Origin of the sequence: Staphylococcus sp. HL28, assembly GCF_021117155.1 — a bacterium.
Classification (GTDB): Bacteria; Bacillota; Bacilli; order Staphylococcales; family Staphylococcaceae; genus Staphylococcus; species Staphylococcus warneri.
In genome coordinates this window covers 807402-865072 of the sequence record NZ_CP088218.1, presented here as the reverse complement: position 1 = coordinate 865072, position 57671 = coordinate 807402, and the positions used below count along the sequence as shown (strand labels likewise).

Sequence of the window (57671 nt, the reverse complement as noted above, 5' to 3'; positions counted from 1 at the left end):
AATTGCAAGTTCTGGTTGATGTACGTCTAAGAAATTAGTGAATGTGTCGAACTTCTCTAATTCTTTAACAATTGTATAGTATTCGTCGATTTGTGGATCGGACATTTCATTATTCATTGTTTTAATAATTTTTGGTGTTTTCATGAATTGTTGTACTAATGTTTGAATAGCTTTTGGCATAGTAGCTGAGAAAAGCATTGTTTGACGTTGTTCAGCTGGAATTTTATCCATGATAAATCTCATATCATCGATGAATCCCATGTTCATCATTTCATCCGCTTCGTCTAAGATAAGTGTATGAATGTCATTAGTTTTTAATGTGCGTCTATTTAAATGGTCAATTACACGTCCTGGTGTACCTACAACAATTTGTGGTCCTTTTTTCAAGGCTTTAATTTGGCGCTCGATAGGCATACCACCAAATACCGTAACAACTTGTACGTTTTGACCTTTACTAAATACTTTTAATTGCTCTGCAACTTGCATAGCTAATTCTCTAGTAGGCGCTAGAATTAACGATTGAACACCTTGTTCTCCAACAACCTTTTCAATTAAAGGTATACCAAACGCACCCGTTTTACCAGTACCTGTTTGGGCTTGTCCAAGGATGTCATGTCCTTCTAACGCATAAGGGATACTATCTTTTTGGATAGGAGTTGGCTCTTTAAACCCCATAGATTCAAGTGTTTGAACCGTTTTATCCGAAATCCCTAGTTCTTTAAAATTTTGCAAAATAATTCTCCTTTTACATGTTTATTTCTCAATATACTTTTTTGCATATATGTTCATTTATGTTTTATCAACTTCTTAATAGTACCACCTAACATTTATTATAGCAATAAAGCAGTTGGCATATTGTGATGAATCATGCCCTATAATTATGAAATTTTTCCTTTTAAACTGGTGTTTTATATTAAATGGAAGCGTTTCATAAATATATTTTATTTTTTAAATAAAAATAGTAAGACTACTATGTTATTCCCAAATATTTGAGAAATTAACATGAGTCTTACTACAATGGCTTTAGTCTTATTTAATTAATGCATCTACTACTTCTTCTAATTTCATACCCCTTGAACCTTTGATTAATACTTTATCCTCTGGTTGAACGACATGTGTCATATGAGATATAAGCTTATCTTTATCTTTAAAATGATGTGCTTCATCAACATATTGCTTACCTGTATTGTAAATAAATGCTGCTTCACTACCAAATGTTATTAATTGATCGATATGTTTATTCTGTAAATAGGTTCCAACCTCTTCATGCATACTTTGACTATTGTCACCTAATTCAAGAACATCACCAAGCACAATAATTTTACGACCATTCATGTTGCTAAGTGTATCTATAGCTGCTTTCATACTTGTCGGACTTGCATTATATGCATCATTAATTACAGTAACTTGTCGCTCAGTTTCATGACGTTCCATTCTCATGCCCGTTAATTTAACACGTTTAATATTGTGTTGAATGGTTTCATATGATAGTCCCAATTCTTGTCCTACTGCAATGGCTATAGCAGCGTTTTTCATATTATGAATACCTAATATAGGTAATTCATATTGTTGCTGATGATTAATTGTAAAGGCAATACCTTCTGTATCAACATCTTCATTTACACTACAAACTAATGAATTGCCTTGTTCTAAACCAATGCTAATACACTTAGCTTGTTTTATTTGTTCGACATGTGGCTTTAATAATGGTTCATCACCATCATAGATAAATGTACCATTTGGTTTTAAGCCAATTGTAATTTCTGACTTAGCTTGAGCAATGCCTTCACGAGAACCTAAATCTTGCATATGGGATTCACCAATATTAGTAATTACAGCAATGTCCGGTTCAGCAATCGTAGATAATAATTCAATTTCATGGAATCCTGACATTCCCATTTCTAAAATAGAAATATCAGTGTCTTTATCTAAATCTAAAATAGTTAAAGGCATACCAATTTCATTATTATAGTTACCTTGTGTCTTTTTCACTTTAAACTCTGTATTGAGTACACTTTCAATCATATCTTTGGTTGTTGTTTTACCATTGGAGCCTGTAACAGCAATGACCTTAGGATTAACATATTTTAAATACGCTTTAGCTAAATCTTGCAATGCTTGTAACGTATCATCTACCCATATGATAGGTCCTTCGATATTCTCGGACAGTGAAACATCCTTTTGATAAAATGATGCACCTGCACCATCTTTGAGTGCTTGTTCAACGAAACGATGACCATCGACGTTTTCACCTTTAAAAGGTATAAATAACATATCTTTTTTTATCGCTCTGGAATCAATAGTGACACCTTGTATGGATCGATTAAGATATTGTTCATCTATTTCACAATCAATCCATGCTTTAATTTGTTTTAATGTTATGTTAATCATTTCAAGCAACTCCGTTTAATCTATTTTATATTTGTTTTTCTTTTTATCTTCATGTCTTTCTTTAGCTAAATCAATTAATTTGGCAATTAAATCTGCATATGAAAGTCCCATGTTTTCCCAAAGACTTGGATACATACTAAATGATGTAAATCCTGGCATTGCATTCGTTTCGTTAATATAAATTTGATTATCTTCAGTAACAAAGAAATCTGCACGTACTAAACCTGAACAGTCTGTTGCTTTAAATGCTTCTAATGCCATGTTTCTCAATGTCATTTGTACCTCTTGATCTAAATCTGCGGGGATCTGTAATTGTATTTTTCCATCTTTATATTTCGATTTATAATCATAGAACGCTACATCTTTAACAACTTCACCTGGCCATGTTGTTTCAGGATAATCGTTACCTAAAACTGCAACTTCTATTTCACGCGCATTAACACCTTGCTCTATGACTAATTTACGGTCAAATTGGAATGCTTCTTTAATACCTAATTTTAATTCATCTTCATTATTACATTTACTAATACCTACACTTGAACCTAAGTTTGCAGGTTTAACAAAAACTGGGTAACTTAATTTATCATTAACTAATTTAAGAATGTTGTTCTCATATTTTTCAAATTCACTTCTTAAGAAACTAATGTATGGTAATTGTGGTAATCCTCTATGTTCAAATAATTGTTTCATAACTAGTTTATCCATTGAACTTGATGCAGCTAAAACGCCATTCCCTACATAAGGAATGTCGAGCACTTCAAATAAACCTTGAATCGTACCATCTTCCCCATTGGGACCATGTAATAATGGGAATACAGCATCATATGCTTGTCCTGAACTTCCCTTGCTTAGTAATTGAGAAATTTCACCAGTTGGGATATTATCAATTCTTAGATCCTCTGTTGATTCTATTTCATTAGTGATGTTATCTTGTTTCTTCCATTCACCATCATTTGTTATATAAATAATATCAACTTGATATTTATCTTTATCAATTGCATTTAATACATTTTGAGCAGTTAAAATTGATACATCATGCTCTGCACTTTTTCCTCCGTAAACGATACAAATGTTTTCTTTTGTCATTTCGTTTTCCTCCAATATACGCTATGGAATAACGTCTTATCATTTTAAAATTTACTTTTAATTATATGTATTTTTAATATACAAAGTCTTCTCTGAAACTTAATATTATCATATTTGATAGGACTTTTGCATTTTATAATCTATTAATATATATGGCAAAGTTGTTTAACCAAACCTATATTTAATCTAATACTTTCTATGAAATAAATTGGTTATTGCATTTAGACTTGATATTCTAGCAAATTTCTATAAAGTCATGTAAAATCGTTATATAATTATGGATGAAAGATGAAAGATTATCATTTTGGATAATCCATTACCAAATATCTCATCACTTGTAGTAAAAGGAGTAAATTATGAAATATTCATCCCGTCAACAGCCTAACAAACATTGGCTACTTAAAGTAGACTGGATTTTAGTAGCAATCATTACATTGTTAGCTATAATAAGTGTTACATTAATCAGTTCTGCCATGGGCGGCGGACAATATAGTGCTAACTTTGGAATCAGACAAATAATGTACTACATTCTAGGTGCAATAATGGCCATAATAATTATGTTTGTTTCACCTAAAAAGATTAGAAATTATACATATTTGCTTTATGGAATTTTTTGTATATTATTATTAGGACTTTTAATATTGCCAGAAACACCTATCACACCAGTTATTAATGGTGCCAAAAGTTGGTATAGCTTTGGACCAATTAGTATCCAACCTTCTGAATTCATGAAAATTATACTTATATTAGCTTTATCGAAAGTTGTGGCACGACATAATCAATTTACATTTAATAAGTCATTTCAATCAGATTTAACATTATTTTTCAAAATTATAGGCGTGTCCATTATTCCAATGGCGTTAATATTATTACAAAATGATTTAGGAACAACGCTAGTTATTTGTGCAATCATAGCAGGAATTATGCTAGTTAGTGGAATTACATGGAGATTACTTGCTCCAATTTTCATTACAGTAATCGTAATTGGTTCATCAATTATACTTACTATTCTTTTCAAGCCATCATTAATAGAAAACTTATTAGGTATAAAGATGTATCAAATGGGACGAATCAATTCATGGTTAGATCCATATTCATATAGTAGTGGAGATGGTTATCACTTAACTGAATCATTAAAGGCCATTGGTTCAGGCCAACTATTTGGTAAAGGTTATAATCATGGTGAAGTTTATATACCTGAAAATCATACCGATTTCATTTTCTCTGTAATTGGCGAAGAAATGGGATTCATAGGATCAGTTATTCTCATTTTGTTATTTTTAATTCTAGTCTTTCATTTAATTAGGTTAGCAAGTCGGATTAATGATCAATATAACAAAGTATTTATTATAGGGTATGTATCACTTATTGTATTCCATGTTCTACAAAATATTGGAATGACCGTTCAATTGTTACCAATTACGGGTATACCTTTACCATTTATTAGTTATGGTGGTAGCTCATTATGGAGTTTGATGACTGGAATTGGTGTCATCTTATCTATTTACTACCATGAACCTAAAAAGTACGAAACTTTAAAAGAATAATTTGATTTCATATAAAAATAGAGACAGTCCATTCATGGACTGTCTCTATTTCTTTACTAAAAAAGTCGCCAATTAAAATCAGCGACTCACATACAAAATTTAAGTGTACTTACTAACCAAAATCCTAAATCAAGTTCACTTATTTACATTCGTGACTGATTTGATTTGTTGTAGGTAGCGTATTAATAATGTCTAAACGAGATTTAGTTTTTTTAATATTTACACCTAATGATGATAATAAATTGACCACATTTTGAATTTTCTCTGAATTCTTCACTAACAACACCTCGTTTGGTTGACTTCATACTAATCATACCCCAATTCAAACTACTTTACTACATGATTTTTAAAATTTAATATAATCTTTACTTTTTATAACTTAAAAATATGTTCAATAACCTGAATTTGCCTATGATTAATAGAGCACTTTGAATCCAGCATCATAAATTTCTTTTTCAATACTATTTAAATTTGCAGGTGTTTCAAATTCAATTGAAATATTTCCAGTATTGATATCGATTTCAACTTGATGTACACCTATCATTTCAGTTAAAAGATTTTTTATAGCATCAGATTGTTCCTGTGTTTCTATTCCAGCTGTATATACAATTTTTTGTTGCACTTGATATCCCTCAATCTTTCATTAGTTTTTGAAATGTAACGAGTAGTTCTTCCATTGCTTCTTCTTGATGGCCCTGATTTACTTTATCTGCAATACAACTTTTCATATGTTGCTCTAATAATTTAGTGGCTACACTATTTAATGCAGAACGTGTAGCTCTAATTTGAGTTAGCACATCATCGCAATAAACATCCTCTTCTATCATTCGATTAATAGCTCTAACTTGACCTTCAATACGGTTTAATCTCGATTTTAAATTTACTTTAATTTGTTCAGAGTGATGTGCATGATCTTGTTCTGTCACTTGAGTCACCTCTTTATTGATTTCCTTATTATCCTACTTCTCTAATACTATTTAGTCAATGATAGACGCACTTATTAGTGCAATCAGTATAATGATAAAAATATGACTTCATGGTACAATTATGTAGTTAAAAACTTTTGTTAAATCAATTAAATTTTATTACAAATAATATAATAAGGAGGAATTTTATGGTCGAAATATTCACAATGACTTTCGCTCATTCCAATCTTATTATCAATATTATTTTGATTGGAGCTTTTATTTTGAACTTAGCTTTCGCCTTTACCATTATCTTTATGGAAAGACGCAGTGCTAATTCAATATGGGCATGGTTATTAGTCCTTGTCTTTTTACCTTTATTAGGTTTTATATTATATCTACTTTTTGGCCGTCAGATTCAAAGAGATCATATTTTTACATTGGATAAAGACGATAAAGTTGGTCTTGAGATGATTGTCGATGAACAACTGGAAGCCATAAAAGATCAAAACTTTTCAAAGGGAAATCATCAAATTGTTAAGTTTAAAGAAATGGTTCAAATGTTGTTATATAATAATGCAGCCTTTTTAACAACTGATAATGATTTAATGATATATACAGACGGTCATCAAAAATTTGATGATTTATTAGAAGATATTAAAAAAGCTAAAGATTATATACATATTCAATACTATATCTTTCACAGCGATGAACTTGGTAAGACCATTTTGAAAGCTTTAGAGGATAAAGCTGAAGCTGGTATTGAAGTTAAAATGTTATATGATGATATGGGTTCAAGAGATTTAAGAAAAAAAGATTTGAAAGCATTTCGCGAAAAAGGTGGCCATGCAGAAGCCTTTTTCCCATCAAAACTCCCCCTTATTAATTTACGTATGAATAATCGAAACCACCGTAAAATTGTTGTGATAGACGGCAAAATTGGATATGTGGGTGGATTTAATGTTGGTGACGAATATTTAGGTAAATCTAAAAAATTCGGATATTGGCGTGATACACATTTACGTGTTGAAGGAGATGCAGTGAATGCACTTCAATTAAGGTTCATCCTAGATTGGAACTCTCAATCTACACGTGACAATATTACTTACGAAGATCGCTATTTCCCAGATGTCAACTCAGGTGGCACTGTTGGAATACAAATAGCTTCTAGTGGTCCTGATGAAGAATGGGAGCAAATTAAATATGGATATTTAAAAATGATTTCTTCTGCTAAAAAATCGATTTATATCCAATCACCTTATTTCATTCCCGACCAAGCATTTTTAGATTCTATCAAAATTGCTGCACTTGGTGGTGTAGAAGTCAATATTATGACTCCAAATATGCCCGATCATCCATTTGTTTATTGGGCAACATTAAAAAATGTCGCTTCTCTTTTAGAAGCAGGTGTCAATGTATATCAGTACAATAATGGGTTTTTACATTCCAAAACATTAATTATTGATGATGAAGTCGCAAGTGTTGGTACTGCCAATATGGACCATAGAAGTTTTACACTAAATTTTGAGGTTAATGCCTTTATATATGACGAAGGTATAGCTCGTTCTTTAAAACAAGCCTTCATAGAAGATATGAAAGTATCAGATCAATTAACTAAGGAAAAATATGCATCACGTAGTTTATGGATCAAATTTAAAGAAGGTATATCACAACTCTTATCTCCTATTTTATAATACTAGGGCTCTATAAATGAGATTTGATTGTAAAACTAAAATATATGTAATCAGAATAAAAATAAACCTGAGACCAATACCTATTGTTGTCTCAGGTTTCGTTATGAAAGGATGTTTATTAATGAACAATGAAGAACGAATTCAAATGGCTTTAAAATATATGAAAGAATTCCATAAAAATGATTACAGTGGTCATGATGTTGAACATGTTAATCGTGTACATGCATTAGCAAAATATATTGCTAAGAATGAAGGTTTTGAACAACCATTTATCATTGAAATATCGAGTATTCTACACGATACGATTGATCCTAAATTAGTAAATGAACAACAAGGTAAAAACAACTTAATAAAATTTTTAAGTGATATCGAATTATCTAAAGATGATCAAAATCATGTTATACATATTATTGAGAATATGAGTTTTAAGAAAGGCTCAAACAACTTTATTGAATTATCAACTGAAGGTCAAATTGTAAGAGATGCCGACCGTTTAGATGCCATAGGTGCTATTGGTATTGCTAGGACATTTCAATTTGCAGGTTATTTTAATGAACCTATGTGGACGGAAACAAAAGTGCCTGATAATTTCAGTGACTCTACTCTAACTCAATTACCGCCGTCCGCAATTAAACACTTTTATGAAAAGTTATTTAAACTTAAAGATTTAATGCATACTAAAACTGCTAAGCATATAGCAATTCAACGTCATGAATTTATGAAGACTTTTGTTTCCCAGTTCTTTGACGAATGGCACTATATATGAGAAAAACCAGCAAATCATTGATTTGCTGGTTTTTTTGAATTATTTTTTATTTTTCTTTGAAACAACTTGAGTATTTTTACCTTTTTTATTTGATGACTTGCCGTCTTGATCAAATTTTTCAAGTAATGGTTCAACTTCTTTTTTAGCAAGTTTAGAATAATACATATTAGCAAAGTGTGTTTGTACAACTAAGAATGCTGCACTGACAGACCAATATAAACCTAATGCTGAAGCTGAACTTAAAGAAATCCAAATAATCATGATTGGTGATACAATCATCATCATGTAACCCATTTGACGTTGTTCTTGTGGCATTGTTTTACTTGAAACATATGCTTGAATAAAGTAAAGTACACCGGCAATAATTGTAATCCAAATATCTGGTTTAGTTAAATTAAACCATAAGAAATGAGGGTGTACAGATAAGCCACTAACTAACTTGTCCTTAAGAACAAAGTATAATCCCATGATAATAGGCATTTGAATGAGCATTGGTAAACAACCTAGCATACTCTTCATTGGATTCATATCATATTTTTTATAAACTTCCATTAATTCTTGGTTAGCCGCCATTTTCTCTTCTTGAGTACGTGCACGTTTAACCTTTTCCTGAATACCATCTACTTCAGGTTTAGCAACTTTCATTTTTTCACGCATCATATGACTATTTTTATAGTTTGATAACATGAATGGAAGTAACACAAGACGAATAACAAATACTAATATGATAATAGCTAAACCATAATCATTGTGTAAAACATCGTTACCCAACCACTGTAATAAGTGTTTCATTGGATCAACGAACGTATTATAGAAAAATCCACTACGAGCTCCAGGTTTTGAATAATCACAGCCTGCTAAAAAGACCATTAAACCTAAAAACAAAGGTAGCAACGCTTTTTTCTTCATTTTTCCACCTCTATTGTAATATTCACATAGGATTTATTCTATCATACTCATACTCTAGGATAAAACAAAAAGTGGAAAAAATTAAAGATTAATTGAAATATTTCTTGAATTCATTAACAGTGTTGTCAATATTGTTACTTCTACTAATTGCTGAAATCACTGAAATACCATCAGCCCCTGCGTTAGCAATAAGTGCTACATTCTTCTCAGTAATACCTCCAATTGCAACCATAGGAAAATCACCTAATTTTTGTCTTAATTGTTTGATCATATCTGGTCCTACAGGTGCACTAGCATCACTTTTAGAAGGTGTTTCAAACATTGGTCCAACTCCAATGTAGTCAACATTAGTGAGATCTGATTTTTCATATTCATCCAAATTACCAACACTAAGACCAATAATCTTATCATGAAAGTCATTTGAAAATGCTTTAACATCATCATCATCTTGACCAACATGAATACCATCAGCATTAATACGCTTAGCTAGAGACACATCATCGTTAACAATAAATGGTACAGAATATGAGTTACATAGCGCTTGTAACTCTTTAGCTAATTTTTCTTTATTCAATCCAGTTAAAGCTTTGTCACCTTTTTCTCTAAATTGAAACATCGTAATGCCAGCTTCTAAAGCTTGTGTAAGGATATCTTGAATAGTTTGATTTTCTGGTATATCTTGAGTTCCACATATAAAGTAAATTTTTAAATCTGAAGCTTTAAATGACATTTATTCAACCTCTTCTTTGCTAACAAATTTTTTATAGGTTTGATAATTCAATAAATACAATTGATCTAACAATTCAGGCAAAAATGAGCCAGGACCTTTGACATGATCTGCGTTCTCAGCAACTTCTCCAGCAATATTATAAAAACCAACGGCTTCGACAAGTGTTTCTTGTTGAGGATGATGATTTCTAAATAGGAAACTAGCAATAATTCCACCTAATAGGCAACCAGCACCTGTAATTTTAGTAGACATTGGTGAGCCGTTTGAAAGTTTAGTCACTTTGTCATCTTGAACAACAATATCTTCTTTTCCTGTGATTACAATTGCAGTTTGATATTTTTGATAAGCCTTCTTAGCAATATCTATTGCATTTAGCGAACTATCTCCATCAGTCCCCTTCATTGTTGTATTGGTATCAATGAGCGTCAAGATTTCTGAAGCGTTGCCTTTAATCACTGCAACTTTTACTTCATTTAAAAAGTTTTCACAAAAATCTTTTCTATATTGTGACGCTCCTACTGCGACAGGATCAAAAACAATTGGTGTACCAAGTTGATTTGCAATTTTACCTATCTTAATTAAATCCGCTTCATTATTATGTGTAAGCGTACCTATATTAATTAGTAATCCACTCGCAACTTGATAAAAATCTTCAGCCTCTTCTGGTGCTTCACTCATTGCCGGACTTGCACCAATACTTAATAATCCATTTGCAGTAAAATTCTTTACTACATCGTTTGTATAACAAACAATTAAAGGATTCTCATTTCTAAGCTTTTCTAAATTATTCATCCTCTAAACCTACTTTCTTAAGATAGGCAAAATGATTGACTGGGCCACGACCTTTACCAATCTCAGGGGTATATTTGATACTTAACGAAATAAATTTTTTTGCTTTTTCTACTGCTTCATAAATACTACGACCTTTAGCTAGTTCGGCAGCAATGACAGCTGAAAACGTACAACCTGTACCGTGTGTATGTTTAGTATCAAATCGTTCATCTTCAAATGTATATACGCCATCTTTTGTAAATAAAAAATCTTTAGCATTATTTAATTCAGCAGAATGTCCACCTTTAATGACTACACCCTTGCTTCCAATTTCATTGATAAATATATCTCCTGCTTTTCTAATGTTTTCTTCAGTATCAATCTTTATACCAGTGATTTCTTCCGCTTCTGGAATATTAGGCGTAACAACATCAGCTAGTGGCAATAAGGTATTTTGCAACTTTTGTTTGGTTTGATCATCCATCAACGAATCCCCACTTTTTGCTAGCATGACAGGATCAATCACGTATGGAATTGTAGGATATTCTTCTAAATAACTCTTGATTAATTGCATCGTCTCTTCTGTAGCAATCATTCCTGTTTTAATTGCATGAGGAAGTTCATCATTAAATACACTATCCAATTGCTCTTTAACCCACGATGTCTCCAAATTATGAATATGGTCTACCCACATTGTATTCTGGGCTACAATACTCGTTATAGCTGCCATTCCATAAACACCACAAGAATGGAATGACTTCAAATCAGCCATTACACCAGCACCACCAGTTGGATCAGTACCTGCAATAGTTAAAGCAATTTTAGGTTTATTCATATTTGTCACCTCTAAAATTCCATTTTTCATCTACATAGGCCATATTGAAAAAGTTTCTTTCGTGAATAGTACTTTGTAAGAAATTTTCCTTAATCTCTTCTTTTTCTTCTGAAGTACAATTTTCTGTTAATCGATCCATTAGCTCATCAAATAAATTTACTAATGCATCCATTTCTGTACTATAAAATTCAAACCAATTTGATGTAATTGAATCTTTATTAAGTTGATTGTCCTTCATAGCTCTTTTACCGATTACCGCATATACATATGGACATGGTGCCATTGCTGCAATAGTATATGCCGCATTTTCATGTGCATAGGCATTATAATACATATGTTTAATATAATGGTCACCACTTGGTGGCCATACTTTTTCTTTAACAATCTCATGATAAGGTTCATTTATAAATGAAGCTAAAATTTCATGTGCTTCTACTTCGCCTTCTAATAAAAACTCAATCTGTTCAACTAAAAATTTAACATCATCCATATTATGTACTTTAGGGATTAATAGTGCATATAGATTAGCAAATTCTTTTAAATAAGATGCATCTGCACGTAAATATTGTCTCACCGCTTGTTTAGATAATTCGCCATGTAATAAATCTTGAATAAAACCATCATTATAAATATCTTCAATAATAGGTTGTGCTGCCACTCTTAAATTTTTAGAAAAACTCATAAAATTGCCTCCTTGAAATAAAAAAACTACTTTCCAAACGTGGAAAGTAGCAAAATTAAGGCACAACTTTATACCGTTAATATGTTACACTACTTTCCTCCGTTGGTACTAACCAAATCAGGTTTTAAGGGTCTGAATTAAATTCATCTCAGCCTTTATAGGCTCCCCTAGTAGTTTTATTTTTAATGATTTTCAATTATTACAATAGCAAATGTAACATATAAATTCAATTATAAAAAAATGTATACCAAAATATCTTTTAACAAATATAAAAACTAAATCAAATTTTTCATATAATAAAAAACACCCTATCTAATGATAGGATGTTTAATGAAAACTATATTATGCAGTAACCCATTGGCTTGGGCCAGCTGTATCATATAATTTTTGAGCTGCAGCGTCTTGAACATGTTCAGGAGCGCTAGAAGCTGGTTGACCTTTGTACTCAGATGGAGCTACTGAATCCCATGTAGATTGTAAGAATTGATACTTACCTGAAGCACCTGTTGATGGGTTTATAGCGTGGATGTCGCCACCTGATTCACGTTGTGCGATTTGTTTTAAGTGGTCATTAACGTTTACTGATGAACCACTTGAAGCTTCACTTGAGCTTGATTCATTGTTTGAAGTAGTAGCTTCTTGTTGTGGTTGTTGAGTTTGCTCAGTTTGTGGAGCAGAAACTTGTTCAGGTTGAGCTGAATTTGATTGTTGTTGATTACTAACTTCTTCTGCTGAAGTTTGGTTAGTTGATGCTGAAGCTTGTTCACTTACATCTTGTTGTGGTTGAGCTTGAGTATTTGAAGCTTCACTTGATTGACCAGATTGGTGGAAATCCCATGAGAAGTTTGAACCATCTGATTCAAAATGATATGTGAAACCATTATAATCGAATGTATAGTTATAAGCGCCTTCTTGGATAGGGCTTTCGTTTAATGATTGATCATTTGATTGTGCTTTTTGAGCTAATTCAGCTTCATTGATATTTGCTTCACTTGCGTGTGCGTCGTGTCCAGCGTTACCTGCTACAACGCCTAATCCTACTGCTAATGATGATGCGATAATTGTCTTTTTCATTATTAAAAAATCCTCCTAAAAGTGATTTGTTTTCTTTAACTAATTTACAAATACAACTTTAACATCTATAGATACACTGTAGGTTACAGCCAAATAAAAAAGGAAGCCTTTTTTTTACGTCCTAATTACATCATATATAGGTGTAATATTAAATTATTCGTCTTTAAAAAACTGCCATGACAGTTTATAAAGGTTATATACTTGTGATATGTATGTAATACAAATGAAATCTATCAGATAATTCTGACGTAAAAGTGCCCATTTTTAAGTAAAATATGGTTACAAAAACGACCTTTTTATTTTATTAATTTTTAAAAAGGTCGCTTGAGTATAATTGAAAGATGATAATTTATATTAAGATAGGATAAAAGTATAAATAATTGGGAGTTATTGAATAATTAATGGCTATCTAACCTATATGAAAGCATTCATTTTGTGCTTCATTTAATTCGTTAGAGAGGATATTGGATTCTTTTGTCTTAGAGGACATAAATTTAATTGTTTCTACATAAACTTCAGTTACAAAATGTGTCTGATTATCTTTTTCGTATTTACGAGATCGCATTTGACCTGTAATACCTACTAAAGAACCTTGTGATGTATACTTTTCAATATTCATAGCTGTTTTACCAAAGGCTTTACAATATAGGTAATCGCATGCGACTTCATTGTTCTGATCTTTATAATTTCTTTCCGTAGCAACACAAAATGTTGCTATCTTACTACCTTCCTCCTTTTCAAAAATTTGGGCATCCTTTGTAAGTCTGCCAACTAAAACTATTTTATTTAACATGTGTCACCTCCTCTTAATAATATAATAATCACATCTTTTAATACCGTCAAAATGCTAATTTTTCGAAATATATAGCTATTCACCCTTCATTTTTGATATATTTAAAGAAAATAATCAATATTTAAATCAGTTGATTAGGAATAAATCACTTTTTGTAAATATATAAATAAATGGGATGTGGACTTAATGAAGACATTTAAAGCTGTTCGTTTTCAAATTGTAAGCGAGAATGGCGGCGTTACTGAATATGAATTAGAAGATGGCGTTATTATTAATAAAGAAGGTAGTGGGACAGGATGGCTTTTAGAAATTGTCATTTCTAATGAACACTATCACACATTTAAAGATTATATGGATAATGATCAATTATTAGATATACGTGTGGTAATTACAAGACCTGCCAATGACCCTGCGTTATTTGATGCCACTGTAAAAAGTGTAACTCAGTTTGAAAAAACAATGTCTATAGTATTCGAATGCCATATTTATACTCTTAGACAGGTTTACGCGGAAAGCTTATTAGAGGAATTAGTAGATGATGGACTAACTGGTGAAGAACTCAAGAAAACATTTAATCGCATGATGCAATCTAAACCTAAACTTAAAGATGAAAAATTCGAAAGATAAATTCAAAAACCTACACTCATATTTACAATGAGCGTAGGTTTTGTTTTACTTAGCATCTTGAATTGCAAAGGTTAATTCACAACTACATGCTAATTGACCATCTACTGTTGCTTTAGCAGTTCCTTTTCCAATTGGTCCTTTAATTTTTGTAATTTCTACTTCTAACATAAGTGTATCACCAGGTGTTACCTGTCTTTTAAAACGACATTTATCTATACCTGCAAAAAGCGCAATTTTACCTTTATTTTCTTCACTATTTAACATAGCTACTGCACCTGTTTGCGCCAACGCTTCTGTAATTAATACACCAGGCATTACAGCATAATCTGGAAAATGCCCTTGGAAGAATGGTTCGTTGCCCGAAACTTGTTTTAATCCCACACAACGTTTACCTTCTTCGTATTCTACAACTCTATCAATCAGTAAAAATGGTTGTCTATGTGGTATGATTTGTTTGATTTGATTATAATCGAAAATTGTTTCCATGATGTTTAACCCTCCATGTTTGAACAAAAGTTAATGCTTTAAATTAATCATTAATACGTTCGATATTAGCACCTAAAGATTTTAATTTACCATGTAAATCTACATAACCTCTATCTAAATGTTTTAATTCGGTAACTTGAGTTGTACCTTCAGCAACTAAACCAGCTAAAATAAGTGCTGCTGCAGCTCTTAAATCTGTTGCTTTTACTTGCGCGCCTTGTAAATCACTCTTACCTTCGATTTTAGCGCTTCTGCCTTCAACATCGATATTTGCATTCATTCTACGGAATTCTGCAACATGCATAAATCTATTTTCAAATACTGTTTCTGTAATAACTTTATGACCATTGGCTGTTAATAATAATGCCATCATTTGAGATTGCATATCTGTAGGGAAACCAGGGTGTGGTAATGTTTTTACATCTACAGGTTTTAAATCTCCCTCAGCAGAAACACGGATACCATCTTCTTGATAATCTAATTTAACGCCCATTTCTTCTAGTTTATAAACTAGGCTAGACATATGTTCTTTGATTGCACCACGAACAAATATATCTCCTCGTGTAATCGCACCAGCAATAAGTAAAGTACCTGCTTCTATTCTATCTGGAATAATTGAATGCTCTACACCTGCTAAATACTCAACACCGTGGATTGTAATAGTGTCAGTTCCAGCACCTGTAATTTTACCGCCCATTTCATTTATATAATTAGCTAAATCAACAATTTCAGGTTCTTTAGCAGCATTTTCTAATACTGTTTTTCCTGATGCTAATGATGCAGCCATAATTAAGTTTTGAGTCCCACCAACGCTTGGGAAGTCTAAATGAATTGAAGCACCTTTTAAACCGTCTTTTGCATTTGCATATATATTTCCGTTTTCTAAATGTATTTCAGCTCCTAGTGCCTCAAAACCTTTGATATGTTGTTCAATAGGACGACTTCCAATCGCACAACCACCTGGCAATGCTACTATTGCATGTCCTAAACGTGCTAATAAAGGTCCCATAACTAAAATACTTGCACGCATTTTACTTACATATTCATATGGTGCCTCTTCATTTAACGTTTTTGTAGCGTCTACCACGACTGCATTTTCATCTTTTTTATATGTAACATCTGCATTTAATGTTGATAATACATTATTAATCGTTTCTACATCACTTAATGCAGGTACATTAACTAGTTTGCTTGTACCTTTTGAAGCTAATAGTGAAGCTGTTAATACAGGTAAAACTGCATTTTTAGCACCTTCTACTTTGACTTCTCCTTTTAATTGGTTACCACCATTAATTACTATTTTATCCATCTTAAATCCTCCACTTAAATCTCCTAGTTATTTACATTTCCCTACTATATAAAATTGATTATTCATTATTATATTATATCCGTTTTTCAATATGAAAAAACTAAAAACGCACTATTTCATTATATATTTTAATTGAGTGGAAAACTGTAATAAGTCAATTATGAAATTACTCACACTCGTTCCCAACATTATAGCTACAAATATCATACAAATTTGAACTTGTGTAGCATAACCTTTTTTAAAAAATTGATCGAGGCGAATTGAATTCAATGCCCAATAAGCTATACAAATACATATCACATGAAGTATCAAATGTATAATTGCAAACTGTCCAAGATAATCCATAGTTAACTCCTTAGAATTGATTACTGTATAACATTGTACATGAAAAAAGTTAATAATGATACTACAATTAACTGCAAATAATGGAAGATTTAAATGCATATTAAAAGGCTTGGAAACACCACATCTGGTTTATTTCCAAGCCTTTTATCATTTATTTAAGTTCAGCCACACGTAAACGGTTATTTGCTCGTTCTAACGCTCTTTTGGCTCTATTAATGTCACTATTATCATCATCATTATCTAAATGCGATTCTGCTCTTGATTTAGCTAATTTAGCTCTTTCAACATCAATTTCAGTAGCAGTTTCAGCTGTTTGGACAATAATTGATAGTTGATGTTGTCTAACTTCTACAAACCCATCACTAACTGCTATATATTCATTTCCATTATGAAAATTCACTTTGACATAGCCAGTCTTTAATGCAGAAACGGTTGGAATGTGTCCATTCATCACACCCATTTCGCCAGCTGTAGTTTGTAAAACAGCTAGTTCTACATCATCTCGTTCATAGACAGAACCATTAGGAGTGACAATATTTAGGCTTAATGTATTCATTATCCATACCTCCTAATTATTAGACTTCAACACCCATGTCTTTAGCTTTCGCAATAACATCTTGCATGCTACCTACTAAGCGGAATGCATCTTCTGGAATATGATCATATTTACCTTCTAAGATATCTTTAAAGTCCGCTACAGTTGTTTTAACAGGAACATAAGATCCTTTTTGACCCGTGAACTGTTCAGCCACGTGGAAGTTTTGTGATAAGAAGAATTGAATTCTACGAGCACGTTCTACAGTTTGTCTATCTTCTTCAGATAATTCATCCATACCAAGAATTGCAATGATATCTTGTAATTCTCTGTATTTTTGTAATGTTGATTGAACGCCACGAGCAACTTCATAATGTTCTTGACCAACAATTGATGGTTCTAGAGCTCTTGAAGTTGATGCTAATGGATCAACAGCTGGATAAATACCCATTTCTGTTAACTTACGCTCTAAGTTTGTAGTTGAGTCTAAGTGAGCGAAGGCAGTTGCTGGCGCTGGGTCAGTGTAGTCATCGGCAGGTACGAAAACTGCTTGGATAGATGTTACAGAACCTTTATTTGTAGATGTAATACGTTCTTGTAATTGACCCATTTCAGTTGCTAATGTTGGTTGATAACCAACAGCAGAAGGCATACGACCAAGTAATGCAGAAACCTCAGAACCTGCTTGTGTAAATCTGAAAATATTATCGATGAATAAAAGTACGTCTTGTCCTTGTTCATCACGGAAGTATTCAGCCATAGTTAAACCAGATAAAGCTACACGCATACGTGCGCCAGGTGGTTCGTTCATTTGTCCGAATACCATCGCTGTTTTCTTAATTACACCACTATCACTCATTTCATAGTATAAATCATTACCTTCACGAGTACGTTCACCTACACCCGCGAATACTGAAATACCACCATGTTCTTGTGCAATATTGTTAATTAATTCTTGGATTAAAACGGTTTTACCTACTCCGGCACCACCGAATAGTCCAACTTTACCACCTTTAATGTATGGTGCTAATAAATCTACTACTTTAATACCTGTTTCTAAGATTTCTACTTCAGTAGATAATTCATCGAAACCTGGTGATTGTCTATGGATTGGATCACGACGTACTGAATCATCAATTTTCTCTTCTAAGTCAATTGTTTCACCTAGTACATTAAATACTCTTCCAAGCGTTTCATCGCCAACAGGTACACTAATATCTTTACCTGTGTCTTTAACATCCATGCCTCTTTGAACACCATCAGTTGAATCCATTGCAATTGTACGTACAACATCATCACCTAATTGTAGTGCAACTTCTAATGTTAAGTTTAACGTTCCGTCTTCTTTTGGAACTTCAATAATAAGGGCATTATTAATATCAGGGACTTCGTTATGTTCAAAACGAACATCAATGACAGGACCCATAACTTGAGTTACACGGCCAATTCCCATGCTATTTTCCTCCTTTTAATTTTATTCAAGTGCTGCTGAACCACCAACAATTTCAGTGATTTGTTGCGTGATAGCTGCTTGTCTAGCTCTATTATATTCTAATGATAAGTCATCAATAAGTTCTGTAGCATTATCAGACGCATTTTTCATTGCTGTCATACGTGACGCATGTTCACTTGCTTTAGCGTCTAATATCGTACCGTATATTAAGCTTTCTACATATTGCGGTAAGATAACACTTAAGATAGATTCTTTATCAGGTTCAAATTCATATGTAGACATATGACCATGACCTTGACTTGAATCTTCTTGAGATAATGGAAGAACCTTTTTAGTAGTAGGTTTGTTTTCTAACACACTTACATAATGACTATAATAAATATTTAACTCATCAATATTTTCTTCACTGTATAAATCAATTGCATGTTTTGCAAGAGCTTGAATAGATTTAAATGAAGGTTGGTCTGGTAAATCAACTAGTGAACTTTCGATTTCATAACCACGCGTTTTTAGGAAATCAACACCTTGTTGACCTAATACCACAATACTATATTCACTACTATCATTATGCTTTTGTTTGATGTCAGTTACTAATTTTTTTAGTACATTAGCACTGTACGCACCAGCTAAACCTTTATCACTTGTGATAACAAGATAACCACTACGTTTTATATCTCTGTCATTAAGCATAGGATGGTTAGAATTTTTATTTGATCCAGCTACAGCTGTAATAGCATCTTGCATTTTATCCATATAAGGCTTGAATTGTTTAGTATTTTTCTCCGCTCTACGTAATTTAGAACTTGATACCATGTTCATCGCCTTAGTAATTTGCTTCATCTTTTTGGTTGATTTTATACGTGTATCTATTTCTTTTAAAGAACCCACTATCTCACCACCTTTAATTACTATTCTTTATTATTCAGATTTACTAAAACTTTTTTTGAATTCCGTAATTGCAGTATCAAATTTATCAGCATCTGGTAAGCCACCAGTTTCTCTGATTTCTGATAATAAATCAGTTGCATTTGAAGCTGCCCAGTGGTTTAGTTCGTCTTCAAAACGAGTAATATCTTCAACTGGGATATCATCTAAATATCCTTTAGTTAATGCAAAGATAATTAATACTTGATTTTCAACAGGAAGTGGTTTGTTTTGATCTTGTTTTAAGATTTCAACTGTACGTTTACCACGCTCTAATTTTCTAGCTGTGAATTCATCTAGATCAGAACCAAATTGAGCAAATGATTCTAATTCTCTATAAGAAGCAAGGTCTAGTCTTAATGTACCTGCAACCTTCTTCATAGCTTTAATTTGTGCTGAACCACCAACACGTGATACGGATTGTCCAGCGTTAATCGCAGGTCTTACACCTGAGAAGAATAAATCAGATTGTAAGAAAATTTGACCATCAGTAATTGAGATAACGTTTGTTGGAACGTAAGCTGAAATGTCACCAGCTTGAGTTTCAATAATAGGTAACGCAGTAATTGAGCCGCCACCTAAGTCATCATTCAATTTAGCTGCTCTTTCAAGTAATCTACTATGTAGATAGAAAACATCACCTGGATATGCTTCACGACCTGGAGGTCTACGTAATAATAATGAAAGTTCACGATATGCTGATGCTTGTTTAGTTAAGTCATCATACACGATTAAAACGTGCTTACCATTAAACATGAACTCTTCACCCATAGTTACACCAGCATATGGTGCAATGTATAGTAATGGAGCTGGTTCAGCTGCTGATGCTGAAACAACGATTGTGTAATCTAAAGCGCCAGCTTGTCGTAATTTTTCAACGTTCGCTCTTACTGTTGAGTCCTTTTGTCCAATTGCAACATAGATACAAATTGTATCTTCTGTTTTTTGGTTTAAAATTGTGTCAATTGCGATAGTTGTTTTACCAGTTTGACGGTCACCAATGATTAACTCACGTTGACCACGACCAATAGGTACTAACGCGTCAATTGCTTTGATACCAGTTTGTAAAGGTTCATCAACTGATTTACGATCCATAACACCAGTTGCTTTCTTTTCTACTGGTCTAGTTTTAGTAGCATTGATTGGACCTTGTCCATCAATTGGTTGACCTAATGGATTTACTACACGTCCAATAAGTTCTTCACCTACTGGTACTTCCATAATACGTCCTGTACGTTTAACTTCGTCTCCTTCACTAATATCAGTGTATGGTCCTAAGATAACCACACCAACATTAGATTCTTCAAGGTTTTGTGCTAAACCAAGCACGCCGTTTTGGAATTCTACTAGCTCACCAGCCATAACGTCATTTAGTCCGTGAATTAATGCGATACCATCACCAATTTGTAATACTGTACCAACATCTGTAACGGACATTTCTGACTCATAATTCTCAATTTGTGAGCGAAGTAATGCACTGATTTCTTCAGCTTTTATGGCCATCTATGTCACTCCTCTTTATTAATTAGTTAGCTCTTTTAAATTTACGTTGTAATTGAACAAGATCATTTTTGACACTGCCATCCATAACAGTCGTGCCGACCTTAACTCTAAAACCACCAATTAAGTCTTGATTAATTTTAGTATTTACAATTACTTTAGATAAGTTTGTTTGTTGTTTAACTAGTTCAACGATTTTAGAAATTTCATCATCGTTTAAATCATAAGTTGATTCTATTAATGCGAAATCTTGATTATTATGTTGATTATATTGAGATTGAAAAGCTTTAAATACATCTTCAATATATGAAATATGACGATTTTCAGCCAATACTTTTAACATATTAACGATATATTGATTAGCACCACCATAAACATTTTCTACAAAACTTTGACGTTTTTGTAATGTTAATTTGGGATTACTATCAATAGCTTTTAAGTCTTTAATATAATCGAATGAGGAATGACTAATTACTTCCAATTCCTCATAAATATTATCTAATTGATTTGTATCTGCAGAAACATCGAATAATGCCTTTGCGTATTTATCAGCGACTTTTGCCATTATTTATCGCCTGCCTCTTTTAGATACTTTTCAACTAATTCTTTTTGATCTTGCTCTGAAATTTCTTTTCTAAGAACTTTAGAAGCAATAAGTACAGATAGTTCTGATACTTGATTATTTATATCTGCAATTGCACGTTCTTTTTGACTATTAATTTCACTTTGAGCTGTTTCAATCATGCCGTTAGCTCTTACATTAGCTTCATGAATGATTTCTTCATGTTGTTTTCGAGCTTGAACTTTCGCATCTTCTAGAATTCTTTGAACTTCATCTTGAGTTTCTTTAAGTGTCTGTTTATTTTCTTCTTCAAGTTTTTGTGCATTTAATTTAGCTTGTTCAGCATCGTCGATATCTTTGTTAATATCACGTTCACGTTTGTCCATTACTTCTTTTAATGGACCCCAAGCAAACTTTTTCAATAACGCTAATAGGACAATAAATGTAACGATTTGTACAAGTACAGTACCCCACTCAACGCCTGAAGCTGCACCAATAACGAACATATTAGCTGTTGCAGTCACGGGATCATGACACTCCTTTCGTCAAAATAATCATTAAGCAATAAAAAATAAAACGAACGGCGAGAGTCTGATAGACTTCGCCTTAAATAAATGTCTTATCCAGCAAATGTCATGAATGCAATTACAACACCGATGATAGGTAAAGCCTCAACTAAACCAACACCAATGAACATAATACCCATTAATTGACCACGAGCTTCTGGTTGACGTGCTACACCTTCTACTGTTCTAGATACGATAAGACCGTTACCGATACCTGCACCTAATGCTGATAAACCAATTGCGATTGCCGCTGCGATTAAATTCATAATAAATTTTCCTCCTAAGATTGTATATAATTTTTAAAATTTAGTGTCCATCTGCCACTTTATGTGACATGTAAACCATTGAAAGCATAATGAAGATATATGCTTGGATTGAACCTACAAAGATTGAGAATCCTTGCCAAACAATTAACCCTGGGATACCAATAATCCAACCCCAAGCTGGTTGATTCGTTACTAGTCCAGCTAATAGGCTAAGTAATAACTCACCTGCAAAGATATTACCATATAAACGTAGTCCAAGTGTTAAGGTTGAAGTGAATTCTTCAAAGACGTTTATAATTGCAAGTGGCCAAAACGGTTGAACGTATCCTTTAAAATAATTCTTCGTACCACGCATTTTGATACCATAAAAATGTGTTAAAAGAATTACTGTAGTAGACAATGTCAATGTAACTGTTGCATCAGCTGTTGGTGATTTCCACCATAAATAGTGGTCTTTAGTTACAATTGAGAATGGTAAACCTAGCATGTTTGCAATAAAGATGTATAAAATCAAAGTCACTGCTAAGAAGTGAAAATGTCCACCTTTTTTCCATGCCATATTACCTTCAATGATTCCTCTAACAAAGTCAAAAATCCATTCAATGAAGTTTTGTTTGCCAGTTGGTCGCTTCTTCAGATTACGTGTGCAAATAATAGCTAATAGAAAAACGATAACTGCAGTAATTAGCACCATCATTACACTTGCCATGTTAAACACAAGGTCAAAGCCGAAAACATCCCAACTTACTATCGGATGTTTATGATCCATATTCTCACCTCTTTCGTATTGAATTTTACTCCCTATTAAGTAGAGGGCGACATATGATTACAATATAAGAAATCATTAGCCCTATTAACACCCCAATGATATTGATGTGATCTTTAAAGAAAAACCAAATTGAACACACAACTATAGCAACTAAATATCTCCACATGTTGCCTGTAGATATATGATTAGTATCTGCTTTCTGTGCGTGGAATAAATAACTCTCAAAGATGTATGTATTGATTAAAGATCCACATGTACCAATAATCAATCCAAGTAAAAATGGATGGGGTGAAAAGAGATACAATATACCTAATAATATCAATAAATAAAGATAATATTGTATATATTGTTTGAAAATGATGTAGAAACGACCCATTTGTTTGCCTCCGAGTGTCTTATACAATCATGTAAACCGTTCCACTCATACAATCTAAATGATAATATAGTGGCCACAACGGTGTCAATTCTATTCAAATTGTTGTTAAATTTTAAGGCAAAATTGTCACAAATTAGCCACATTTAAACGGAATACATTTTTTATTGATTGAAATCTTTTGGTTTTTCGTTTATTAAATCAAAATAATACTTAATATGATTCACTATTCTTTCTGAAGATTTACCATCTCCATATGGATTTTTAGCATTACACATACGTTGGTAGGCTTGTTGATCTTCTAATAAACGTTTAGTTTCTTTATAAACATTATCTAATGATGTGCCAACTACTTTTAAAGTGCCCGCATCAACGCCTTCAGGTCGCTCAGTATTATCTCTTAATACTAATACCGGTTTGTGTAATGAAGGTGCCTCTTCTTGAATACCGCCAGAATCTGTAAGAATTATATATGCTTGTTTAGCAAAATTATGAAAATCTAACACATCTAATGGTTCAATGAGTTCTATTCTTTGATGATCTCCTAAAATTTGTTGAGCAATATCTCTAACTCTAGGATTCATATGAACTGGATATACAACAACTAATGCTTCATCTTCGTCAACAAGCTTTCGCACAGCTTTGAAAATATTTTCCATTGGCTCTCCAAGGTTCTCTCTACGATGAGCAGTTAGTAACAAAATTTTCTTGTTTTTATGCCTTTCAAGTATCTTAGATTGATAATTCTCATTAACTGTATAATTCAACGCATCAATTGCTGTATTACCAGTCACTACAACTGATGATTTTTTCTTACCTTCATCTAACAAATGCTTTTGGGCATTTGAGGTAGGTGCAAAATGAATATCAGATAGTACACCCACCATTTGTCTATTCATTTCCTCAGGATAAGGAGAATATTTGTCATAACTTCTCAAGCCTGCTTCTACATGGCCAATCGGTACTTGATTATAAAATGCAGCTAAACTTCCTGAAAATGTAGTTGCTGTATCTCCATGAACTAATACCATATCAGGGTTAATACGTTTGATTATTAACTCTAATTCCATCATAGCTTTAGATGTAATTTCTGAAAGTGTTTGATCTTCTTTCATGATATTTAAGTCATAATCAGGTTGTATATCAAATGTGTTTAATACAGAATCTAACATTTCTCTATGTTGCGCTGTAACGACTACACATACTTCTAATTGGTTATCATTTTCTATTGCTTTGACTAGTGGCGCCATCTTGATAGCTTCCGGTCTAGTCCCAAAGATTGTCATAATTTTTTTCTTCAAACGTATCTATCTCCGTTTTCATTATCTATTTAGTACCGAATAATCTATCTCCTGCGTCACCTAATCCTGGTGTGATATAAGCTTTATCATTAAGTTTCTCATCTAGAGCAGCAATATAAATATCAACATCATCATGTGCTTCTTTCATTTTTTCTACACCTTCTGGCGCTGCAATTAAGCACATAAAGCGAATATTTTTGGCACCTTTATTTTTTAATGACGTGATAGCCTCAATCGCAGAAGCTCCTGTTGCTAACATAGGATCAACAACAATAATTTCACGCTCATCAATATCTTGAGGCATTTTAGAGAAGTATTCTACTGCTTCAAGTGTATCAGGATCTCTATAAAGTCCAATATGTCCTACTCTAGCTGCCGGTACTAAACTTAAAATACCTTCTGTCATACCTAATCCAGCTCTTAAAATAGGTACAATAGCTAATTTTTTACCAGCTAAACGTTTAGCTGTCATTTTAGTTACAGGTGTTTCAATTTCAACATCTTGTAACTCTAAATCTCTTGTTACTTCGTAAGCCATAAGCATACCAACTTCATCAACAAGTTCTCTAAACTCTTTAGTGCCAGTATGAGCGTCACGAATATAACTTAATTTGTGTTGTATTAATGGATGATCAAATACATGTACTTTACTCATTTTTCATTTCCTCCAATATTCTATAAATCCTTTAACATTATTGATATAAAGGATATTTTTCAGTTAAGGCTAAAACACGTGATTTTGCTTCATTTAACTTAGTTTCATCTTCATGATTTTTTAATGCTAAGCTAATGATTTTTGCAACCTCTTCAAATGCTGTTTCATCAAAACCACGTGTAGTGGCTGCTGGTGTTCCTAATCTAATACCACTTGTCACAAAAGGTTTCTCTTGATCAAATGGAATAGTATTTTTATTACAAGTGATACCAACTTTATCAAGTGTTTCTTCTGCTACTTTACCAGTGATATTCACAGACCCTTTAACATCAACAGCTATAAGGTGATTATCAGTACCACCTGATACAATTCTAAAACCTTCTTTAGATAATGCTTCTGCCAATGCTTTTGCATTTTTGATTACTTGATTTTGATATACCTTGAAATCATTGTGTAACGCTTCACCGAAAGCAACTGCTTTTGCAGCAATCACATGCTCAAGTGGTCCGCCTTGGATTCCTGGGAACATTGTTTTATCAATTGCTTTTTTGTATTCTTCTTTACAAAGAATCATTCCACCACGAGGTCCACGTAGCGTTTTATGTGTTGTTGTCGTAACAAAGTCAGCATATTCGACAGGATTTTGATGTAAGCCTGCTGCTACTAACCCTGCAATGTGTGCCATATCAACCATTAATTTAGCGCCTACTTCATCAGCGATTTCTTTGAATTTTTTAAAATCAATTTGTCGAGAATAAGCAGATGCCCCTGCAACGATTAATTTAGGTTTATGTTCGATGGCTAACTTACGTACTTCATCATAATTAATAAGTTCTGTATCTTTATCTACGCCATATTCAACAAAATGATATGATTTACCACTAAAGTTTACTGGAGATCCATGAGTTAAATGGCCACCATGACTTAAATTCATACCTAAAACTGTATCACCATAGTCTAACGCTACTAAATATACAGCCATATTTGCTTGAGATCCTGAATGTGGCTGCACATTTACATGCTCAGCACCAAATAATGCTTTGGCACGATCAATGGCTACTGATTCAGTTACATCTACAAACTCACAACCACCATAATAACGACGTCCTGGATAGCCCTCAGCATATTTATTTGTTAATACTGAACCTTGTGCTTCCATAACAGCTTCAGAAACAAAGTTTTCTGATGCAATTAACTCAATATTATTATTTTGTCGATTAAACTCTTGCTCAATGGCTTCAAAAATTACTTTATCTTGCTTTTCGATGTAAGACATATAAACCCCTTCTTTCAACTAATTAATTATACTTTGCACGTTCGCCACCAATTTTCTTAGGTCTAGATGTCGCAATGGTAACGATTGCTTCCCCAACTTGCTTTACACTTGTTCTAACCGGTACACAAACATGTTGAATATGCATACCTATTAATGTTTGACCTATATCTATACCTTTAGGCACGGTGATATGTTCAACAACGATTGGGTCTTCCATATGTTGATATGCATAAGTTGCTAAACTGCCACCTGCATGAACATCTGGAACAACAGTAACTTCTTCCATTGTCAGTGGATTAAAATCGGATCTTTCAATGGTGATTGCTCTATTGATATGTTCACATCCCTGAAATGCAAATGAAACACCTGTTTGTAATTTCATTTCATTTAAATCTTTAAATATCGACTCAGCGATTTCCATTGATCCAACTGAACCTATACGTTTACCTAACACTTCAGAAGTTGAACAACCAATCAAACATATTTCACCTTCATTAAAAAATGACATCGCTTTTAATTCTTCTAACAACATTGAAAAATCTTGCATTTAAAACCCACCCCCTTAAAATATAAAAAAGGAACATAGCAAACTTGCTATACTCCCTTATTATAACGTATTTAAAGCGTAACATATACTAATTATATATAATTCTCTTGCAGATCTTTTGGATTAATTTTACTAATTAAGTCATAAATTTGTTTATAAGTTTTCAAATAAATCTGTTTATCCCCACCATATGGATCATTAACTTCGGATGTGTCACCTACAAATTCACTTAAAGTAAATATATTTAAAGTTGTACCATATTGCGATTTCAAAATTTCTTTATGTGATTGTGACATGGTTAAAATAAGATTTGCTTCGATATCCTTTTCAGAAAAAGACTGTGTTAATGATGGTAATGGCAATTCTTGTTCTTGTATGATTTCTTCTGACAATTTTGAAACTGGTTGCTGATCTAAAGCAAATATACCTCTGGATTCAATTGTTATATTTTCATTATTAAATAAAGACTTAGCTATACTTTCCGCCATTGGACTTCGACACGTATTTCCTGTACAAACAAAAATCACTTTCATAATGACGCCTCTTTCACAATTTTATTTCCAGCAGCTTTCAACATACGATTCATTATCGCTTCAGATTGATCACTTTCATCAAATCCATAAATATATGCTTGAGTGATATCTACACGTTGATCGATTTCATGCAAAATGCTATATAGTAAATGATTAGCCTGTTTGATATCTGCTTCATCATCACATAATTTAATATATGTCGCTTCTTTAGGTAGAAAATGTGACAAACTTTCAGGCACAATGAACGCTACCTGCTCCCATTTAATGTTATCTAGAATCTTTTCATTTAATTCTTCTAAAATGGTTACAGGGGTATCTGGTGAATAATGCTTATATTTCATCCCTGGTGCAATAGGTTGAGAAGCTTCATTATAATTTGATGATTCAATGCAATCAGGAATTACGTTTTCAAGCATCATCTTAGTTATTGAACCTGGACGTGCTATTCTAAAAGGGTATTGTGTACAATCCAATACTGTACTTTCCAAACCTTCTTCACTCTGATCACCATTAATAATTCCGTCAATTCTACCATTCATATCTTGGTATACATGTTCAAATGTTGTTGGAGACGGTCTACCACTAATATTTGCACTTGGTGCCGCAATTGGTTTATCAATCTGTTGTAATACGTGTCTGCCAATGGAGTGACTTGGCATTCGCACTGCAATCGAATTCAAACCACCAGTTACTTTTTGACATAGGTACCCTGACTTTAGAGGTAATATGAATGAAATCGGTCCTGGCCAAAATGCCTCCATTAACCGTTGTACTTTGGGTTCTACTTCATCGATAAAATCATTCATCTGAGACATATCATGAATATGAACAATTAAAGGATTATCAGAAGGTCTGCCTTTTGCTTCGTATATGTGACTAACCGCTTCTTGATTAGTAGCGTCTGCACCTAATCCATAGACTGTTTCAGTTGGTAATGCAACTAAACCACCGTTTAATACTGTGTCTTTAATTTCCTGAACGTCTGGACTTTGATGAATATCATTACTGTACTTTCTTAAATCCCAAATTTTTGTTTCCACTTTTCATTTCCACCTCACTTTCTTTACTTAACAAAAAAGGTGGGATAGCTTTTCATCTTTCAATATTCAATTGAAAGTAAGCCCATTCCCACCCCATAACTATGTTATATACATTTAAGAATTTAATAATTAAAAGTAATCCATTTATTTAAATGAGCTTGACTTTACCATTTAATTTCTAAAATTCTATCTAGTTGATTAATATCTTGATAAATTGAGACTCCCTTATCTGGATACATGTCATTGACCATGTCTTTTAAAGTCTGACCTTGGTTATATCCAATTTCAAACACCACATGTGCACCTGGTAAGAGCACCTTTGGTAAATCATTTAGAATCGAATGATAAATAGCATAACCTTCACTTTTAGCAAATAATGCTTGGTGTGGTTCATAGTCTACGACTGTTTTAGCCATATCTTTGACTTCTTTGACATCAATATATGGCGGATTAGATATTAAACCATTTAATTTAATATTTCGTTCAATCAAAGGTTTTAATGCATTACCTTGAATGAAATCAATGTTTTCTCCGTGTTGTTCTGCGTTTAATCGTGCCACATCTAATGCATCTTCATACAAATCGGTAGCTATTACGCTTAAAGTAGGCTTTAACTTTTTTAATGTAATGCCTAACACACCACTGCCTGTCCCTATATCTGCTATAGCATCGCCATCGTTACATAGATTTAAAAAATGTAGCATCACTTCTTCAGTTTCGGGTCTAGGAATGAGACATCGATCAGATACTGTAAAACGGTAGCCATAAAAAGATTGAAAACCTACAATATATTGGATAGGTTCCCCAGATAGCATTCTTTGTAAATTCAAACCAAGTTTGGCTTTGTCAGCGACCGACATTTCATCATTCATATGAATAAGATAGTCCGTACGCGACCAATTAAATGTATCAAGTAATAACCACTCAGCTCGTGTTTGCTCATAGCCTTTCTCTTTTGCTAATAAAATAGCATTTGCTAAGTAATCCTTATAACTCACCATTGTTTAATTCTTTCAATTTATCTGTTTGTTCAGATAATGTTAAGGCATCGATAATTTCATCTAAATTGCCTTCCATAATCTGACTAAGTTTCTGTAATGTTAAACCAATTCTATGATCAGTTACACGACTTTGAGGATAGTTATACGTTCTAATTCTCTCTGAACGGTCACCTGTACCTACTGCTGATTTACGTTGTGAAGCGTATTTTTGTTGTTCTTCTTGTAATTTCATATCATAAAGTCTTGCTTTTAATACTTTCATCGCTTTTTCGCGGTTTTGTATTTGAGATTTTTCTGATGAAGTAGCAATAACGCCAGTTGGTAAGTGGGTAATACGTACAGCTGAATCTGTTGTATTGACGTGCTGACCACCTGCACCACTTGAACGATACGTATCAATTTTTAAGTCTTCATTTCTAATTTCGATTTCTACATCTTCTACTTCTGGTAAAACTGCTACTGTTGCTGTTGACGTGTGAATACGGCCGCCAGATTCAGTTTCAGGAACACGTTGAACACGATGTGCACCATTTTCAAATTTAAGTTTGCTGTATGCACCATTACCAGATACTGAGAAACTGATTTCTTTATAGCCTCCATGATCACTTTCAGATGCTTCAACAATTTCTGTTTTAAAATTGTGTGCTTCAGCATACTTAGAGTACATTCTCATTAAATCTCCTGCAAAAATTGCAGCTTCATCTCCACCAGCTGCAGCACGAATCTCAACAATAACATCTTTTTCATCGTTTGGATCTTTAGGAATAAGCAATAATTTTAATTGTTCTTCCATTTCAGGAAGTTCATTTTTTAAACTAGAACTTTCTTCTTTTAACATTTCAATTTCTTCTTTATCAGAAGTATCATTTAGCATTTCTTCAATATCTGCTAACTCTTCTTTTTTACTTTTATAGCTTCTGTAGACATCTACAGTCTTTTGCAATTCTGCCTGTTCTTTTGAATATTTACGTAATTTATCTGAATCGTTTACGACATCTGGATCGCTTAACATTTCATTTAATTGTTCATATCTTTCCTCTACAATTTCTAATTGATCAAACACTACATTTCCTCCTTCTCATTTTCACTTGGCGCTACAATATGATGCGCTCTACATCTTGGTTCATAACTTTCATTAGCACCTACTAAAATAATTGGATCATCTGCTTTAGCGGGTTGACCATCGATAAGTCTTTGTGTTCGACTTGAAGGGCCTCCACATACCGCACATACAGCTTGCAATTTTGTAACATGCTCACTTAAAGCCAATAATTTAGGCATTGGCTCAAACGGTTCGCCTTTAAAGTCCATATCTAATCCAGCCACAATGACTCGATGACCTTGATCAGCAAGTTGTTGTATGATACTTACAATATTTTCATCAAAAAATTGAACTTCATCAATGCCGATAACATCTGCATGAGATAAGTCATGATTTAAAATTTCTCTAGCTGTTGAAATATTTATAGCTTCAATTGCATTGCCATTATGTGAAACTACCTTTTCTTTATGATAGCGATCATCAATTGCTGGTTTAAAAACAATAACTTTCTGTTTAGCATAAATCCCTCGTCTAAGTCGACGTATAAGTTCCTCTGATTTACCACTAAACATACTTCCGGTAATACATTCAATCCATCCGGAATGATAAGTTTCATACATTAAGCGTTCCACCCTTTTTCAAAACATAATCGCTTAATTATATCATATTTTAAAATATCATAAATGCTATTTTTGCAATCTATTCTATTATACATTAATAACTCGAAAAAGTTAGTTACAGTATATTCCCATAGCTATACTCATTTCTAAATTACTTCTATTTATATTAATTAGCAAGTTTATCTCTAAATATAATAAATATGACTATAATAAAAAAACTGCCTACATAACCATTGACATGGTGTAGACAGTCTAAACTTAAAATTAGTTGTTGTTTGATTTGAGACCAAACTTTTTGTTGAAGCGTTCCACACGACCATCCGCAGCAGCGAATTTTTGACGTCCTGTATAGAAAGGATGTGAATCAGAAGAAATATCTAAACGAATAACTGGGTATTCATTTCCATCTTCCCACTCCATAGTTTCTGATGATGTTTTAGTAGAACCACTTAAGAATTTAAAGTTTGTAGTAGTATCTAAAAAGATAACTTTATGATACTCAGGATGAATTCCTTGTTTCATTGTTTTCAGCTCCTTTGCCCTGAACCATCTGGAACAGAGTTATTTGTGAGTTTTTACCCAATACTTGGTAATTATAATAGTAATTAATGTAAAACGCAACCCTTTGTAAAATTAAATAATAGGTTTACCTGTTTTTGTGCTTTCTTCTGCCGATTTTTGTAGTTGTTCAAAGAAATCTTTATTATTTTTTGAACGTTTTAACTTACGAATAAATCTCTCAGTGAAATCAGTAGAATCTGTGAAAAGATTACGAAGTTGCCACAATGTATCTAATTCAGCCTTGCTAATTAGCAATTCTTCTTTACGTGTAGAACTTCGGCCAATGTCTATAGCTGGGAAGATACGTCTTTCAGATAATTTACGATCTAAATGAAGCTCCATATTACCAGTACCTTTGAATTCTTCATAAATCATATCGTCCATTCTCGAACCTGTATCTACTAATGCTGTAGCTAAAATAGTTAAACTGCCACCTGCTTCTATATTTCGAGCTGCGCCAAAAAAGGCTTTTGGTTTATGCAGAGATGCTGGATCAAGACCACCAGAAAGTGTACGGCCGCTAGGTGGAATGACTAAGTTATAAGCTCGAGCTAATCGAGTGATTGAGTCCATTAATATAATGACATCTTCGCCTATTTCTACAAGACGCTTAGCTCTCTCTAACAATAGTTCTGCAACTTTTACGTGATGTTGTGGTGGTTCATCAAACGTTGAATGTACAACTTCAGCTGATTCTACTGAACGTTCAATATCAGTGACCTCTTCAGGTCTCTCACCAACTAACAAAACAAATAATTTAGCTTCTGGTTTATTGGTAATAATTGCATTAGCAATTTCTTTAAGTAATGATGTTTTACCTGCCTTAGGTGGCGCTACAATGAGCCCACGTAGTCCTAAACCAATAGGTGTTACTAAATCCATGATACGTGTAGAATAATTTCTTGGTTCAGTTTCAAGTAAAATTCGTTCTTCTGGATACAAAGGCGTCAACGCTTGGAAGTGAGGACGTTTTTTGACTTCTTCAGCATTTTGATCGTTAACAAAGTCCACTTGTAGTAATCCATAATATTTCTCATTATCTTTCGGTTTACGTACTTTACCTGTTACTTTATCGCCTCTTTTAATTTCAAAACGACGAATTTGACTTGCTGAAATATAGATGTCTTTTTCACCCTTAGAATAATTGACAGTTCTTAAGAAACCATAACCATCGGGTTGGATATCATCTAAAATACCCTCCATGTAATAATTGCCATCTTTCTCCATTTGAGCTTCCATGATAGCTAATACAAGTTCTTTCTTATTCAATTTACTATAATTAGTTAATTTTAAAGATTTAGCTTTTTGAGTGAGTTCTTTAGTAGTGTTGTTTTTGTATAGTTCGTGGAAAGATTCATATTGAGGAGAAGTTCGTTCTCGTTCAGGCATAGACTTGCACCCATTTCCTTATTTTTTATGTTAAAAAGATTTTGAAAGAACAGCAACAGATATTTAATAGCATTTGCTAAAAAAAAGCAATTTGAAGTACTTCTATCGTCTTTGTTCTTCATAACCTTCTAAATACTAGAATAACTATAGCAAATTTTTAATTTAAATACAAAACGAATTTTGTATTTAACGTATAAAAACAATGCACGTTACGCCATAACGTAACGTGCATTAATAAAAGTTTACTAATCATATTTATTTAATTATTTAAAATAACCTGCAATTGATTTTACTTCTAAGAATTCTTCAATTCCGTAGTCGCCCCATTCACGACCTAATCCAGATTGTTTATAACCACCAAACGGTAGATCTGGTTTACGTCCAGCTTCATTAATTTCAACTGTTCCAGCTTCAATTGAACGTGCCACTTTGTGTAATGTGTCTTTATCATTACCAATGACATAACCAGCTAGACCATATTTCGTATCATTGGCTATTTTAATTGCCTCGTCTAAATCATTATAAGTAATCACTGACATAACAGGACCAAAAATTTCCTCTTGAGCAATTGTCATATGATTATCAACGTTAATAAAAATAGTAGGACGAGCAAAATATCCTTTTTCTAGACCTTCAGGTTTACCAGGTCCTCCATAGAATAATTCTGCGCCTTCTTCAATACCTTTATCAATATACGATTGAACTTGGTCAAATTGTTTTTTACTAATAATCGGTCCAACTTGTGTACCTTCTTCTCTAGGATCACCGACTTTAACAGAACTAAATTGTGCTTTTACAGCTTTTAAGAAGTCTTCTTTGATACTATTTGGTACTAATACACGTGTACCTGCAGTACATACTTGACCAGTATTATTGACAACTTTACCTGTTGTTGCTTTAGCTGCCTCTTCAATATCAACGTCATCTAAAACGATATAAGGTGATTTGCCACCAAGTTCTAGTGATACTTTTTTGAAATCTTTAGCTGCTTTTTCCATAATTTTTGAACCAGTTGGGCCTGAACCTGTAAATGACATCATTCTAACTTTAGGATGATCACTTAACGGATTACCTACACCTTCACCGTCACCATTAACAAGGTTAAATACACCTTTAGGCACACCAACTTCATCAAAGATTTCAGCTAAGATAATTGCAGCAAATGGTGTTTCTTCTGAAGGTTTTAATACCACAGTACTTCCTGCTGCAAATGCTGCCGCTAATTTAAGTGATGTTTGGTTAGTTGGGAAATTCCATGGCGTAACTAATCCTGCTACACCAATTGCTTCTTTGACAACTAAATCATCGCCACGTTGCTCTTCGAATTCAAAACTGTCTAAAGCATCTCTAGCTGCAGTGAAATGATTAAGTCCCATTTGATAATGTACTTTTTCAGAAACTGATAATGGCGCACCAAGTTCATCAGTAATCGCTTGTACAATATCTTCTTTTCTATTTTCATATTCCTTAACGATTTTATCTAATAAATCTCTTCTATATTCAACCGTACTATGACGGAAATCTAAATAAACATTATCTGCAGCTTCAACTGCTTTATTAACATCTTCTTCATTACCTTTAGCCACTGAACCAATGACTTCTTCAGTTGCAGGGTTAATTACTTCTATTGTTTCACCACTAGCACTATCAACCCATTCACCATTTATATATTGTTTAGTGAAATGTCTCATCAAACTTCACTCCTTAGATTTGTTATACAACTATTCTAACCATTTTGTTACAAAGTTAAACATATCTGCTCATCGATTCAATTGTACTTAATCGTTTTCAATATAGAATTTATTACACCTAAAACGAACTAAAATAATCTGTAAAATAGCATAGAAAAAGAGTGAAACAATCCTTAGATTGCATCACTCTTTTAATATATCCCTCTTTTTTTATTAATCATAGGGATCTTGTCATGATCTAGAAATAAAAACAATTCTAAGTATAACTGCCTGAATTATTTTACAGTTTCTGCTTCTGATTCTAGATTAATATTATTTTGAGCCCATTCTTCAATTGGTTTTAAAGATTCAGCTAATGAACTTCCTTTTTCTGTCAATTCATAAATAATAGTTACTGGACTTGTGGAAACGATTCTTTTTTCAACCAATCCCCAGTCTCCTAATTCAGTCAGTTTAATACTTAGTGCACGAGGCGTGATTGTTTTCAAGTCTCTTTTTAAATCGGAAAAATGTGCAGATTGGTCTTCGCATCTAGATAAATAGTTGATGATTAAACCGTTCCAACTGCGTCCTAATATTTTAAAAGTTTCTTCTAAATAAGGACATACTTCCATAATACTCACCTCACACTCAAATATCTTAATAATAAGGCACTTAAATTTGTGCTTATAATTTTAAGTATATTTATTATACCACATTTTTTAAACTGTTTCAGTCCAAATTTCTGCACCAAGAGCTTTTAAATGTTCAACAATTTGAGTATAGCCACGATAAATGTGTTTAACATTATATATAGTTGTAACGCCTTCTGCAATTAAACCTGCCACAATCAAGCATGCACCAGCTCTTAAATCACTTGCATAGACTTCAGCCCCGTTAAGTGTTGATGGTTTAATCGTTGCGGTGCCATTATCTTTATTAATATTAGCACCCATTTGTTGTAGTTCTTCTACATGTTTAAATCTTTCAGGATAAATTGTATCTGTAACAAATGATGGACCATTTGCCATAAATAATAATGGTGTAATCGGTTGTTGCAGATCTGTTGCAAAACCTGGATATACAAGTGTTTTAATATCAACACTGCGATATGGTGCGCGCTTTCTAATAATCGCTTTTTCATCGTTTAACTCGATATCGACACCTAATTCTTTTAATTTAGCTGTCAATGCCTCAACGTGTCTTGGTACTATATTATTAATAACGACTTCTTCTCCAGCAGCTGCCGCCATACACATGTATGAACCCGCTTCAATACGGTCTGGTATAACTTGATATTCTGTACCGTGTAATGTAGCTACGCCTGTAATTTTAATTGTCGTTGTACCTGCACCTTTAATTTGTGCACCCATACTAATTAGGAAATTAGCAACATCTACGACTTCAGGTTCTTTGGCTGCATTTTCAATAACTGTTTGGCCTTCTGCATGTACTGCTGCCAACATAATATTAATTGTAGCACCAACACTCACCATATCTAAAAAGATATTAGCTCCTTTTAATTGTTTAGCTTCAATTTTCATTGACGTGTCACTAGATTCATCGATTTCTGCACCTAGTGCCTTAAAACCTTTAATATGTTGATCTATTGGACGTGGCCCTAACGGACACCCACCTGGGAGCCCAATTACGCACTTTTTAAATCGTCCAAGCATTGCTCCCATCATATAATATGAGGCTCTTAAAGATTCAACTTTATTATTTGGTAGTGGTGCATTTTCAATTTCAGTTGTATCTACATCTAATTTAGTACCGTTTAATTTTGTTTTAATATTTAAATCTTCTAATAAGCTAACAAGTGTTTCTACATCAGAGATTTGTGGCAACCCATCTAAATTCACATGTCCATGGGCTAATAAAGTAGCCGGAATGATTGCTACAGCACTATTTTTTGCACCACTAATATTCACTTCTCCTTTAAGTGTCTTTCCACCTCTAATTTTGATTACCTCTTGAGCCATATCTTTTTCTCCTTTGTTTCCTTCATTTGTTAAAAATTTACATTATTAGCATTATAAAATAATTTTACTTTGTTTGTAAAATAGTTCATGAATACATAGCTACTTCAACAATATTTTATATCATGTCAAACTGAAATTACGAATTTAAAGACTTTTTCCTTTGCTTTAAATTGCATTGATTTGTATATGTTAACAATCCCACATTTTTATTTAGTAAGCTTAAAACTTATCTAATTTTATAAATTTCGTAATCATTATAGCATAAAAATAAGCCATTAAACCTAGGTTTAATGGCTTATTAAAAGATATTTAATTATTTAGCACGGTTTGAAGTACCAAATTCTTTAATTTTTCCTTTAACTGTTGCTTTAATTGCTTCACGAGCAGGTCCTAAATATTTACGTGGATCGTAAACTTCAGAATCATTGTTTAATACATCGCGAACAGCTTTAGCTGAAGCAATTTGGTTTTCAGTGTTAACATTAATTTTAGCAGTACCGTAAGGAATCGCTTTTTGAATGTCTTTAGTTGGGATACCAGTACCACCATGTAATACTAATGGTAAACCAGTTGAAGCACCAATTTCTTCCATTTCTTTGAAACCTAATTTAGGTTCACCTTTATAAGGACCATGTACTGAACCTAATGCAGGTGCTAAAGTATCGATACCAGTTTTTTCAACTAGTTCTTGACACTCTTTAGGATCTGCATAGATGACACCGTCAGCTACTACATCGTCTTCTTGACCACCAACTGTACCTAATTCAGCTTCTACTGAAACGCCTCTTTCGTGAGCATATTCAACTACTTTAGAAGTGATTTCAACATTTTCTTCAAATGGACTATGAGAAGCGTCAATCATTACTGAAGTGAATCCAGCATCAATTGCTTCTTTACATTTTTCAAAGCTTGAACCATGGTCTAAATGGATAGCTACTGGTACTGTGATGTTTAAGTCATGCATTAATCCTTCAACCATTTTAACTACTGTATAGAATCCGCTCATGTATCGAGCAGCTCCTTCAGAAACACCTAAAATAACTGGTGCATTCTCTTCTTGAGAAGCTTCTAAAATAGCTTGAGTGAATTCTAAGTTATTTAAGTTGTATTGACCAACCGCATAACCATTTTCTTTTGCATCGATTAACATTTCTTTCATTGAAACTAAAGGCATTATAGTTCCTCCTTGAGTGCTTGAGCACGTATTTTTCAAACTCATTATAACAAAATTACTACTTAAATGCATTCGAATAGTTGATTTAAAATTTACAATTTTCACAATCCTTACCACTGCTCGATTTGGAAACGTATCCAATTACAATTAGTTTTAATAATTGCATTCAATCATGGGTTTATTTAAAATATTTTAATGAATAGAATGGAGGAAAATTATGTCAAAAATTCTCAATACGCAATTAATTGGTATCTTCGATAGAATAGAAAAACAAGCTTTAGATGTACAGATGGGTGCACAATGTTTAATACAAGCAATTGGCGGCGAAGGTCATGTTTATATTAAAGGATATGACGATTTAAAATTTTATGAAGACTTCATTTTAAATAGTCATGAAAAATTAAAATCTAGCTTACCATTATCAGATGTAAATAACTTTAAAGAAATAGATACAACAGATCGCGTATTTTTATTTTCACCTACATATAATGATGACGTCGAACATGACGTGAAACAATTAATTGAAACAGATGTTGACTTTGTACTTGTATGCAATCATCCTAAACGAGATGATTTCCCTGAACATTTAATGCATTTTATCAACCTATCTACACCTAGACCAATTGTATACACTGAAGATTACGATAAGATTGTACAACCTCATCCTATTGCTTTTAACTATATCTACTATGATATTTATACTCAAATGGTTGAAATGACACGTGATTTAGAATTATAAAATGAGAAAGCCTATGGATATGATCTAATTCATATCCATAGGCTTTCTTAATATTATTTTTATTGATGTTTTAAAGCTGCTTCAACAAAAGCTTTAAAAATGGGTTGTGGTCTATTTGGTCTAGATAAAAACTCAGGATGGAATTGACATGCAATAAAGAAATCTTTCTCTGGGATCTCTACCATCTCAATTAATCTTCCATCTGGACTTGTTCCAGAGAACACCATTCCATTAGCTTCTAATTGCTCTCTATAATCATTGTTGAATTCATATCTATGACGATGTCTTTCTTCAATATTATTTTCATTATAAATAGAATGTGCTAATGTGCCATCTTTAATTGTACAAGGATATAATCCTAATCTTAAAGTACCACCTAAATCTTCAATATCTTTTTGTTCAGGTAATAAGTCAATAATTGGATGCGGTGTGCTAGGATCTAATTCAGCTGAATGTGCACCTTCTAATCCTAAAACGTTACGTGCAAATTCCACTGTAGCTAATTGCATTCCTAGACAAATACCAAAGTACGGTACATTATTTTCACGTGCATATTTAATTGCTGAAATTTTACCTTCGCTAGCACGGAAACCAAATCCACCTGGCACTAGAATACCATCTACATCAGATAGATAACTTTCAACATTTTCATCTGTTACTAAACTTGAATCTATCCATTTAACAACAACATCTTTTTTGAATGGATAACCTGCATGTTTAAGTGATTCTACCACAGATAAATATGCGTCTTGTAGGCTTACATATTTACCAACTAAACCAATGGTAATCTTACCATCTAAACTATTTACAGTATCTAGTAAATGCTGCCATTCATCTAATTGCGTTTCATATTTTGCGTTTAATTGTAGACGTTTAATTACAATGTCATCCATTTCTTGTTTACTTAATTGTAATGGAATCTCATATAGTGAATCAGCGTCACGACATTCGATAACACTTTCCTTGTTAATATCGCAGAATAAAGCAATTTTATCTTTTAAGTCTTGTGTCATTTCATATTCAGTACGAACAACTATTAAGTCTGGTTGGATACCTAAACCACGTAATTCTTTAACACTATGTTGCGTTGGTTTAGTTTTCATTTCGCCTGCTGCTTTGATATATGGTAATAGTGTACAGTGAACATACATTACATTTTCTCTACCTAAGTCACTTCTAATTTGTCGAATTGCTTCTAAGAATGGTAAAGACTCAATATCCCCTGTTGTACCACCAATTTCAGTAATAACAACATCAGCATTAGTACTTTCACCAGCTAATAATAAGCGTTCTTTAATTTCATTTGTGATGTGTGGAATAACTTGTACTGTTCCACCTAAATAATCACCACGACGTTCTTTTTTCAAGACGTGTGAGTATACTTTACCTGCAGTTACGTTTGAATACTTATTTAAATTGATATCGATAAAACGTTCATAGTGTCCTAAATCTAAATCCGTTTCAGCCCCATCATCAGTTACAAAAACTTCACCATGTTGATATGGGCTCATTGTTCCTGGATCGACATTTAAATATGGATCAAATTTTTGAATCGTAACTTCAAGACCTCTATCTTTTAATAATCTTCCTAAAGAAGCAGCAGTAATCCCTTTACCTAATGATGAAACTACGCCACCTGTTACAAATATAAACTTTGTCATGATTTGACCTCCTGAATTTTATTAGAGTTTGCATATGATTCACTTAAAATCAAAAGCATTTACTAAAAATTAGTATGTATTTAATTAGAAAGGAACAATGTGTTTAATACATTCACATATAATTTACTATTAGCATGTCACAGTGTATTTAACCATTACTTTTAAATAATATTCATTCTACAACATTAAACATTACATTGGAATCTTATTTTATTAAAATAAAAAAACGCTCCCTCTCACATATTTGTAAGGGGAGCGTATAATATTTATACACGTGTCCTATTTAAAGGAGCCCAAATAAAATTTTATCATTTTTATACTAAAAGTCAATTAGAAATTTAGCTTTGATATTCTTCTTCCTCTTCTTCTTCATCAAAGTCATCATCGTCATCTTCATCTTCTTCATCAATAACGATATCAGTTTCGTTAATTTCATCTTCGACTTGTTCATCTTCAGGATCATTTAAAGTTTCTTGATCATCTGTAACTGCTGGAATATCATCATCGTCATCCGCTTCATCTTCACCTAATAATTTAAGGTTTTTATCTTCTTCATCATCGTCATCAAGAATATCAAACTTTTGAATAGTTGGTGCGATTTTTTCTTCAATATCATCTACTGAATACCAATCACGAATCCCCCATTGGTTTTCACCGATATTTAAGAAACGACCATCAGTATTTAAATCTGTATAGAATTGAACCACACGATTTTCAATTTCATCGTAGTCATAATCACCTAAGGCTTTGAATTCATCAATGATATCGTATAAATTCATTGTTTTGCCTTTTTCATTTAGAAGTGTGTAAGCCATATCGATAAATGATTTTTCATCTACCATTTCTTTTGTGTAATCTTTAATTTTCATTATAAAATACTTCCTTTCAAAGGATTTTTATCTTAAATTAGTAGGTCAAATTTCATTAATTAATAGTAACAAAAATAAATTATAAATGACAATAGGCGTTTACGCAATCTCTGTTAATAATTTATATATTTTTCGAATAGAATGTAATCCTCTGCTTGTTCTACTTCTACAAAGTTACTATTAATACACAATGGACTTAATTCGTTATTTTCTCCATACAATGTAATGGATAATACTTTAATATTATCAAAGTTTTTACGTATATAGGTCGGTAATTGTCTTAATGCACTTTCAGCTATACCTTCATTTCGATGCGTTTTATTAACTTCAATTCCTGAAATGCGCATTCTATCTTCAATCTGTTCAATACCTATAAAACCTACTTTTTCTCCATCTTTGAGTAAGTTAATTAAATGAATATTAGCTTCTTCTGAAGATTCGTTTTCAACAAGTTTCAATGAAGACACATGTTTAGAATCTAAATCTAGATAATACAACCTTTCTTTACCAATTGGTCCTTCTTCTTTTGTAGCTGTATGCATAAAACCTGCTCGTTCATACACATTCCAAGCTGCTTGATTCTCAGCATCTACAACTAAAAACAAATGGTTAAAGTCTGGGAACAATGCTTGTACATATTGAGGTAAATACATCATCATCTTTGTACCATAACCATGTCCTTGATAACGTTCATTAACTGACAATGATCGTACATAAACGACATTTTCAGGTGTATCATATCCTTCATGTTGATAATATTGATGTAATACGAAGAACCCCACTACTTCTCCATCTTTATTCATTGCAATATTAGCGACACGATTTTCATCATTAAGCGCTTCTTCTAAAACCGTTTTAGGTAATGAAGAATATATTTGTTGTCTCTCGCTTAATTCAAAATTTAATATATCCTCACGATACTGTTCTTCAAAAACTTGAATCGATATATCTTCAAATTGCTTTTTTATATTCATAAGTTAATCCCCTATCTTTAATTACTTACTTATTATATATTACTTTACCCTATTGTAATACGAATTTTCATATAATTTAAAATATCAACCAAATAAAAATGTGTACAAAGTACTATTTTAGAATTGAAATTAAATTTCATTGATCTATGGTTTTATTTTTTAAATAAAATAAACTCTTGTATTTCGCTTAATTTATTATACTATTATGAGTGATGGATTTTTGATTTGAGGTGAATGCGGAAATGAAAATAGGAATCGATGCTGGTGGAACTTTAATTAAAATCGTTCAAGAATTCGACAATAAACGTGAATACCACACCGAACTAACAATTAATATTGATAAAGTGATTCAGTGGTTAAACCAAATTGAATTCGAAAGTTTAAGTTTAACTGGTGGACAAGCAAGTATTATAGCTGAACAACTAACAAAGCCAACTCAAAATTTTGTTGAGTTTGATGCTGCATCAAAAGGACTAGGTATTTTACTTAAAGAACAAGGTCATGATATTAATCAATATATTTTTGCTAATGTAGGTACAGGTACTTCACTTCATTATTTTGATGGTCAACATCAACAACGTGTTGGAGGCATAGGTACTGGTGGCGGTATGATTCAAGGTCTTGGATATTTATTAAGCCAAATTTCAGATTATAAACAATTAACAGATTTGGCACAAAAAGGCGACAGAGATACGATTGATTTAAAAGTCAAACATATTTATAAAGATTGTGAACCCCCTATTCCAGGTGACCTAACCGCAGCAAACTTTGGTAATGTTTTACATCATATGAATGAAGACTTTTCAATAGAGAATAAACTAGCCTCTGTTGTTGGCGTTGTAGGTGAAGTAATTACAACAATGTCTATTACAGTTGCTCGTGAACATCAAACGGATAATGTTGTTTACATAGGCTCTTCATTCAACAATAATCCGTTATTACGTAAAGTAATTGAAGATTATACTGTATTAAGAGGATTCAATCCATTTTACATTGAACATGGGGCCTTTTCTGGTGCAATTGGTGCAATACATCTGAATGGCCATAATTAAATAAAAATGAGGTCGAGACAAAAGCTTTATGTCTCAACCTCTTCTTTATTTATTAGAATGTTGTTTCGTTAGATAATTTTTGGGCTGATACTATTGTTCCGATAACACCTGGTTTTAAATCTATGCCAACACCTTTATCGTCATCACGTAATTTATCTAACCATTCTCCAAACACACTTGCTTCAATTTCAATTAAATCGCATTCTTCAAAGTCTTCGTCTTTAACTTTTTGAGCTCTTTTCTTTAGGCTCCACACTGGCATAATTTGTGGTTTATCTTCTCTTCCATCATCTATTAAAATAAAGTTTTTTTCGTTCTTATTAGTTAGTCCATATACATGATCATATTTCGCTACATCTCTAACAAATTCTTTTACTCTAATTTTATCCAATTCTGACATCAACTCTCTAGTGACATCATAAATATTAACAAGTTCACCTTCATTATCGTTTGTCTTATTAATCATTACTTTATCCGTTTCATCAAATAATTCATCTAAATCATATGCGACAAAACGATCTAGATCTAATTGTATTAATTTATCGTAATTGATGTCATTATCATCTAAATATTGCTTCGCAGTGTCTGTATCTGTCCATACAGCTACATAGGACTGTTCATTTTTCATTAAACGTACTATTTTTTTATTTTTTGAAGCAAAATAAATATATTCATTTATTAACATTTCTTTGAAAAACGATTCCTCTTTGTAAGACATTTTACACCCTCGATTCATAGATATTCTTTTAATCCTTACTTAAAATATTAAAATACTCATTAATGTTAGTCAATATGATAAGAATCGTATACCTAATGCTCAATTTTATTATTGTTCCTTATAAAAAAACTCTTAAAACTTAAGCATGTCACTTAAATTTCAAGAGTTATAACAATATTATTTAGCTTTTAATTCTTCTAAAAATGCTTTCTCCAATTTTTGAATCGATGCTTTGTCTGTGCCATGCCAAATACATCCAAATCTAGAGCCTACCTCATTTTTACCATACCAATCACCATCATAATAAGATAAAGGATATAGAACACCTTTTTTCACATATTTTAAGATGATATTGAAGAAATGATCATTATCTCCATCTGAAAAGTAACTGTAGAATTTATGATATCCATCTGTTAATTCATCCGATAAGAGTAACATACTCGTTGAACCATTTTGTCTAAAGTTTAAATCAATAGCGTATACGTCATTGTTTTCATCTAACAACAAATCGAATCCCGCAACACCAAAGAAACCTAAACCTACACCGATTGACATAATTTCTCGCCCTGCATCTATAACATGTTGTGGCACATCATCTACATTTTCATTACCGTTATAGAAACCATAATCATTTGTTAATTGTCGAGCTGTCCCTAGATATTGAATACCAATGTCTTCGGAGTAAGCAAATTGAACACAATAGTTTTGTATGGCTTCAATTTTTTGTTCAATAATTAACTGATCAGTTGCTTCCGTTGCTTCCTCGATACGCTTTTGAGCTTCGGCAAGATCATGATCATTGTAACAAATCATCACACCATATCCTCCTGCAGTTGGTAAATCGTCCCCTGGTTTAATGACAAAAGGATATTGCCATTTCTGTATCGCATCTTGGAAAGACTCTATAGGAACAATCTCTCTCTTTGGAAGGTATTTACCATCCGTCCATTCTGGAATTCTCGCTTTATTGTTAAGTGCTACAAACACATCTTTATTTAATGCATAGTATGACTTCTCTAGTACATCGTCATCATGGATATATTGGAAATATAATTTTTTATTATTTTCATATGCCAATTTTTTTATTAAAGATTCATAAGTTTGTTGATCTCTAAACTGATAAATATGAGGCGGAATTTGTTTACCTATCTCTTTAAATAACATCTCTAATTTAGATGTTACACTTGCTTCATGTACAATAACCGGAAATTGATTCGCAATTAATAGCTCTCGGCCAGTTAAAAAATTTGATTGATGTTCATCAGGCTTTAGCCATGGATTAGATATATATGAAGGCCTAGATGTATAAACAACATCATCATTATATAAATCGCTTAATGTTAATTTGGGACTATATACGTTTTCACTCATGATTTCACATGTCCTTTCATATAATGATGTTCTTCAACTATTTCATCCAATAATGATTGGTTTTCAATTAATTCTAATCCCATTAAGGCCATAATTTTTGCGCCTTTGATGAGTGCTTGATCACCTTGTAAACTAGCTGCTGCTTCTCTAAATCGGTGAGTGTGCCCTACTAAATTCCTTGATCCAATTTTAATGTGTGGGTGAATAGTTGGTACAACATGGCTTACATTTCCTGTATCAGTTGAACCATATCCAAAGTCATCATCAATGACTGCTTCACCCATTTCAATGGCGTATTTTTCAAATAAGTCGTCTAATTTTGGTGATTTGATTAACTCGTTGACGCCATTTTGAATTGGGCCAAATTCATAATCACAACCTGTTTGAATTGCTGCACCTCTTGCTATTTGTTTTACTTTTTCTGTTAAAACGTCTAATTCTTTTCTAGATGTGGCTCTTGTATAAAAGCGAGCATGTGTATAATCAGGTATAATATTCGCTGCTTTACCACCATCTAAAATAACGCCATGTACACGTTGACTCTTTTTAATATGTTGTCTTAGTTGTGCGACACCGTTAAAATATGAAATCATAGCATCCAATGCGTTTCGAGCTTCATCTGCATTTTCAGATGCATGTGCACTTTTCCCATAAAATTTAACATCTAATACATCTACAGCTAATGTATTGATCGTTTTGTACGTTTCATTTCCTGGATGTACCATTAATGCAATATCAATCTCATCAATAATACCTGCTTTGACATATGAGGCTTTAGCACTTCCGTTTTCTCCGCCTTCTTCTGCAGGACATCCAAGTACCACAACTGAACCGCCAATATGGTCAATGACCTGCTTTAAAGCAATACCACCTAATGCGCTTGCTGTACCTATAATATTATGTCCACATGCGTGACCTAAACCCGGTAGTGCATCATATTCCGCTAAAAAGCCAATGTTTGGGCCTTCTTTATTTGATTCATATCTAGCTATGAATCCAGTAGCATGACCAGCAATATCTGTTTCAATTTCAAATCCATTCGTCTTCAAACAATCAATTAATGTTCTTGAAGCGAAAATTTCTTCATTACCAAGTTCTGGTCTTTCATGTATTCGGTGACTCATCTCTACATAATCATATTTATTGTTTTCAATATAATCTAATATATCTTGTTTCTCACTCATATTACCTAACTCCCATTCTACAACTGCACTATAATAACAACATCTATCAATTAATTATTACTTATTTTATCGGATTTAGATTTAAATGTCATTACATTTATTCATATTTACACAATTTTCTCACTATTCAAACTTGTAAATTTAGTATAAGATACTGTTACCTCGAAATTGTAAAAACAAAACAGTATTGTTACAATTTAGTTATTAATTAAATAGTTGTTTCGTATATTTGAGGAGGAAAATATAATGCCAAAAATGAACGTAGAAAGTTTTAATTTAGATCATACAAAAGTTGTTGCACCATTTATTCGATTAGCAGGTACAATGGAAGGATTAAATGGCGACAAAATTAATAAATATGATATTCGTTTTAAACAACCTAACAAAGAACATATGGAAATGCCTGGTTTACATTCACTAGAGCATTTAATGGCTGAAAACATCAGAAACCATACAGATAAAGTAGTAGATTTAAGCCCAATGGGATGTCAAACAGGATTTTATGTATCATTTATCAACCATGATGATTATGAAGATGTTTTAGATATTGTTGAAAAAACTCTAAATGATGTTTTAAATGCAACAGAAGTCCCTGCATGTAATGAAATACAATGTGGTTGGGCTGCTAGTCATTCACTTGAAGGCGCCAAAGAAATCGCACAAGCATTCTTAGATAAGCGTAATCAATGGCACGACGTTTTTGGCAATGCTAAATAAAATAATATTTTCATAAAAAATAAGCCAGGATGTTAGCAATGAAACTAACATCCTGGTTTATTTAATTTTATAATTTTTTAACTAGACCAATAAGTACAAATTGTAATGGTAAGCGTAACCATAATGCCCATGCTGGCACTTCTTTATCACCAAGTGGTAGTTTTTTTCTAGCCATATAAACATTTGCAGGTAAAACTGCTAATAAAAATAGATTTATTCCTTTTTTCAACCAACTTGCTGGGCGTTTAATAAGTAATGCTATACCAAAGAATATTTCAAATACACCAGTTACAAGTACTGCAGTCTTTTGTAAAGGCAAATAGTCAGGCACAATATTTCTAAACTGTCTTTCTCTCGTAAAATGTAATACACCTGCTGTTCCAAAACTAATACCTAATAACCATCTTAGAAATTTCATTCGTGTTCCACTCCCATTTCTTTTAAATAACTTTTTCCAAATTCGGGCATTTCTACGTTGAAATTATCTGCAATTGTTGCACCTAATGAACTAAATGTTGTATCTCCAGGTAATTCATGATACTTTTTGATTTTCGGACTAAACATTAGTACAGGTATATACTCTCTAGTATGATCTGTACCTTCAGCTGTTGGGTCATTACCGTGATCTGCTGTAATAATTACTAAATCATCTTCATTTAAGTTGTCGATAAGCTCGGGCAATCGATTATCAAAGTCCTTGATTGCTTGTGCATATCCTGGTTTATCACGACGATGACCGTATAGTGCATCAAAATCAACTAAATTAAGAAAACTTAATCCATTGAAATCTTTTTTTACAACATTAATTAATTGATCCATGCCATCCATATTGCTTTTAGTTCGGATAGCTTCAGTTACACCTTCACCATCATAAATGTCATTAATTTTTCCAATCGCAATGACATCATAGTTGTTATCTTTCAATGCATTCATAACTGTTTTACCAAATGGCTTTAATGCATAGTCATGACGATTAGATGTGCGTGTAAAGTTACCAGGTTCACCAACATATGGTCGCGCAATAATCCTACCAATTAAATACTTAGGATCTTTAGTTAACTCTCTTACTTTCTCACATATATCATATAGTTCTTCTAAAGGTATCACATCTTCATGTGCCGCAATTTGAAGTACTGGATCAGCACTTGTGTATACAATCAAATCACCAGTTTTCATTTGATGCTCGCCCCACTCGTCAATAATCTGAGTACCAGACGCAGGACGGTTAGCAACGACTTTTCTACCAGTCATGTTTTCAATTTCACGAACTAATTCATCAGGAAAACCATCTGGGTATACTTTAAATGGTTGCATAATATTTAATCCCATTATTTCCCAGTGCCCTGTCATTGTATCTTTACCTACTGAAGCTTCACTTAATTTTGTATAAAAAGCTTGAGGTTCCTCAACACTTGAGATAACTGGTAATTGGTCGATATTTCCTAATCCTAATTTTTCTAAATTAGGTAATGACTGATCAAAACCTTCAAGTGTATGCTTTAAAGTATGTGACCCTTCATCATTAAATGCTGCCGCATCAGGGCCTTCGCCAATACCAACTGAGTCCATCACAATTAGATGCACACGTTTAAATGGTGTAGTCATATTTACATCTCCTACTCGGTAATTATTTTGTGTATTAATGTTGGTGTGTAACCTTCACTATCAATTTTAATACTTTCGTCTAATTTATCAAATATATCATTCACATTTTCTTTATTACTATGGATCGTTAGGATAGACTCACCTGCATTTACTTCGTCACCGACTTTTTTATTTAAAACGATTCCCACACTTAAATCAATCATATCCTCTTTAGTTTGTCTACCTGCACCTAACATCATTGAGGCAACACCAATTTCATTAGCCACCATTTCTGATATAAAACCATCTTGTTTAGCAGTATATTCAATTTTAAATTTCGCATCTTCAAGACTGTCAGGACGTTCTATTACGCTTACATCGCCGCCTTGATTACTAATAAAAGTTTTAAATTTATCTAAAGCTTTACCAGATTGAATTGATGCTTCTAATAACTCACGTGCATCTTTTAAATTATCTGCTTTCTTAGCAAGTACAACCATTTGTGAACCTAATGTAAGTACCAATTCAGTTAAATCCTCTGGACCATGTCCTTGCAATGTTTCAATTGCTTCTTTTAACTCTAAACCATTACCAATTGCATTACCTAAAGGTTGACTCATATCAGAAATAATCGCCATTGTATTTCTACCAACATTATTACCTATACTTACCATCGCATGCGCTAAAGCTTCGGCATCTTCCAGTGTTTTCATAAATGCACCACTACCTGTTTTTACATCTAGAACAATCGCGTCAGCTCCAGCTGCAATTTTTTTACTCATTATTGACGATGCTATTAACGGAATAGAATTGACAGTTCCAGTAACATCTCTTAGTGCATATAACTTTTTATCTGCTGGTGTTAGGTTACCAGATTGTCCCATCACTGCGACTTGGTTCTCATTGACTAACTTAATGAATTCATCTTCAGTTAACTCAACATGAAAACCTTTAGCAGACTCTAATTTATCAATAGTACCACCTGTATGACCTAATCCACGACCACTCATTTTAGCTACCGGTACGCCAACTGAAGCTACTAGTGGTGCTAGTACTAATGTTGTTGTATCACCAACACCACCTGTAGAGTGTTTATCAACTTTAATCCCTTCAATATCAGATAAATCGATGACATCCCCAGAATTAACCATTGCCATTGTTAAGTGAGCACGTTCTTCTTCATTCATATCTTGAAAAAAGATTGCCATAGCTAAACTTGATGCTTGATAATCTGGTATATCTCCGTTGGTATAACCTTTGATGAAGAATTCGATTTCTTCCTTACTTAATGGTTTGCCGTCACGCTTCTTTTCAATAATATCGATCATTCTCATAAAAACAGCCCCTTTTTAGATGATTGTTTCTTGATTTGTTCTTCTTTACTTTAATGAGATGAATTAATAACTTGAATCTGATTCTAACCCTTGAATAATTTGTACACCTGCACTCGCGCCAATACGAGTTGCACCCGCTTCTAACATGCGATTAAAATCTTCTAAATTACGTACGCCGCCCGAAGCTTTGACTTCTAATGCATCACCGACTGTATCTTTCATTAATTTAACGTCTTCAGCTGTAGCACCACCACCAGCAAATCCTGTAGATGTTTTAACAAAATGTGCACCCGCTTCTTTTGCAATTTCACATGCTTTTACCTTTTCTTCATCTGTTAATAAGACAGTTTCAATGATGACTTTAACCGTCTTACCATTCGCTGCCGTCACTACACTTTCGATATCATCTTTGACATCGTTAAAGCGCTTATCCTTTAAAGCACCAATATTAATCACCATATCAATTTCTGTAGCACCATTTTCAATGGCATTTTTCGTTTCAAATGCTTTTACTTCTTTAGTTGATGCACCAAGTGGAAAACCTATGACAGTACATACTAATACGTCTGTCCCTTTTAATTGTTCTGCTGAATATTCCACGTGTGTTGGATTAACACAAATCGATTTAAAACCGTATTCCTTAGCTTCACTGATTATTTTATCGATTTGTTCACGTGTTGATTCAGGCTTTAACTGTGTGTGGTCTATATATTTTGCATAATTCATTAAAAGGTCCTCCTCACTTATTTTAAATGCTTTTTTCGTCCAACTCATTTGGAGAACGAATGCATTCGTTAAACATACCCTTCAACTATATAGTACAAAAATTAGCAATAAATTTAAACAAATGTTATCTTAAACATAATCATGTAATTAAGGAGAAGATAACAAATGACAAATGGCACACCTCATATTCAACCTAATGGAGTTAAAATCGCTAAAACAGTATTAATGCCAGGTGATCCACTACGTGCAAAATACATTGCTGATAACTTCTTAGAAAATGTTGAACAATTCAATGAAGTTCGCAATATGTTTGGATATACTGGAACATACAAAGGTAAAGAAATTTCAGTTATGGGTTCTGGTATGGGTATACCTAGTATAGGTATTTATTCGTATGAGCTTTATCATTTCTTTGATGTAGACACAATCATCCGCGTGGGGTCATGTGGTGCATTACAAGAACATGTAAATTTATATGATGTCATCATCGCGCAAGCTGCATCTACTAACTCAAATTATGTTGATCAATATCAAATTCCTGGTCATTTTGCACCTATCGCTGACTTTGATTTAGTGACAAAAGCAAAACATGCTGCTGATAATATCGGCGCAGTATCTCATGTTGGTAACGTTTTATCATCAGATACTTTTTACAATGCAGATGAAACGTTTAATGATGCATGGAAGAAAATGGGTATTTTAGGTATTGAAATGGAATCTGTTGGATTATATTTAAATGCCATTCATGCTGGTAAAAAAGCATTAGGCGTTTTCACAGTAAGCGACCATATCTTACGAGATGAAGCAACAACTGCAGAAGAACGTCAAACATCATTTACACAAATGATGGAAATTGCATTAGAAATAGCTGAATAATAATGAGACCAAGCACCTTCACCAGATGTGCTTGGTCCTTTTTAGTATGATTTATCTAAATAACAAGAAACAGTTGAGTTGTTATTAAATCTTTTACGAAAAAAGCTAAGAGACACATTATTAATCAAAGTGCCTCTTAGCTTAATTTTATAGTCGTCTTATTTACCTAAATAAGATTGTAACATCCAATTATGTTTATCTACTGACGTTTGCATACCGATAAACATATCTTCAGATACATCATCGCCAGCTTCACCTGCTACCTTAATAGCATTTTCCAATTGTTGAGAAATGTTTGTGAAATCTTTAGATAATTCTTCAACCATTTGTTCAGCAGCGTAACCTTTGCCAGCTTCTTCAACGATTGACATATCTAGACTTTCTTTCATAGTTCCAACAGGATTACCACCAACTGCTAGAATACGTTCTGCTAAATCATCTACATATTGTGCAGCCTCATTGTATAACTCTTCAAATTTCACATGTAATGAGAAGAAATTAGGTCCTTTTACATACCAATGGAAGTTATGCAATTTAGTATAAGCAACTGTCCAGTTAGCAACTTGTTGGTTTAACTCTTTTACTACTTCATTATGATTTGTCATATTAATATACGCTCCTTTAATTCATTGACTATACATTTATTATATTAGAATCATTCTAATCTGTAAAGTAAAATGATACTATTATTTAGAATTATTCTAAACAAGTTCAAATTATATTCACAAACGAATCGCGTTATTCAAAATAAAAAAATCTACCTGTGATTATACTTTTACTTATCTTTTCTCAATTAAATACTATAATTGAGAATCAGTTAAATTAACATGCTCATTATCATCTAAAAAGAATGATTTCTCATAAGCATTAGGATGATGCCAATGTGTGTGCCACATTTTATCTCTGTTATTAGCAAATAATTGATAACCAAAATTTCTAATTGATTTAGGTACGACATATAATAATAAACCTAAAAATTTATACTGATTAGGCAGTGACGTTATGAGTGAAGCAATCGCTGTAGATTCATATTCAATATGGTCTCCATCTACGACAATTACACTATTTCTATTCTTTGCCTCGGGATGTTGCTTAAACAACTGTTGACCGTACTTACCTTTTAAAGTTGCAAATTCATATTTGTGTGATAAACCTTTTTGAATTAACCATATCGCATAGTTATAGCAATAAACACAATTGCCATCGTAATAAATAATTGCCATATTAACCTCACTCCTTTTTATCTCATTAATTATTTTTCCTATTTCTCTTTTTATAAACCAAATATTGACTTTTTGATAAAAAATAAGTTGATTTTATGAATGCGTGCATACTTCACCTATAAAGCCATAGGATACTAAATGATTACTTCATAAAATCAACTTAAGATTAGTCTTGGTTAACTTTTACTATTCTAGTATATTTTAAAAATTGTTGAGAATATTTTTGTTGAATTTCTTCTAATGAGTCGTAAGTAACACCAATGATGTGCCAGTTAGGATTAAAATGATAAAATGAGTCTTTTTCTTTTGACCACTTAATCATATTACCTTCTTTGTTATATCTCGGTAATGTCACTTCATAACCTTCAAGTACGTTGATATAAGTTTGGAATATATCAGGATCTATTCTATTAAAGTTGTCTATTACAAGATAACTTTTATCTTTTTTAGGCATATTTTGAGTGATAAAACCTTCACGATAATATAACGCACCACTTTCGTTAGGTAGATACTTACCATATAACATATCTTCACTAAAATCTGGATGTCCAGATGTAATGATTGGATTAGCATTTGTCTTTTGTAGCAAATCATTTGCAGCTTTTAAACCTTCTTCTTTTTTATCTACAACTAGCAAAATAAAAGGCTTAATTGTTGTTTCTTGGTGTTGCTCTTCTAGTAAATGGGATTTCTCCACTGTTTCAAATGGATTTTTAATTCCGTTATTGTCGCTCATTTCTAAAATAGCATCATATTGAACTTGTGACATACTTGCTATAGCTTGCTTAGCATTTTCTTGTAAGAAATATAAGTTTTTAAGCTTCGGATGCTTATTCAAATGACCAAGTGATATTGGCGTAATGTGTTTACCAAACATAATTTCAATAGCTGTGCTATTGGTTCTGCCAGGAATAGGTGGCTTTTCATGGATATGTCTAGTTACTTCACCAACACCAATTACAGATTGATTTTGATATTTATTGTAAATAATTACATTATCTCCAACCTCTAATTGTGTATAAAAGTGATAGCCATTACGTTTAATACCATTGTAGGTATGTGTATATATTGTGTAGTTTTTTCCCGGTTCAAAATCTTCTGTTTCTGACAGAAAGAAATAACGCGGAATTTTTGTTTCACCTTTACCAAGTTGAACGATAAGATCAAATTCTTCTTTTCTAATTTGATTAAATAGTGTTTCTTTCATATTACTCATTCTAAAATCTAATGCTTCACTACGTTTTAAATAATCCGTTGTTAAAGGATTTAACGTTTCATTAAATTTAAATTCAACTCTAATTTTGTTTTGTGCACCTGCTTGAACACTTAGTATTTCTCCAAAACCTAACAATCCAGTATCTGTTTGTACTTGATAAAAGATGACTTGGTCGCCGGCTTTTGCCTTTTTAAATGCTCTAAATCCTTGAGTAGGATTAAATTGTGCACCTGATTCAAATAACGTCGTTTGACCTACTAAAGGTTCATTATGATTCCATCTGTTATAACCACAATTTAACCAAAAGTAATTGATTTCTTCTGTCATCACGAATCTCCTCACCTTATTATATGTAAAATAAGTTATTGTAATTACCTTATTATATCTAACACACCATTGCTACTACAACTATTTTTCTAATATTTTATTAAAAAGCAATCATTCAGGACTTAAATAATTAAAAAATAGACTAATACTAAAATCCGCATTAGTCTATTTATATAAATTATATTTCGTTATTATTTTAATAAAGATATTTTTTTCAAATTTAATGAGAAGGTACGAATGAACCTAGTAGTGGCAACAAATTAATCATCACGCCACCTAAAGATAACATGGCACTGCTTTCTTTATCTCGAAACGTAATACCTGCACTAAGAACGCCTATAATAGCGACTAGCCTAGGAATCATCAATGAAGGATAATGTGGCATATTTAGAAATACACCTGCACCTGCAATAACGCCACATAGTAATGAAATATATAAAAACTGTTTCATAATTTGAACATCCTTTATTTAATCAATAAATTACTCTAGATATAACTAATTATTAAAGAAAAGTCACCTTCAAATACATTATCTAAATCTTCTGAAGTCAAGACAAAATGGCTTCCTTTTTGAATATCAAAAATATCACCGTCTGTAATTAATTTCCCTTCACCATCTATTACAGACACTAAACAAAACTCACGTGGTTTCATATAATTTAATGTTCCTGAAATTTCCCATTTAACTATAGTGAAGAAGTCGTTAGAAACAATATGTGTGCATTGATGGCTTTCTATAATCTCTTTTTCTGGAACAATATTAGGTAAATCATTATTAAATGCCATAACATCTAATGCTTTATTAATATTAAGTTCTCTTGCCTCCCCGTTATGATTATCGCGTTGATAATCATAAACACGATATGAAATATCCGAAGACTGCATAACTTCATATGCAACAATACCAGCACCGATACTATGAATTGTTCCAGCCGGTACAAAGTAAAATTCGCCCGTCTTTACATTTACTTTTCTTAATATATCTTCGACAGTACCTTCATCTAGATGCTTTTTAAATGTCTCTTTTGAATCTGCAGTTGTACCTAATATAATTTCAGATCCTTCCTCTGCATCTATCACGTACCAGCATTCTGATTTTCCGTATTGACCATTCTCATTTTCATATGCATAAGAATCATCAGGATGAACATGAATAGATAACGGGGATTCTGCATCAACAATTTTAGCGAGCAATGGAAAATCCTTACTTGGAAACTCACCGAATAATTCTCGATGTTCTGCCCATACTTGATCTAACGTTTGACCTGCATAAGGACCATTCTTAATTATATTTTTACCATTAGGGTGAGCTGAGATTCCCCAACATTCTCCAATTTGTTGATTGGGTAGTTGGTATCCAAAGGTTTCTAATTTATTACCACCCCACATTTTCTCATGAAAAATAGGTTTTAAAAACAGTGGCATGTCTACACCTCCATTACTCTTGATGTTTATGTAAATATCATTGACCAATGCTCAATCAACGATTCGTATACTATGTATTTCATTATTAATGTTTACATCAACAATTCATATTTTTAACTCACTATATGTGATTGTATCACAATTCATATTTTTATGGTTAAGATGATTTTTGACTATTTTCAATCGATATTCACGTCATTCATTACCTTTAATTATACTTTCTTATTAAATTTAAGGTGATCTTCGTCATTATATCAATTTCTAATACAAATGAATAGTAACAGTATATTTCATTGTTTGAGGTTAAAAAGTATAAAAAATATATAGGCCAAGCAGTGATTTGCTCGCCCTATATATTTGTATATCTTTATATTTTCTACTTCATTATTCGTAAGATTTTAATGCATCTTTAATGGCTTCATTACCAGTTAAAATTTGAAATTCTTGTTTGCTAAATTTATCTGAAGTTACTACATGTTTTAACACACTAGCTACATCTTCACGTGGTATTGACGCATAATTATCAAAATATAAGTCAGCTTTTATTTGACCCGTACCTTTATCATCTGTAAGACCACCTGGATGTACAATTGTATAATTTAAATTAGAATGTCTTAAATAATCATCCGCATAGTGTTTAGCAATTGTATAAGGTTTTAAGTCACCACTTTGGTCAAATGCTTCTCTTCTTGAATCGTACGTTGAAACCATTACATAATGCTTAATATCCGCTTCTTCACTCGCTTTAATCGTTTTTACTGCGCCATCTAAATCTACATATATTGTTTTATCAGCTCCAGTACTACCACCAGAACCTACTGAGAAAATGACTTTATCAAATGATTTAAACTTATTCTTTAATTCTTCAATACTTTCTTTTTCAACATCAATGTTTAAAGCTTTAATATCTTTATCTTCTAATGCTTTAACTTGTTCATCTTTTCTCACACCTGCAGTAAAATCAACATTATCATCTTTTAATTGAT

Annotated in this window: 64 protein-coding genes and 1 riboswitch (2 of these 65 cut by a window edge); of the genes, 8 read left to right on the top strand and 56 right to left on the bottom strand. The window is 32.6% G+C overall.

Annotated elements, in window-relative coordinates; genetic code table 11:
• The 3 genes from cshA to LPC11_RS04150 all read right to left on the bottom strand — a co-directional run.
• Positions 1-732 carry the start of a degradosome RNA helicase CshA gene (gene cshA, locus LPC11_RS04160; RefSeq protein WP_015364831.1) on the bottom strand. 798 nt of this gene lie to the left of the window's left edge, so only the first 732 of its 1530 coding nucleotides appear in the window; its start codon is at positions 730-732; its stop codon lies off the left edge, out of view.
• A 297-nt stretch (positions 733-1029) separates the two neighbouring features.
• Entirely contained in the window at positions 1030-2391 is a 1362-nt protein-coding gene (locus tag LPC11_RS04155) for a UDP-N-acetylmuramoyl-tripeptide--D-alanyl-D-alanine ligase (protein WP_023373295.1), read from the bottom strand.
• Positions 2392-2406: 15 nt separating this feature from the next.
• Complete coding sequence (locus LPC11_RS04150; protein ID WP_023373297.1) at positions 2407-3477, bottom strand: D-alanine--D-alanine ligase; 1071 nt, start codon at positions 3475-3477, stop codon at positions 2407-2409.
• A 356-nt stretch (positions 3478-3833) separates the two neighbouring features.
• On the opposite strand from LPC11_RS04150, the gene LPC11_RS04145 reads away from it, so the two are divergent.
• Positions 3834-5024: an FtsW/RodA/SpoVE family cell cycle protein gene (locus LPC11_RS04145; protein ID WP_023373299.1), complete on the top strand. Its 1191-nt coding sequence runs from the start codon at positions 3834-3836 to the stop codon at positions 5022-5024.
• A gap of 139 nt (positions 5025-5163) precedes the next feature.
• Here LPC11_RS04145 and LPC11_RS04140 read toward each other — a convergent pair whose 3' ends face one another.
• The 3 genes from LPC11_RS04140 to csoR all read right to left on the bottom strand — a co-directional run bounded on the left by LPC11_RS04140 (position 5164) and on the right by csoR (position 5950).
• Complete coding sequence (locus tag LPC11_RS04140) at positions 5164-5301, bottom strand: Lmo0850 family protein (RefSeq protein WP_002466770.1); 138 nt, start codon at positions 5299-5301, stop codon at positions 5164-5166.
• Positions 5302-5439: 138 nt separating this feature from the next.
• Positions 5440-5646 carry a putative copper chaperone CsoZ gene (gene csoZ / locus LPC11_RS04135; RefSeq protein ID WP_023373301.1) on the bottom strand — a complete coding sequence of 69 codons (207 nt, stop codon included), beginning with the start codon at positions 5644-5646 and terminating at the stop codon, positions 5440-5442.
• A 10-nt stretch (positions 5647-5656) separates the two neighbouring features.
• Entirely contained in the window at positions 5657-5950 is a 294-nt protein-coding gene (gene csoR, locus LPC11_RS04130) for a copper-sensing transcriptional repressor CsoR (RefSeq protein WP_002466760.1), read from the bottom strand.
• A gap of 188 nt (positions 5951-6138) precedes the next feature.
• Here csoR and cls point away from each other — a divergent pair, with 188 nt between their 5' ends.
• Positions 6139-7623 carry a cardiolipin synthase gene (gene cls, locus LPC11_RS04125; protein WP_023373303.1) on the top strand — a complete coding sequence of 495 codons (1485 nt, stop codon included), beginning with the start codon at positions 6139-6141 and terminating at the stop codon, positions 7621-7623.
• A 121-nt stretch (positions 7624-7744) separates the two neighbouring features.
• The gene (locus LPC11_RS04120) at positions 7745-8389 is read left to right on the top strand and encodes an HD domain-containing protein (protein ID WP_023373305.1); all 645 of its coding nucleotides are present in this window, start codon (positions 7745-7747) and stop codon (positions 8387-8389) included.
• A gap of 39 nt (positions 8390-8428) precedes the next feature.
• Here LPC11_RS04120 and yidC read toward each other — a convergent pair whose 3' ends face one another.
• The 7 genes from yidC to LPC11_RS04085 form a co-directional block, all read right to left on the bottom strand.
• Positions 8429-9298, bottom strand: a complete 870-nt coding sequence (yidC, locus tag LPC11_RS04115) for a membrane protein insertase YidC (RefSeq protein WP_002466746.1) — start codon at positions 9296-9298, stop codon at positions 8429-8431.
• A gap of 88 nt (positions 9299-9386) precedes the next feature.
• Positions 9387-10028: a thiamine phosphate synthase gene (gene thiE, locus LPC11_RS04110; RefSeq protein ID WP_023373306.1), complete on the bottom strand. Its 642-nt coding sequence runs from the start codon at positions 10026-10028 to the stop codon at positions 9387-9389.
• Positions 10029-10820: a hydroxyethylthiazole kinase gene (gene thiM / locus LPC11_RS04105; RefSeq protein WP_023373308.1), complete on the bottom strand. Its 792-nt coding sequence runs from the start codon at positions 10818-10820 to the stop codon at positions 10029-10031.
• Complete coding sequence (gene thiD / locus LPC11_RS04100; protein WP_023373310.1) at positions 10813-11634, bottom strand: bifunctional hydroxymethylpyrimidine kinase/phosphomethylpyrimidine kinase; 822 nt, start codon at positions 11632-11634, stop codon at positions 10813-10815. Before thiD ends, thiM begins: the two co-directional genes overlap by 8 nt.
• A complete protein-coding gene (tenA, locus tag LPC11_RS04095) occupies positions 11627-12316 on the bottom strand; it encodes a thiaminase II (protein ID WP_023373312.1) in 690 nt (229 codons plus the stop codon). The genes thiD and tenA overlap by 8 nt, the downstream gene beginning before the upstream one ends.
• 77 nt (positions 12317-12393) lie before the next feature.
• Positions 12394-12495, bottom strand: a riboswitch (TPP riboswitch).
• Positions 12496-12658: 163 nt separating this feature from the next.
• Positions 12659-13390 carry a transglycosylase family protein gene (locus LPC11_RS04090; RefSeq protein ID WP_023373314.1) on the bottom strand — a complete coding sequence of 244 codons (732 nt, stop codon included), beginning with the start codon at positions 13388-13390 and terminating at the stop codon, positions 12659-12661.
• 409 nt (positions 13391-13799) lie between these two features.
• Entirely contained in the window at positions 13800-14183 is a 384-nt protein-coding gene (locus LPC11_RS04085; RefSeq protein WP_023373316.1) for a single-stranded DNA-binding protein, read from the bottom strand.
• Positions 14184-14369: 186 nt separating this feature from the next.
• Here LPC11_RS04085 and LPC11_RS04080 point away from each other — a divergent pair, with 186 nt between their 5' ends.
• Positions 14370-14810 carry a YwpF-like family protein gene (locus LPC11_RS04080; RefSeq protein ID WP_023373318.1) on the top strand — a complete coding sequence of 147 codons (441 nt, stop codon included), beginning with the start codon at positions 14370-14372 and terminating at the stop codon, positions 14808-14810.
• 45 nt (positions 14811-14855) lie between these two features.
• Here LPC11_RS04080 and fabZ read toward each other — a convergent pair whose 3' ends face one another.
• From fabZ to fdaB, 27 genes are all read right to left on the bottom strand, one after another.
• Positions 14856-15296, bottom strand: coding sequence for a 3-hydroxyacyl-ACP dehydratase FabZ (gene fabZ, locus LPC11_RS04075; protein WP_002451649.1), 441 nt, complete (start codon positions 15294-15296; stop codon positions 14856-14858).
• A gap of 43 nt (positions 15297-15339) precedes the next feature.
• A complete protein-coding gene (gene murA, locus LPC11_RS04070) occupies positions 15340-16605 on the bottom strand; it encodes a UDP-N-acetylglucosamine 1-carboxyvinyltransferase (RefSeq protein WP_023373320.1) in 1266 nt (421 codons plus the stop codon).
• 111 nt (positions 16606-16716) lie between these two features.
• Positions 16717-16950 (bottom strand): DUF1146 family protein, encoded by a 234-nt coding sequence (locus LPC11_RS04065; protein ID WP_023373322.1) that lies wholly within the window; start codon positions 16948-16950, stop codon positions 16717-16719.
• 151 nt (positions 16951-17101) lie between these two features.
• Positions 17102-17506 (bottom strand): F0F1 ATP synthase subunit epsilon, encoded by a 405-nt coding sequence (locus tag LPC11_RS04060; protein ID WP_002451652.1) that lies wholly within the window; start codon positions 17504-17506, stop codon positions 17102-17104.
• Positions 17507-17525: 19 nt separating this feature from the next.
• Positions 17526-18938 carry a F0F1 ATP synthase subunit beta gene (gene atpD, locus LPC11_RS04055; protein ID WP_002451653.1) on the bottom strand — a complete coding sequence of 471 codons (1413 nt, stop codon included), beginning with the start codon at positions 18936-18938 and terminating at the stop codon, positions 17526-17528.
• Positions 18939-18959: 21 nt separating this feature from the next.
• Positions 18960-19826 (bottom strand): ATP synthase F1 subunit gamma, encoded by an 867-nt coding sequence (gene atpG, locus LPC11_RS04050; RefSeq protein WP_041613626.1) that lies wholly within the window; start codon positions 19824-19826, stop codon positions 18960-18962.
• A 30-nt stretch (positions 19827-19856) separates the two neighbouring features.
• Entirely contained in the window at positions 19857-21365 is a 1509-nt protein-coding gene (atpA, locus tag LPC11_RS04045) for a F0F1 ATP synthase subunit alpha (protein WP_002466761.1), read from the bottom strand.
• A gap of 22 nt (positions 21366-21387) precedes the next feature.
• Complete coding sequence (locus LPC11_RS04040; protein ID WP_023373329.1) at positions 21388-21927, bottom strand: F0F1 ATP synthase subunit delta; 540 nt, start codon at positions 21925-21927, stop codon at positions 21388-21390.
• A complete protein-coding gene (locus tag LPC11_RS04035; protein ID WP_107566466.1) occupies positions 21927-22448 on the bottom strand; it encodes a F0F1 ATP synthase subunit B in 522 nt (173 codons plus the stop codon). The genes LPC11_RS04040 and LPC11_RS04035 overlap by 1 nt, the downstream gene beginning before the upstream one ends.
• 95 nt (positions 22449-22543) lie before the next feature.
• The gene (gene atpE, locus LPC11_RS04030; RefSeq protein ID WP_001048816.1) at positions 22544-22756 is read right to left on the bottom strand and encodes a F0F1 ATP synthase subunit C; all 213 of its coding nucleotides are present in this window, start codon (positions 22754-22756) and stop codon (positions 22544-22546) included.
• Positions 22757-22796: 40 nt separating this feature from the next.
• Entirely contained in the window at positions 22797-23525 is a 729-nt protein-coding gene (gene atpB, locus LPC11_RS04025; protein ID WP_002466772.1) for a F0F1 ATP synthase subunit A, read from the bottom strand.
• 25 nt (positions 23526-23550) lie between these two features.
• Positions 23551-23901, bottom strand: a complete 351-nt coding sequence (locus LPC11_RS04020; RefSeq protein ID WP_002451659.1) for an ATP synthase subunit I — start codon at positions 23899-23901, stop codon at positions 23551-23553.
• Between the two features lie 161 nt (positions 23902-24062).
• The gene (gene wecB / locus LPC11_RS04015) at positions 24063-25184 is read right to left on the bottom strand and encodes a non-hydrolyzing UDP-N-acetylglucosamine 2-epimerase (protein ID WP_041614026.1); all 1122 of its coding nucleotides are present in this window, start codon (positions 25182-25184) and stop codon (positions 24063-24065) included.
• Between the two features lie 40 nt (positions 25185-25224).
• Complete coding sequence (gene upp, locus LPC11_RS04010) at positions 25225-25854, bottom strand: uracil phosphoribosyltransferase (protein WP_023373335.1); 630 nt, start codon at positions 25852-25854, stop codon at positions 25225-25227.
• 37 nt (positions 25855-25891) lie between these two features.
• Entirely contained in the window at positions 25892-27130 is a 1239-nt protein-coding gene (gene glyA / locus LPC11_RS04005; protein WP_002466747.1) for a serine hydroxymethyltransferase, read from the bottom strand.
• Between the two features lie 22 nt (positions 27131-27152).
• Positions 27153-27677, bottom strand: coding sequence for a TIGR01440 family protein (locus LPC11_RS04000; protein WP_023373337.1), 525 nt, complete (start codon positions 27675-27677; stop codon positions 27153-27155).
• A 92-nt stretch (positions 27678-27769) separates the two neighbouring features.
• On the bottom strand, positions 27770-28210 hold the full coding sequence (locus LPC11_RS03995) for a low molecular weight protein arginine phosphatase (RefSeq protein WP_023373339.1): 441 nt from the start codon (positions 28208-28210) through the stop codon (positions 27770-27772).
• The gene (locus LPC11_RS03990; RefSeq protein WP_023373341.1) at positions 28207-29250 is read right to left on the bottom strand and encodes an L-threonylcarbamoyladenylate synthase; all 1044 of its coding nucleotides are present in this window, start codon (positions 29248-29250) and stop codon (positions 28207-28209) included. Before LPC11_RS03990 ends, LPC11_RS03995 begins: the two co-directional genes overlap by 4 nt.
• Before the next feature lie 164 nt (positions 29251-29414).
• Entirely contained in the window at positions 29415-30251 is an 837-nt protein-coding gene (prmC, locus tag LPC11_RS03985) for a peptide chain release factor N(5)-glutamine methyltransferase (protein WP_023373343.1), read from the bottom strand.
• Positions 30238-31314, bottom strand: a complete 1077-nt coding sequence (gene prfA, locus LPC11_RS03980; protein WP_023373344.1) for a peptide chain release factor 1 — start codon at positions 31312-31314, stop codon at positions 30238-30240. Before prfA ends, prmC begins: the two co-directional genes overlap by 14 nt.
• On the bottom strand, positions 31314-31913 hold the full coding sequence (locus LPC11_RS03975) for a thymidine kinase (protein WP_002466778.1): 600 nt from the start codon (positions 31911-31913) through the stop codon (positions 31314-31316). The genes prfA and LPC11_RS03975 overlap by 1 nt, the downstream gene beginning before the upstream one ends.
• A gap of 264 nt (positions 31914-32177) precedes the next feature.
• A complete protein-coding gene (locus LPC11_RS03970) occupies positions 32178-32435 on the bottom strand; it encodes a type B 50S ribosomal protein L31 (protein ID WP_002451669.1) in 258 nt (85 codons plus the stop codon).
• A 111-nt stretch (positions 32436-32546) separates the two neighbouring features.
• A complete protein-coding gene (gene rho / locus LPC11_RS03965; protein WP_231307361.1) occupies positions 32547-33863 on the bottom strand; it encodes a transcription termination factor Rho in 1317 nt (438 codons plus the stop codon).
• Positions 33864-34126: 263 nt separating this feature from the next.
• A complete protein-coding gene (locus LPC11_RS03960) occupies positions 34127-35554 on the bottom strand; it encodes an aldehyde dehydrogenase family protein (RefSeq protein WP_023373346.1) in 1428 nt (475 codons plus the stop codon).
• A gap of 275 nt (positions 35555-35829) precedes the next feature.
• Positions 35830-36168, bottom strand: coding sequence for a winged helix-turn-helix transcriptional regulator (locus LPC11_RS03955; RefSeq protein WP_002466765.1), 339 nt, complete (start codon positions 36166-36168; stop codon positions 35830-35832).
• An 87-nt stretch (positions 36169-36255) separates the two neighbouring features.
• Positions 36256-37515 (bottom strand): UDP-N-acetylglucosamine 1-carboxyvinyltransferase, encoded by a 1260-nt coding sequence (locus LPC11_RS03950; protein WP_023373348.1) that lies wholly within the window; start codon positions 37513-37515, stop codon positions 36256-36258.
• Positions 37516-37828: 313 nt separating this feature from the next.
• Positions 37829-38689, bottom strand: a complete 861-nt coding sequence (fdaB, locus tag LPC11_RS03945; RefSeq protein WP_002466755.1) for a class IIb fructose-bisphosphate aldolase FdaB — start codon at positions 38687-38689, stop codon at positions 37829-37831.
• A 217-nt stretch (positions 38690-38906) separates the two neighbouring features.
• On the opposite strand from fdaB, the gene LPC11_RS03940 reads away from it, so the two are divergent.
• Positions 38907-39428, top strand: a complete 522-nt coding sequence (locus tag LPC11_RS03940) for a DUF2529 domain-containing protein (protein ID WP_023373350.1) — start codon at positions 38907-38909, stop codon at positions 39426-39428.
• Positions 39429-39487: 59 nt separating this feature from the next.
• Here LPC11_RS03940 and LPC11_RS03935 read toward each other — a convergent pair whose 3' ends face one another.
• From LPC11_RS03935 to LPC11_RS03925, 3 genes are all read right to left on the bottom strand, one after another.
• The gene (locus tag LPC11_RS03935; RefSeq protein ID WP_023373352.1) at positions 39488-41089 is read right to left on the bottom strand and encodes a CTP synthase; all 1602 of its coding nucleotides are present in this window, start codon (positions 41087-41089) and stop codon (positions 39488-39490) included.
• Between the two features lie 338 nt (positions 41090-41427).
• Positions 41428-41958, bottom strand: a complete 531-nt coding sequence (gene rpoE / locus LPC11_RS03930) for a DNA-directed RNA polymerase subunit delta (protein ID WP_023373354.1) — start codon at positions 41956-41958, stop codon at positions 41428-41430.
• Between the two features lie 113 nt (positions 41959-42071).
• The gene (locus LPC11_RS03925; RefSeq protein ID WP_023373356.1) at positions 42072-42932 is read right to left on the bottom strand and encodes a GNAT family N-acetyltransferase; all 861 of its coding nucleotides are present in this window, start codon (positions 42930-42932) and stop codon (positions 42072-42074) included.
• A gap of 242 nt (positions 42933-43174) precedes the next feature.
• Between LPC11_RS03925 and coaW the strand changes: the two genes are divergently transcribed.
• Positions 43175-43984 carry a type II pantothenate kinase gene (coaW, locus tag LPC11_RS03920; protein WP_023373358.1) on the top strand — a complete coding sequence of 270 codons (810 nt, stop codon included), beginning with the start codon at positions 43175-43177 and terminating at the stop codon, positions 43982-43984.
• Between the two features lie 52 nt (positions 43985-44036).
• On the opposite strand, the gene LPC11_RS03915 is transcribed toward coaW, so the two are convergent.
• The 3 genes from LPC11_RS03915 to LPC11_RS03905 form a co-directional block, all read right to left on the bottom strand.
• Entirely contained in the window at positions 44037-44702 is a 666-nt protein-coding gene (locus LPC11_RS03915) for a DUF2750 domain-containing protein (protein WP_041613631.1), read from the bottom strand.
• Between the two features lie 177 nt (positions 44703-44879).
• Entirely contained in the window at positions 44880-46073 is a 1194-nt protein-coding gene (gene ldmS / locus LPC11_RS03910) for an L-aspartate--L-methionine ligase LdmS (RefSeq protein WP_023373362.1), read from the bottom strand.
• Complete coding sequence (locus LPC11_RS03905; protein WP_231307360.1) at positions 46070-47257, bottom strand: M20 family metallopeptidase; 1188 nt, start codon at positions 47255-47257, stop codon at positions 46070-46072. Before LPC11_RS03905 ends, ldmS begins: the two co-directional genes overlap by 4 nt.
• Positions 47258-47503: 246 nt before the next feature.
• On the opposite strand from LPC11_RS03905, the gene LPC11_RS03900 reads away from it, so the two are divergent.
• The gene (locus LPC11_RS03900; protein ID WP_023373366.1) at positions 47504-47974 is read left to right on the top strand and encodes an S-ribosylhomocysteine lyase; all 471 of its coding nucleotides are present in this window, start codon (positions 47504-47506) and stop codon (positions 47972-47974) included.
• A 67-nt stretch (positions 47975-48041) separates the two neighbouring features.
• Here the strand turns inward: LPC11_RS03900 and LPC11_RS03895 are convergent, their stop codons facing one another.
• From LPC11_RS03895 to deoC, 4 genes are all read right to left on the bottom strand, one after another.
• On the bottom strand, positions 48042-48392 hold the full coding sequence (locus tag LPC11_RS03895) for a DoxX family protein (RefSeq protein WP_023373368.1): 351 nt from the start codon (positions 48390-48392) through the stop codon (positions 48042-48044).
• A complete protein-coding gene (gene deoB / locus LPC11_RS03890; protein ID WP_023373370.1) occupies positions 48389-49579 on the bottom strand; it encodes a phosphopentomutase in 1191 nt (396 codons plus the stop codon). The genes LPC11_RS03895 and deoB overlap by 4 nt, the downstream gene beginning before the upstream one ends.
• An 11-nt stretch (positions 49580-49590) precedes the next feature.
• A complete protein-coding gene (locus LPC11_RS03885; protein ID WP_023373372.1) occupies positions 49591-50892 on the bottom strand; it encodes a pyrimidine-nucleoside phosphorylase in 1302 nt (433 codons plus the stop codon).
• A gap of 63 nt (positions 50893-50955) precedes the next feature.
• Positions 50956-51618, bottom strand: a complete 663-nt coding sequence (deoC, locus tag LPC11_RS03880; protein WP_023373374.1) for a deoxyribose-phosphate aldolase — start codon at positions 51616-51618, stop codon at positions 50956-50958.
• Positions 51619-51783: 165 nt separating this feature from the next.
• Here deoC and deoD point away from each other — a divergent pair, with 165 nt between their 5' ends.
• A complete protein-coding gene (gene deoD / locus LPC11_RS03875) occupies positions 51784-52494 on the top strand; it encodes a purine-nucleoside phosphorylase (RefSeq protein ID WP_231307359.1) in 711 nt (236 codons plus the stop codon).
• Between the two features lie 158 nt (positions 52495-52652).
• Here the strand turns inward: deoD and LPC11_RS03870 are convergent, their stop codons facing one another.
• From LPC11_RS03870 to LPC11_RS03845, 6 genes are all read right to left on the bottom strand, one after another.
• Positions 52653-53099, bottom strand: coding sequence for a Dps family protein (locus LPC11_RS03870; RefSeq protein WP_023373378.1), 447 nt, complete (start codon positions 53097-53099; stop codon positions 52653-52655).
• Positions 53100-53294: 195 nt separating this feature from the next.
• On the bottom strand, positions 53295-53717 hold the full coding sequence (locus LPC11_RS03865) for a thiol-disulfide oxidoreductase DCC family protein (RefSeq protein ID WP_023373380.1): 423 nt from the start codon (positions 53715-53717) through the stop codon (positions 53295-53297).
• A 166-nt stretch (positions 53718-53883) separates the two neighbouring features.
• Complete coding sequence (locus LPC11_RS03860) at positions 53884-55260, bottom strand: EVE domain-containing protein (RefSeq protein WP_107566474.1); 1377 nt, start codon at positions 55258-55260, stop codon at positions 53884-53886.
• A 220-nt stretch (positions 55261-55480) separates the two neighbouring features.
• Positions 55481-55711: a hypothetical protein gene (locus LPC11_RS03855; RefSeq protein ID WP_023373384.1), complete on the bottom strand. Its 231-nt coding sequence runs from the start codon at positions 55709-55711 to the stop codon at positions 55481-55483.
• A gap of 35 nt (positions 55712-55746) precedes the next feature.
• On the bottom strand, positions 55747-56685 hold the full coding sequence (locus LPC11_RS03850) for a type I phosphomannose isomerase catalytic subunit (protein WP_023373386.1): 939 nt from the start codon (positions 56683-56685) through the stop codon (positions 55747-55749).
• Positions 56686-57069: 384 nt separating this feature from the next.
• Positions 57070-57671: the 3' portion of an SDR family oxidoreductase gene (locus tag LPC11_RS03845; RefSeq protein ID WP_023373388.1), read on the bottom strand. Its footprint extends 52 nt past the window's final position; only the last 602 of its 654 coding nucleotides appear in the window; the start codon falls outside the window, past its right edge — the gene reads right to left on this strand; it ends in the stop codon at positions 57070-57072.

Excerpts from the sequence above, each read along its gene's own strand:
- cls (WP_023373303.1), top strand. The coding sequence starts at position 6,139 with ATGGTCGAAATATTCACAATGACTTTCGCTCATTCCAATCTTATTATC.
- deoD (WP_231307359.1), top strand. The coding sequence starts at position 51,784 with ATGACAAATGGCACACCTCATATTCAACCTAATGGAGTTAAAATCGCT.
- LPC11_RS04020 (WP_002451659.1), bottom strand. The coding sequence starts at position 23,901 with ATGGGTCGTTTCTACATCATTTTCAAACAATATATACAATATTATCTT.
- atpB (WP_002466772.1), bottom strand. The coding sequence starts at position 23,525 with ATGGATCATAAACATCCGATAGTAAGTTGGGATGTTTTCGGCTTTGAC.
- rho (WP_231307361.1), bottom strand. The coding sequence starts at position 33,863 with ATGCCTGAACGAGAACGAACTTCTCCTCAATATGAATCTTTCCACGAA.
- LPC11_RS04040 (WP_023373329.1), bottom strand. The coding sequence starts at position 21,927 with ATGGCAAAAGTCGCTGATAAATACGCAAAGGCATTATTCGATGTTTCT.
- LPC11_RS03850 (WP_023373386.1), bottom strand. The coding sequence starts at position 56,685 with ATGCCACTGTTTTTAAAACCTATTTTTCATGAGAAAATGTGGGGTGGT.
- LPC11_RS03900 (WP_023373366.1), top strand. The coding sequence starts at position 47,504 with ATGCCAAAAATGAACGTAGAAAGTTTTAATTTAGATCATACAAAAGTT.
- fabZ (WP_002451649.1), bottom strand. The coding sequence starts at position 15,296 with ATGGAAACAATTTTCGATTATAATCAAATCAAACAAATCATACCACAT.
- LPC11_RS04065 (WP_023373322.1), bottom strand. The coding sequence starts at position 16,950 with ATGGATTATCTTGGACAGTTTGCAATTATACATTTGATACTTCATGTG.
- glyA (WP_002466747.1), bottom strand. The coding sequence starts at position 27,130 with ATGTCTTACATCGAAAAGCAAGATAAAGTAATTTTTGAAGCCATTGAG.
- LPC11_RS03870 (WP_023373378.1), bottom strand. The coding sequence starts at position 53,099 with ATGACAAATCATAATGAAGTAGTAAAAGAGTTAAACCAACAAGTTGCT.
- prmC (WP_023373343.1), bottom strand. The coding sequence starts at position 30,251 with ATGGTGAGTTATAAGGATTACTTAGCAAATGCTATTTTATTAGCAAAA.
- LPC11_RS04000 (WP_023373337.1), bottom strand. The coding sequence starts at position 27,677 with ATGCAAGATTTTTCAATGTTGTTAGAAGAATTAAAAGCGATGTCATTT.
- tenA (WP_023373312.1), bottom strand. The coding sequence starts at position 12,316 with ATGAGTTTTTCTAAAAATTTAAGAGTGGCAGCACAACCTATTATTGAA.
- LPC11_RS04090 (WP_023373314.1), bottom strand. The coding sequence starts at position 13,390 with ATGAAAAAGACAATTATCGCATCATCATTAGCAGTAGGATTAGGCGTT.
- deoC (WP_023373374.1), bottom strand. The coding sequence starts at position 51,618 with ATGAATTATGCAAAATATATAGACCACACACAGTTAAAGCCTGAATCA.
- coaW (WP_023373358.1), top strand. The coding sequence starts at position 43,175 with ATGAAAATAGGAATCGATGCTGGTGGAACTTTAATTAAAATCGTTCAA.
- LPC11_RS04150 (WP_023373297.1), bottom strand. The coding sequence starts at position 3,477 with ATGACAAAAGAAAACATTTGTATCGTTTACGGAGGAAAAAGTGCAGAG.
- thiD (WP_023373310.1), bottom strand. The coding sequence starts at position 11,634 with ATGAATAAACCTAAAATTGCTTTAACTATTGCAGGTACTGATCCAACT.
- LPC11_RS03970 (WP_002451669.1), bottom strand. The coding sequence starts at position 32,435 with ATGAAACAAGGAATTCATCCTGAGTATCATAAAGTTATCTTTTTAGAT.
- LPC11_RS04085 (WP_023373316.1), bottom strand. The coding sequence starts at position 14,183 with ATGTTAAATAAAATAGTTTTAGTTGGCAGACTTACAAAGGATGCCCAA.
- LPC11_RS03905 (WP_231307360.1), bottom strand. The coding sequence starts at position 47,257 with ATGAGTGAGAAACAAGATATATTAGATTATATTGAAAACAATAAATAT.
- LPC11_RS04120 (WP_023373305.1), top strand. The coding sequence starts at position 7,745 with ATGAACAATGAAGAACGAATTCAAATGGCTTTAAAATATATGAAAGAA.
- LPC11_RS04060 (WP_002451652.1), bottom strand. The coding sequence starts at position 17,506 with ATGAATACATTAAGCCTAAATATTGTCACTCCTAATGGTTCTGTCTAT.
- LPC11_RS03855 (WP_023373384.1), bottom strand. The coding sequence starts at position 55,711 with ATGAAACAGTTTTTATATATTTCATTACTATGTGGCGTTATTGCAGGT.
- LPC11_RS03885 (WP_023373372.1), bottom strand. The coding sequence starts at position 50,892 with ATGAGAATGATCGATATTATTGAAAAGAAGCGTGACGGCAAACCATTA.
- LPC11_RS04080 (WP_023373318.1), top strand. The coding sequence starts at position 14,370 with ATGAAGACATTTAAAGCTGTTCGTTTTCAAATTGTAAGCGAGAATGGC.
- LPC11_RS03860 (WP_107566474.1), bottom strand. The coding sequence starts at position 55,260 with ATGACAGAAGAAATCAATTACTTTTGGTTAAATTGTGGTTATAACAGA.
- LPC11_RS04145 (WP_023373299.1), top strand. The coding sequence starts at position 3,834 with ATGAAATATTCATCCCGTCAACAGCCTAACAAACATTGGCTACTTAAA.
- LPC11_RS03955 (WP_002466765.1), bottom strand. The coding sequence starts at position 36,168 with ATGGAAGTATGTCCTTATTTAGAAGAAACTTTTAAAATATTAGGACGC.
- yidC (WP_002466746.1), bottom strand. The coding sequence starts at position 9,298 with ATGAAGAAAAAAGCGTTGCTACCTTTGTTTTTAGGTTTAATGGTCTTT.
- LPC11_RS03950 (WP_023373348.1), bottom strand. The coding sequence starts at position 37,515 with ATGGCTCAAGAGGTAATCAAAATTAGAGGTGGAAAGACACTTAAAGGA.
- LPC11_RS03925 (WP_023373356.1), bottom strand. The coding sequence starts at position 42,932 with ATGAATATAAAAAAGCAATTTGAAGATATATCGATTCAAGTTTTTGAA.
- atpA (WP_002466761.1), bottom strand. The coding sequence starts at position 21,365 with ATGGCCATAAAAGCTGAAGAAATCAGTGCATTACTTCGCTCACAAATT.
- thiE (WP_023373306.1), bottom strand. The coding sequence starts at position 10,028 with ATGTCATTTAAAGCTTCAGATTTAAAAATTTACTTTATATGTGGAACT.
- rpoE (WP_023373354.1), bottom strand. The coding sequence starts at position 41,958 with ATGAAAATTAAAGATTACACAAAAGAAATGGTAGATGAAAAATCATTT.
- ldmS (WP_023373362.1), bottom strand. The coding sequence starts at position 46,073 with ATGAGTGAAAACGTATATAGTCCCAAATTAACATTAAGCGATTTATAT.
- LPC11_RS03895 (WP_023373368.1), bottom strand. The coding sequence starts at position 48,392 with ATGAAATTTCTAAGATGGTTATTAGGTATTAGTTTTGGAACAGCAGGT.
- LPC11_RS03995 (WP_023373339.1), bottom strand. The coding sequence starts at position 28,210 with ATGAAAGTGATTTTTGTTTGTACAGGAAATACGTGTCGAAGTCCAATG.
- LPC11_RS03915 (WP_041613631.1), bottom strand. The coding sequence starts at position 44,702 with ATGTCTTACAAAGAGGAATCGTTTTTCAAAGAAATGTTAATAAATGAA.
- LPC11_RS03865 (WP_023373380.1), bottom strand. The coding sequence starts at position 53,717 with ATGGCAATTATTTATTACGATGGCAATTGTGTTTATTGCTATAACTAT.
- thiM (WP_023373308.1), bottom strand. The coding sequence starts at position 10,820 with ATGAATAATTTAGAAAAGCTTAGAAATGAGAATCCTTTAATTGTTTGT.
- LPC11_RS03935 (WP_023373352.1), bottom strand. The coding sequence starts at position 41,089 with ATGACAAAGTTTATATTTGTAACAGGTGGCGTAGTTTCATCATTAGGT.
- atpE (WP_001048816.1), bottom strand. The coding sequence starts at position 22,756 with ATGAATTTAATCGCAGCGGCAATCGCAATTGGTTTATCAGCATTAGGT.
- deoB (WP_023373370.1), bottom strand. The coding sequence starts at position 49,579 with ATGACTACACCATTTAAACGTGTGCATCTAATTGTGATGGACTCAGTT.
- murA (WP_023373320.1), bottom strand. The coding sequence starts at position 16,605 with ATGGATAAAATAGTAATTAATGGTGGTAACCAATTAAAAGGAGAAGTC.
- LPC11_RS03940 (WP_023373350.1), top strand. The coding sequence starts at position 38,907 with ATGTCAAAAATTCTCAATACGCAATTAATTGGTATCTTCGATAGAATA.
- upp (WP_023373335.1), bottom strand. The coding sequence starts at position 25,854 with ATGAGTAAAGTACATGTATTTGATCATCCATTAATACAACACAAATTA.
- wecB (WP_041614026.1), bottom strand. The coding sequence starts at position 25,184 with ATGACAATCTTTGGGACTAGACCGGAAGCTATCAAGATGGCGCCACTA.
- LPC11_RS03960 (WP_023373346.1), bottom strand. The coding sequence starts at position 35,554 with ATGAGACATTTCACTAAACAATATATAAATGGTGAATGGGTTGATAGT.
- fdaB (WP_002466755.1), bottom strand. The coding sequence starts at position 38,689 with ATGCCTTTAGTTTCAATGAAAGAAATGTTAATCGATGCAAAAGAAAAT.
- LPC11_RS03975 (WP_002466778.1), bottom strand. The coding sequence starts at position 31,913 with ATGTATGAAACTTATCATTCCGGATGGATTGAATGTATTACCGGAAGT.
- atpD (WP_002451653.1), bottom strand. The coding sequence starts at position 18,938 with ATGGGAATTGGCCGTGTAACTCAAGTTATGGGTCCTGTCATTGATGTT.
- LPC11_RS04155 (WP_023373295.1), bottom strand. The coding sequence starts at position 2,391 with ATGATTAACATAACATTAAAACAAATTAAAGCATGGATTGATTGTGAA.